General features: G+C 41.8%; 43 protein-coding genes and 1 riboswitch. Of the genes, 18 read left to right on the top strand and 25 right to left on the bottom strand.

What is annotated here, in order from left to right; translation table 11 throughout:
- Positions 1-72 precede the first annotated feature (72 nt).
- The gene (locus Q4533_RS14775) at positions 73-1,149 is read right to left on the bottom strand and encodes a hypothetical protein (RefSeq protein WP_303503080.1); all 1,077 of its coding nucleotides are present in this window, start codon (positions 1,147-1,149) and stop codon (positions 73-75) included.
- Between the two features lie 32 nt (positions 1,150-1,181).
- On the bottom strand, positions 1,182-2,012 hold the full coding sequence (locus tag Q4533_RS14780) for a hypothetical protein (protein WP_303503082.1): 831 nt from the start codon (positions 2,010-2,012) through the stop codon (positions 1,182-1,184).
- 93 nt (positions 2,013-2,105) lie between these two features.
- Between Q4533_RS14780 and Q4533_RS14785 the strand changes: the two genes are divergently transcribed.
- Complete coding sequence (locus tag Q4533_RS14785) at positions 2,106-3,467, top strand: alkaline phosphatase (RefSeq protein WP_303503084.1); 1,362 nt, start codon at positions 2,106-2,108, stop codon at positions 3,465-3,467.
- 113 nt (positions 3,468-3,580) lie between these two features.
- On the opposite strand, the gene Q4533_RS14790 is transcribed toward Q4533_RS14785, so the two are convergent.
- From Q4533_RS14790 to Q4533_RS14805, 4 genes are all read right to left on the bottom strand, one after another.
- Entirely contained in the window at positions 3,581-4,864 is a 1,284-nt protein-coding gene (locus Q4533_RS14790) for a site-specific integrase (protein ID WP_303503086.1), read from the bottom strand.
- Between the two features lie 364 nt (positions 4,865-5,228).
- Entirely contained in the window at positions 5,229-6,965 is a 1,737-nt protein-coding gene (locus Q4533_RS14795; RefSeq protein WP_102475354.1) for an ATP-binding protein, read from the bottom strand.
- Between the two features lie 9 nt (positions 6,966-6,974).
- The gene (locus tag Q4533_RS14800; RefSeq protein ID WP_303503089.1) at positions 6,975-7,508 is read right to left on the bottom strand and encodes a heme NO-binding domain-containing protein; all 534 of its coding nucleotides are present in this window, start codon (positions 7,506-7,508) and stop codon (positions 6,975-6,977) included.
- A gap of 343 nt (positions 7,509-7,851) precedes the next feature.
- Positions 7,852-8,418: an outer membrane beta-barrel protein gene (locus tag Q4533_RS14805; RefSeq protein WP_303503091.1), complete on the bottom strand. Its 567-nt coding sequence runs from the start codon at positions 8,416-8,418 to the stop codon at positions 7,852-7,854.
- 556 nt (positions 8,419-8,974) lie between these two features.
- Between Q4533_RS14805 and Q4533_RS14810 the strand changes: the two genes are divergently transcribed.
- A complete protein-coding gene (locus Q4533_RS14810; RefSeq protein WP_102475352.1) occupies positions 8,975-10,297 on the top strand; it encodes an anaerobic C4-dicarboxylate transporter in 1,323 nt (440 codons plus the stop codon).
- A 69-nt stretch (positions 10,298-10,366) separates the two neighbouring features.
- Here the strand turns inward: Q4533_RS14810 and asnC are convergent, their stop codons facing one another.
- The 4 genes from asnC to Q4533_RS14830 all read right to left on the bottom strand — a co-directional run bounded on the left by asnC (position 10,367) and on the right by Q4533_RS14830 (position 12,509).
- The gene (gene asnC, locus Q4533_RS14815; RefSeq protein ID WP_076540553.1) at positions 10,367-10,828 is read right to left on the bottom strand and encodes a transcriptional regulator AsnC; all 462 of its coding nucleotides are present in this window, start codon (positions 10,826-10,828) and stop codon (positions 10,367-10,369) included.
- A 121-nt stretch (positions 10,829-10,949) separates the two neighbouring features.
- Positions 10,950-11,627 carry a bifunctional tRNA pseudouridine(32) synthase/23S rRNA pseudouridine(746) synthase RluA gene (gene rluA / locus Q4533_RS14820; protein WP_102436688.1) on the bottom strand — a complete coding sequence of 226 codons (678 nt, stop codon included), beginning with the start codon at positions 11,625-11,627 and terminating at the stop codon, positions 10,950-10,952.
- A gap of 135 nt (positions 11,628-11,762) precedes the next feature.
- Positions 11,763-12,053, bottom strand: a complete 291-nt coding sequence (locus Q4533_RS14825; protein WP_102436690.1) for a hypothetical protein — start codon at positions 12,051-12,053, stop codon at positions 11,763-11,765.
- Positions 12,054-12,089: 36 nt separating this feature from the next.
- Positions 12,090-12,509 (bottom strand): hypothetical protein, encoded by a 420-nt coding sequence (locus tag Q4533_RS14830; protein ID WP_102436692.1) that lies wholly within the window; start codon positions 12,507-12,509, stop codon positions 12,090-12,092.
- Between the two features lie 180 nt (positions 12,510-12,689).
- On the opposite strand from Q4533_RS14830, the gene Q4533_RS14835 reads away from it, so the two are divergent.
- Both Q4533_RS14835 and Q4533_RS14840 read left to right on the top strand, forming a co-directional pair.
- Positions 12,690-13,682: a 2-hydroxyacid dehydrogenase gene (locus tag Q4533_RS14835; RefSeq protein WP_102475350.1), complete on the top strand. Its 993-nt coding sequence runs from the start codon at positions 12,690-12,692 to the stop codon at positions 13,680-13,682.
- An 82-nt stretch (positions 13,683-13,764) separates the two neighbouring features.
- Complete coding sequence (locus Q4533_RS14840; RefSeq protein WP_102436696.1) at positions 13,765-14,502, top strand: dienelactone hydrolase family protein; 738 nt, start codon at positions 13,765-13,767, stop codon at positions 14,500-14,502.
- Between the two features lie 86 nt (positions 14,503-14,588).
- Here the strand turns inward: Q4533_RS14840 and Q4533_RS14845 are convergent, their stop codons facing one another.
- Positions 14,589-15,104 (bottom strand): DUF3332 domain-containing protein, encoded by a 516-nt coding sequence (locus tag Q4533_RS14845; RefSeq protein ID WP_102436698.1) that lies wholly within the window; start codon positions 15,102-15,104, stop codon positions 14,589-14,591.
- A 287-nt stretch (positions 15,105-15,391) separates the two neighbouring features.
- On the opposite strand from Q4533_RS14845, the gene Q4533_RS14850 reads away from it, so the two are divergent.
- The 7 genes from Q4533_RS14850 (at position 15,392) to Q4533_RS14880 (ending at position 26,792) form a co-directional block, all read left to right on the top strand.
- On the top strand, positions 15,392-16,135 hold the full coding sequence (locus Q4533_RS14850; RefSeq protein WP_102436700.1) for a spermidine synthase: 744 nt from the start codon (positions 15,392-15,394) through the stop codon (positions 16,133-16,135).
- A gap of 345 nt (positions 16,136-16,480) precedes the next feature.
- Positions 16,481-17,050 (top strand): alkyl hydroperoxide reductase subunit C, encoded by a 570-nt coding sequence (gene ahpC, locus Q4533_RS14855; RefSeq protein ID WP_076540540.1) that lies wholly within the window; start codon positions 16,481-16,483, stop codon positions 17,048-17,050.
- A 162-nt stretch (positions 17,051-17,212) separates the two neighbouring features.
- On the top strand, positions 17,213-18,820 hold the full coding sequence (gene ahpF, locus Q4533_RS14860) for an alkyl hydroperoxide reductase subunit F (RefSeq protein ID WP_102436702.1): 1,608 nt from the start codon (positions 17,213-17,215) through the stop codon (positions 18,818-18,820).
- 556 nt (positions 18,821-19,376) lie between these two features.
- Complete coding sequence (locus tag Q4533_RS14865) at positions 19,377-23,051, top strand: ATP-binding protein (protein WP_303503093.1); 3,675 nt, start codon at positions 19,377-19,379, stop codon at positions 23,049-23,051.
- The gene (locus Q4533_RS14870; RefSeq protein WP_076540535.1) at positions 23,051-23,713 is read left to right on the top strand and encodes a hypothetical protein; all 663 of its coding nucleotides are present in this window, start codon (positions 23,051-23,053) and stop codon (positions 23,711-23,713) included. The genes Q4533_RS14865 and Q4533_RS14870 overlap by 1 nt, the downstream gene beginning before the upstream one ends.
- Entirely contained in the window at positions 23,710-24,930 is a 1,221-nt protein-coding gene (locus Q4533_RS14875) for a phosphoenolpyruvate carboxylase (protein WP_102436706.1), read from the top strand. Before Q4533_RS14870 ends, Q4533_RS14875 begins: the two co-directional genes overlap by 4 nt.
- 620 nt (positions 24,931-25,550) lie before the next feature.
- Positions 25,551-26,792 (top strand): dicarboxylate/amino acid:cation symporter, encoded by a 1,242-nt coding sequence (locus Q4533_RS14880; protein ID WP_303503095.1) that lies wholly within the window; start codon positions 25,551-25,553, stop codon positions 26,790-26,792.
- A gap of 171 nt (positions 26,793-26,963) precedes the next feature.
- On the opposite strand, the gene Q4533_RS14885 is transcribed toward Q4533_RS14880, so the two are convergent.
- Positions 26,964-27,956 (bottom strand): class 1 fructose-bisphosphatase, encoded by a 993-nt coding sequence (locus Q4533_RS14885; protein ID WP_102436710.1) that lies wholly within the window; start codon positions 27,954-27,956, stop codon positions 26,964-26,966.
- A 249-nt stretch (positions 27,957-28,205) separates the two neighbouring features.
- On the opposite strand from Q4533_RS14885, the gene Q4533_RS14890 reads away from it, so the two are divergent.
- On the top strand, positions 28,206-30,482 hold the full coding sequence (locus Q4533_RS14890; protein WP_303503097.1) for a S9 family peptidase: 2,277 nt from the start codon (positions 28,206-28,208) through the stop codon (positions 30,480-30,482).
- A gap of 194 nt (positions 30,483-30,676) precedes the next feature.
- Here the strand turns inward: Q4533_RS14890 and arcA are convergent, their stop codons facing one another.
- Complete coding sequence (gene arcA, locus Q4533_RS14895) at positions 30,677-31,393, bottom strand: two-component system response regulator ArcA (protein ID WP_076540527.1); 717 nt, start codon at positions 31,391-31,393, stop codon at positions 30,677-30,679.
- Positions 31,394-32,096: 703 nt separating this feature from the next.
- On the opposite strand from arcA, the gene Q4533_RS14900 reads away from it, so the two are divergent.
- The 3 genes from Q4533_RS14900 to Q4533_RS14910 all read left to right on the top strand — a co-directional run bounded on the left by Q4533_RS14900 (position 32,097) and on the right by Q4533_RS14910 (position 35,847).
- Positions 32,097-32,534, top strand: coding sequence for a DUF3293 domain-containing protein (locus tag Q4533_RS14900; protein ID WP_102436771.1), 438 nt, complete (start codon positions 32,097-32,099; stop codon positions 32,532-32,534).
- 417 nt (positions 32,535-32,951) lie between these two features.
- Positions 32,952-33,128, top strand: a riboswitch (Lysine riboswitch).
- Positions 33,129-33,331: 203 nt separating this feature from the next.
- Entirely contained in the window at positions 33,332-34,681 is a 1,350-nt protein-coding gene (gene lysC, locus Q4533_RS14905; RefSeq protein WP_102436714.1) for a lysine-sensitive aspartokinase 3, read from the top strand.
- A gap of 17 nt (positions 34,682-34,698) precedes the next feature.
- Complete coding sequence (locus Q4533_RS14910; RefSeq protein ID WP_303446519.1) at positions 34,699-35,847, top strand: succinylglutamate desuccinylase/aspartoacylase family protein; 1,149 nt, start codon at positions 34,699-34,701, stop codon at positions 35,845-35,847.
- 137 nt (positions 35,848-35,984) lie between these two features.
- On the opposite strand, the gene Q4533_RS14915 is transcribed toward Q4533_RS14910, so the two are convergent.
- The 11 genes from Q4533_RS14915 to Q4533_RS14965 all read right to left on the bottom strand — a co-directional run bounded on the left by Q4533_RS14915 (position 35,985) and on the right by Q4533_RS14965 (position 47,710).
- On the bottom strand, positions 35,985-37,115 hold the full coding sequence (locus Q4533_RS14915) for a site-2 protease family protein (protein ID WP_303503100.1): 1,131 nt from the start codon (positions 37,113-37,115) through the stop codon (positions 35,985-35,987).
- Between the two features lie 63 nt (positions 37,116-37,178).
- Positions 37,179-37,556 (bottom strand): DUF4144 family protein, encoded by a 378-nt coding sequence (locus Q4533_RS14920; protein ID WP_102436720.1) that lies wholly within the window; start codon positions 37,554-37,556, stop codon positions 37,179-37,181.
- 101 nt (positions 37,557-37,657) lie between these two features.
- Complete coding sequence (locus tag Q4533_RS14925; protein WP_102520903.1) at positions 37,658-39,325, bottom strand: DUF342 domain-containing protein; 1,668 nt, start codon at positions 39,323-39,325, stop codon at positions 37,658-37,660.
- A gap of 192 nt (positions 39,326-39,517) precedes the next feature.
- The gene (locus tag Q4533_RS14930) at positions 39,518-40,552 is read right to left on the bottom strand and encodes a methyltransferase (protein ID WP_102520902.1); all 1,035 of its coding nucleotides are present in this window, start codon (positions 40,550-40,552) and stop codon (positions 39,518-39,520) included.
- Positions 40,553-40,650: 98 nt separating this feature from the next.
- Positions 40,651-42,132, bottom strand: a complete 1,482-nt coding sequence (locus Q4533_RS14935) for an alkaline phosphatase (RefSeq protein WP_241901135.1) — start codon at positions 42,130-42,132, stop codon at positions 40,651-40,653.
- A 65-nt stretch (positions 42,133-42,197) separates the two neighbouring features.
- Positions 42,198-43,151, bottom strand: a complete 954-nt coding sequence (gshB, locus tag Q4533_RS14940) for a glutathione synthase (protein WP_102436726.1) — start codon at positions 43,149-43,151, stop codon at positions 42,198-42,200.
- Between the two features lie 37 nt (positions 43,152-43,188).
- Positions 43,189-43,935 carry a 16S rRNA (uracil(1498)-N(3))-methyltransferase gene (gene rsmE, locus Q4533_RS14945; RefSeq protein WP_102475341.1) on the bottom strand — a complete coding sequence of 249 codons (747 nt, stop codon included), beginning with the start codon at positions 43,933-43,935 and terminating at the stop codon, positions 43,189-43,191.
- Positions 43,936-43,947: 12 nt separating this feature from the next.
- Positions 43,948-44,658 carry an endonuclease gene (locus Q4533_RS14950; RefSeq protein WP_241901138.1) on the bottom strand — a complete coding sequence of 237 codons (711 nt, stop codon included), beginning with the start codon at positions 44,656-44,658 and terminating at the stop codon, positions 43,948-43,950.
- 220 nt (positions 44,659-44,878) lie between these two features.
- A complete protein-coding gene (locus Q4533_RS14955; protein ID WP_102436731.1) occupies positions 44,879-45,454 on the bottom strand; it encodes a SprT family zinc-dependent metalloprotease in 576 nt (191 codons plus the stop codon).
- A gap of 94 nt (positions 45,455-45,548) precedes the next feature.
- Positions 45,549-46,742 carry a hypothetical protein gene (locus Q4533_RS14960; protein WP_102436733.1) on the bottom strand — a complete coding sequence of 398 codons (1,194 nt, stop codon included), beginning with the start codon at positions 46,740-46,742 and terminating at the stop codon, positions 45,549-45,551.
- Between the two features lie 56 nt (positions 46,743-46,798).
- Complete coding sequence (locus Q4533_RS14965) at positions 46,799-47,710, bottom strand: LysR family transcriptional regulator (protein ID WP_102436735.1); 912 nt, start codon at positions 47,708-47,710, stop codon at positions 46,799-46,801.
- A gap of 124 nt (positions 47,711-47,834) precedes the next feature.
- Here Q4533_RS14965 and Q4533_RS14970 point away from each other — a divergent pair, with 124 nt between their 5' ends.
- The 3 genes from Q4533_RS14970 (at position 47,835) to Q4533_RS14980 (ending at position 57,067) form a co-directional block, all read left to right on the top strand.
- The gene (locus Q4533_RS14970) at positions 47,835-52,391 is read left to right on the top strand and encodes a biotin carboxylase N-terminal domain-containing protein (RefSeq protein ID WP_102475340.1); all 4,557 of its coding nucleotides are present in this window, start codon (positions 47,835-47,837) and stop codon (positions 52,389-52,391) included.
- A 422-nt stretch (positions 52,392-52,813) separates the two neighbouring features.
- Positions 52,814-54,904: an elongation factor G gene (gene fusA, locus Q4533_RS14975; RefSeq protein ID WP_102436739.1), complete on the top strand. Its 2,091-nt coding sequence runs from the start codon at positions 52,814-52,816 to the stop codon at positions 54,902-54,904.
- Between the two features lie 198 nt (positions 54,905-55,102).
- Complete coding sequence (locus Q4533_RS14980; RefSeq protein ID WP_102475339.1) at positions 55,103-57,067, top strand: alkyl/aryl-sulfatase; 1,965 nt, start codon at positions 55,103-55,105, stop codon at positions 57,065-57,067.
- 113 nt (positions 57,068-57,180) lie between these two features.
- Here the strand turns inward: Q4533_RS14980 and Q4533_RS14985 are convergent, their stop codons facing one another.
- Entirely contained in the window at positions 57,181-57,606 is a 426-nt protein-coding gene (locus Q4533_RS14985; RefSeq protein ID WP_102436743.1) for a nitrate reductase cytochrome c-type subunit, read from the bottom strand.
- Positions 57,607-57,671: the final 65 nt, after the last annotated feature.

Raw genomic sequence — 57,671 nt, forward strand, 5'->3', positions numbered from 1 at the left:
TGAGTATCTGCCTATCCTTGACTCTCTATAGAGTACGTGTTGATAAGCAGTTACACAAAATTAGTTACAGTCTCATTTTGTCATTAGTGATATCACATCGGATATTTTATTAGTACCACTTCCTTTCTCTGTCAGGTTAAATGTTAAGTTAGCTGTGAGAAAGTCACACTCTAGACTATTTTTTATGCATTCTTTTATATCATCATGATTATAGCCTGGAGCAGGAAACCAAGTAGAAGCTTTATCCAATTTTACGCTGTGCAAGTAACTCATGGATATTTTATTGGGTGGGGTTTTATTTAAGAATGTCTTTTGACCTAAAATTAGATTTTCAAATGTAAATTCGTCATGATTTTCAGTTAAAACGGGTTCGTGGTCAAAATAATCTAATGTAGATACCCATTGCATTGTAGTTAATCCGCTTAAAGATACAGATTGAGTAAGGGATTTTGCATATGAGTTTTTAATATTTATATATATAGGGCTTAACCTAAAGTGTGATCTTGTTTTAGACAGCTGTATTTGGAATATAATATCAGATCCTAGCTCAATGTTATCTACCTCATTGAACAACCGAGTTACTCTTATGCAGTTATGACTCAGTATTAGCTGCCACTTTTTATTGTTAGTGTGTGGTATTTTACGTAAGCTATACAAACCATCAATTGCCACCTTTGCTCCATATTCTCCTATGAATTCAGCTGCCTCTTTGTCTAATACTTTTGATGTTACATCCAACAGGGCTTTGGTTACATTTGTTTCAGGTGGCAACTCTAAACTTGATCTAGAAATACTTGAACCAGTTACAGCTATTCGTTCAACTTCACCATTAGTATCTTTGTTACTTTCTTCTATTATATCAACTGTATATGTGTCAACTGTCAATGGTGTGCTACAAGTTGAAAGAATATCTTTTGGGAGTGTATCTAACATCTCTGTTATAGGCGAGTCTAGAGTTGAAGCAATTGTCACGGAGTTGTTTTTTTTAAATGAGTTTTCAACTCCCTTAATAAAGCTAAACCCTGATACTGTATAAATATAGTACATAGTGTATATAACAATAACGATAACGCTCATTTTAAAGAGTGTTACTGGCCTGATATTAAGAGTATTTTCCTTTTTTTCAGGTTCAATGCTTCTATTTGACATGCTTCTTCCTTGAGTTTTTTGGGGGGCGTAATCTATGGAGTAATACTACTGTTGTCAGAATATAGAAACGAACCAATAAATATTGATACAGGATTTATAAAGTCATCGTCCTTCCAGTAAGCATTGTGAGATAACGGATTCCACGAGGTTAAAAGTCCACCTACATTGATAACTATATCTTCCGATACTACATCGCTGTATTTATCTCCTAATGGCTTAAGTGGGTAACCTAGTACATCATCAGGGTCGTAAAAATTTAACCATTTCGATTTACTTTTCAATTCATCGCTAATTTCAAGTGCAGGAAATGTTATAGGTTGTAACTGAGGGTAGGAAAAAGTAAATAATGGGATGTTACAACCAAAAGTTACAATACCACACAGGGTTTTCATATTCTCAAAATTATTACTACCCATCTTGTTAATATGCTGAAGATCCCAGATGTAGTTGGACATAATATGCCCTCCTAGTGAGTGAGCAATAATCATTAAAGGAGTGTTATCAGTTACTCCATTTTCTTTTAACGATTCGAATTGAGTGCTTATTCTCTGGTGGATATCAACATATGTGGAGTTATTGCTAGAATTAACTTTCTGATAAGCGCCTGCGTCACCAAGTGCTGAAATGACAAATCTACGAATAAAGCGGTAATCTAAGCTTCCTTGTGAGATTGCAGCGTTCAGGTAAGCTTTTTGCCTAGGCTCTACTATATCAGCCCAATAAATTGGAAAAAAAATCACATCGCCACTATCAAGGCTAAGCTTTGCCAACTGCTTCTTTATTTTCTCAATAAAGTCACTCGCAAAGTTTACTTTCTGATCACCAATACCATGAATAATTGCGATAACGAGTTTCTTTCTCATGTACTTATCCTTGAAAAGTATGAAAATAATAGTGGTTATTTATTGAGCGCTTACTTATTATGCATATAATGTATGGCTAATAAAGGGATTTTCATGAAAATAAGTAATTTTAAGGTTGGGCCTATTTTAGGAAGTGTTACGAAAGACTCTGCCCATATTTTTGGACGTGGTAAATCAAGCAAGAAAAAGTCAAGTTTTGGTGTTTATCGATTTAAAGAAGCGAATACTACTAGCTGGTCTGCTCCTATTATTCGCTATCAGCAACCTCATTTCGACTATTCTAGTGTTTGTGTGAATAGTGCACTACAACCAGCAACAAGGTATGAATACCAAAGTGGTTATATTCTATCTTCTGAAGGGGTGAGCATTGACCCCGAAGATTTACAGTGGGATAAAGTTGAGATACATAATTTTAAAACTCCAAGTGATGACAACGTCAGTACTGTCACTTTTGCATTTGGTTCATGCCGATATTTACTCAAATTATTTATGGGTTCAATTTTTGATTCTAGGGGAGATAAGGTTTTTGGTAGTATGGTTAAAGAAGGTTTAGATCAAGTTTTAATGCTTGGTGACCAAATATATGCAGATGATTTAAATATCTTTGGTGCAGATGACACTGTTGATGAGTACCTCAAGCGATACAGGGATGTTTTTAGTCAACCAAACTTTTCAAAATTAGTCAGCTCTACGGCAACCTATATGACTTTAGATGACCATGAAATTGAAGATAATTGGCCTTCGAACACTTCTAAAAAAGATTGGTTGAAAAAATATCCTGCGGCAATGCATGCATATAAAATCTATCAAATGAGCCATAGTCCAGCCGCTACATTGAACGAGAACAAAAATAAAATAAAAAATGTTGGTAATAATTACTGGTATAAAATGACTAATGGGTGTTGTGATTTTTTTGTTATGGATGTTAGAACACAGCGAATAGATAACAAAATAATTAATGATAAGCAACTAAATGAACTTCTTGACTGGCTTGATGATGGTTCTGGTCGATATAAGTTTATTGCAACTTCAGTTCCATTTTTCCCTGATTATTCAAAAGTAAACAATGATAAGTGGAGTGGATACCAAGAGCAAAGAAATATTATTCTAGACTTCATTAGTGATAAAAATATTAACAAAGTTGTTTTCCTGAGTGGTGATGTTCATGCATCGATGGCGGCCGAGTTAACTCGAAGTGATAATCCAGAATTCAAAGTTACATCCATAGTCAGCAGCCCTTTCTTTTGGCCTTACCCACACCCTAATAATGATACTTTTCAGATGAGTGGGCAGCTATGTGGGCATGAGCATATATATATCAATAAGCTTATGGACATTTTTAATGATGAGAATTATGCAAAAATATCAGCCAGCCCAAACAAATTGGAAATTGAAATAAAAAGTAGGAAAGGAAAATTAATACAGAATAAAGAAATTATTTTTGAGAACTCTTGATCTCATTTGTACTATTCATATGTTGATTTTACTATGTGTAATATCGACTCATTTACCTTTTATATTGCACATTTTTGAGGCTGTATTTAGTATTTAAGAGTTTTCTTTCAATACTAAATACAGCCTCTCTTTTTAAAGTCAATAGCCCACTCTTTAAATTCTTTTGTTAGTCTTGCCTGTTTTTTCGCTAAAGCTGTTGGCGAGACTGTTTTCTTCTTCGGTTTAGATTTTCTGACTTCTACACCAGACAGTTCACGAGTGAACATTTTGGGTACGACATGGCTGTAATGCTGTTCAATCATCTGAACACTTGTACCACACTGTTTGGCCAGTATCTCCATGCTTACCTCACCAGACATCAACTGCCAAGTGATATAGGTATGGCGCAATGAATAAAGTGTTCTGACACCGTGTGCTGATTGCTTCAAACCTATTTCGAGGAGTGCTTTGTCAAATGCCTTACCAAGCTCTTTAGTTGTTGAGCCATCGGCAAGCCTAAATAATTTATCAGAAGGTTTGCGGTTGGGGAATCGTTCACGTAGCTCTGCAATGCACGAGAAGATCTCATCGCGGCAGACTATCTCTCTAGTGCCAGTATGTTTGGTTGTTTTACCCTTGGTAATCGTGACATAGAAGACGACATTGTGATCATCGGTCTCCATGTGAATATCACCCCAAGTAATACTCTCCATCTCTGTGCCGGGTCTAATGCCTGTGTGAACAGCAAACTCCATGTAATCTAAAAGCAGTTCTCTGATCTGGCGCGTTTTCTCTTTGCGGCTATTCTCTTCTAGCTTGATGATTGCATCATAAGTTTGCTCGTACTCCTTCTTGGAAAAAGAGGCGCGGCGTTGGCTGGTTAAGCCGTCGCTATTGAGTACCGGGACTTGCATAGGAAGCATCCACTTTCTAACCACTGCTTCTTTGAAGACCATCTGCAGAGCTGCGTTATGAGTTTGGATTGTGGATTTAGCTGGTATGCGTTTGAACTCTTCAATCCGCCACTTATCAAACTCGCGGACCATCTCTTGGTCAATAGAAGTAATGAAGGTTCGATCAAAGTAGGGGATATGGTATTTACGCAGGGCACCTATGTAATCTTTGTAGATGACCTTGCCACCGCCATGTAGCAACTCACTCTGCATCTGGTCAATGGCTTTCTCTGCCACATCCTTAAACCGCTTACTGTCGATTAAGGTATTGGTCTCAGCTCGTATCTCATAATCCATGAAGATACGATGTGCCATCGCTATAGCCTCATTCAGGTCTGTTTTCCTGGTGGCCTTGGCGTACCATTTTCCGTACAGCACGAAGCGGCAGTACCAGTATTTACTGTTACTCTGAAGGTAGACATAAAGCTTGTCTGAGATGTTGTGACGTTCGATTTGTTTGCTCATAGTTCCATCATAATGAGAAATGCTTGTGCTTGCAAAGAATTTGCAAAGGTGTTTTGTGTTGTTTTTATCTATTGATATTATTGAGTATTTTTAGAGGTGTTCTTTTCAAAATCCCCTGTCGAAAGACGTGTCGGTTCGAGTCCGACCGCTGGTACCATCTCCTCTTTGAGGATAAAACCGACGTAAGTCGGTTTTTTTGTGCTTGAAATTTACCAAGCCAGGTTTAATTTCCTAATAGTAATTGTGTTGATTTCGTTCATTTCGTTCATTTCGTTCATTTCATTCATTTCGTTCATGGCATTCATTGCGTTCATTGCTTTGTTGTATGAGACACAATTACCCGCTAAAGCGCTAGCTTCGAAAGCTAAATATCATAGTGTTGTAGCCCATAGCTCCATTTTTTTAACGCGGCCTCCAACTCTTTAAGTTTATAAGGTTTGTGTAAAATGTCATTCATGCCTGATTCAACGCACTCAGCGACTTCAGTGGATGTTGTGCCAGCCGTTAGTGCAATTATCGGTTTAGTATAACCCTGTTTACGTAAGTACTTTGTTGTTTGAAATCCATCTAAAATGGGCATACGGCAATCCATTAAAATGATATCAAATTCATTATTTTTTAAGACTTCAAGGGCTAGTTCTCCATTATCAGCGAACTGATAGTTAATGCTAAATTTATCTAGCATCATCCCTAAAATAACTTGATTGGTCTTGATGTCTTCTACGGCTAAAATGCGTAGATGATTGATACTGTGAGTATTCCTGTTTACCTCAATAACACTTTGGTTATTTTCTACGGCAAGTTCAAGGGGAAGCTTAACGGTAAACTCTGTCCCTTTATCAAGGGTACTGACGAAGCTGACCTCACCATTCATCAATTCAATCAACTGCTTACAAATGGATAGCCCTAAACCTGTTCCTTCAAACTTTCTTTGGCTAGAGTTATCGACTTGGGTGAAGGGCTCAAATAAGCTTGCTTGCTTATTTTGGGGGATGCCGCAGCCAGTGTCAGAGATAATAAAAATCAATGACGTGTCTTGCCATGATGTGTGTAGATGAATCGATCCTTGATTGGTAAATTTAACTGAATTGCCGATTAGGTTAATTAGGATTTGTTTAATCCTGTCTGCATCCCCAAGCAGGGTGGTAGGTATTGATTGGTCATTTTCGCAACTGAATGTCAGTCCCTTGGCTTTGATTTTCTCAGTAAAAATTTGTTCTATGGTATCAATTAGGGTTTGCGGGCTGAAAGTGGCTAATTTCAACTCAAGCATACCAGCGTTCATTTTGCTGATATCAAGTAAGTCATTAATAATAACTCGAAGCATTTCTCCCGCTTGATGTACGCTCATGAGTAATTTTTTTTGGTAGCTGGTAATGGAGGTGTCCTCCATGAGCTCCGCTGCCCCAAGTAAGCCATTTAAGGGGGTTCTTAATTCATGGTTAATCATTGCCACAAAGTCACGGGTCGACTTTTCAGAGTGTTCCGCTCTTATTTTTTCCTTAATGGTTTTGTTAAGTAATAATTGGCGCTGAAAAGAGGCACTTATCATATCGGCAATTAAACAGTACTGTTTTTCAATCACGCGATGCCAGCTTTCTTGAGGGCTGGTACGGAAAATAAAATGTAATCGGCCCACTTTTTTAGGTCCAAATTGCAGATATACTACTAGCTCGGTTTTATCTTGATTCCATTGGAAGTTATTTTTCGGGGTTGGAAACTCATCAAAGGTGGTTGCTTCACCGGATTGTAAGTGTTCATTTTCTAATATATCCAAGCTGGAAGACAGCCGGATTGCTTTAATACTGGCAGTATCCATCAGATCTTCAAGTAATTGTTGGATCACCTGCTCACTGGGAGGGACTTGTAATAACTGCGAGTTATAATGTGACAGGGTGGATTCTAATTTATTGATGAAGATCAGCAGTTGTTCATCTTGTTCAGCTTGTTTTTTTGCAACAACTAAAGAGTCTTCCACAAGTAATTTTGCGAAATACAGTTCGGTACTTTTTTCTTCCAATAGCGATTCAGCTGCTTTGCGAATTTTAGTTTCTCGTTGAATCTTTTTCTTAAGCAGTTCTATTGTTTTTTCACTATCCATTTATAAAGCCTAAACTTTGGTCAATGTAAAGCGAACCTGAGAACCGTCCGCTTGAATCGGTTTCATTTGGATATCAATTTTTTCATTATAATATTCAGCGCAGCCTTCAATGAGGCCAAAACAAACATGAGAAAAACAACGGGCAGAAATATAATCTAACACCATGTCATATTCACTGCTTGAAATAAGGTCAAACTTGGGTGGCTTTGCATCGCCGTAAAGCTTTTTAACTTCAAGATGAATATATTCTTCGACTTGGGTAATAAATTGAAAAGTCGAGCTCGAGTTAATTTTAAGCTCTGGCATACTGTCTAGTAAATTAGTGAATACTGATTTACCATATACAGCCTGTAATTCTTCAATACTGATACCTGTTATTTTACTCAAAGAGATAATCAGTTTTACTAAATCCTTATGATCGTAGGTGCCAGCGGAGGTATACACTCCTTCATCTGCATTTTCATCAAGTATTTTTTGGCATACTTCTAAACCAAATGTGCTTTCAACAAGTTCTAAAAACTCAGAAAAAATAATACCCTTCATAATCATCCTTAATTAATGTCTTTGTATTGAGTATAGGCATAAAATGACATTACTCTGCAGTTAATCGCAGTTTTTTAGATAAACAGGAATGTTGTAAAACTATTCTGATACTCGGGCGAACTGATTTCGTCAGCGATGAAACTTAGCAAGGTTAGTTATTATTGGGGTGATTGCTCAGACAAGCTCTGAGTCTTTAATCCTTTCAATCGTGACCTATGTGGAATGGATGCGATCGCGTAAATAAAGTTGAATAATAGTGTTCTTATTTTCAGCTAATGAAAAAGGATGCCAAGGCATCCTTATTTGTTTCATCGGCTATAGAGACTTTAAATTGGCGTTAAGCTTAGAACTTATAATCAATAGCCAAATACACTTGCTGTGTATCATTTAATGAGTAGCTGGCACTATTCGCCCCGTTAGATGCGTTTACATCATAATCTTGTTTTAAATAGCGGTAACCCACTTCAGTAGACCAGCTGTTATTAATGTTATACATCAAACCTGCTTGACCGCCCCATACAAAGGTATTTTTAGAGTCAAAGCCACTGTCTTTAATCCCGCTATGCGTCATACCTGCAGTTGCACCAACAAACCAGTTCATTTTATTACTGTCACCTAAGCTAACAAGGTAATCATATGATAATAAAAAGGTTTGTTGTCTTGCTATATCATCAGAGTTATAGCCGTAGGTGGCGTATATACGGTTGTTATCATTGAGGTAGTTACCCACTCTAAATTGGTAGCTTATATCTTCTTCTATATTTCTCTGATTACTTTCTGCACTAGATTTCATTTTATAGGTATCTTGCTGATAACCTGCTGCGCCACCCACAAACCAATCTGATGCCATAGCAGGAACTGACATTACCGATGAGATTAAACCCGCTAGAACAAGATGCTTCGTTTTCATTTTTTACTCCAAGTGTAAATAATCACTATTAATAATTTCTCACAGTGTTTTTTTGCTGTTGAGGTCACCATAGTGCGAGCTAGCTGAATCGTTACTGAATAAAATCGTTGCTATTTTCATATCGCTTAGAAGAGTTATGTATTTTTTACCAGGGTAGAACTGGTTTTATCACTGGTTTTTTGCTGGCAATGTTTTGGCTTAAATAGGCTCTGGGAAACTGCAATCGAATTAATTTTTGAATCGAGGTGCCATATCACATATGACTTAATTATTGGTAGATCACAAATATGAAAGATAGTTATGGGATTGTATGAGCTTTGTCACTTTATTGTTTTTTAGCCCACTTTTGAGGATGATTTTTCATGTATAACCTTGTATGTGGCTAAGTAAGAAAGATAACTAAAATTTAAGCCATAAATTCAGATAATTGAAACATATTTTGAAATTGTATCGATATGATTTTGTCGATAATTAACGCTGTTGTTGAGTTAGCTAATGGCTTAGTTGTCCCAAGTCAGGTTCGAAAACGATAGGGTTTTGCTAAGGAGATTGGCTAATGTTTTATGTTCACATGTTGTTATTGCTTGCAGTGATCTTTGTGGGGATCCGTCATGGCGGGGTCGCATTTGGGTTATTAGGAGGCTTAGGGGTTTCCGTATTAGCGTTTGCTTTCGGAGTCGCCCCCGGTTCACCGCCTGTCAGCGTGATGTTAATTATTTTAGCGGTTGTCGCGGCATCAGCGACGTTAGAAGCAACTGGTGGCCTGAAATTATTGGTTAAGTATGCTGAAAAACTATTAAGAAAACACCCCAATCAAATTACCTTTTTAGGGCCATTATGTACTTATTCATTAACTGTGTTAGTGGGTACGGGTCATTCGGTTTATCCATTATTACCGGTTATTTATGACGTGGCCTATAAAAAAGGTATCCGCCCTGAGCGTCCTTTAGCAATGGCTACCGTGGCATCACAAATGGGCATTACAGCCAGCCCAATTGCCGCAGCCGCCGCAGTGGTTATGGCAACGGCAATGGATAATCATCTTGATATTAGCTTAATCAATGTTTTATCTGTCACTATCCCGGCGACTTTAGTGGGCGTATTAGCAGGTTGTGCTTGGAGCTTAAATCGCGGCAAAGATCTTGATAAAGATGAAGACTTTCAAGCGCGTTTAAAAGATGACGAGTTTAAAAACAACTTAATTGACCCAGAAATTGAAACGGATGATCAAGCCCATACCGATACCATAGCGAAAAGAGGCTTAATGCTGTTTTTAGGCGGTATTTTATCTGTGATCATGTTGGCAATGTTCAGCAAAGAATTACTGCCTGAAGGCGTAAAAATGTCGGTAGCCATTCAGTTTATGATGCTATCCGTTGGCGCCATTATTTTACTGGCAACAAAAGTCTCGCCGCAAAAAATCGTTAGCAGCAATGTGTTTACAGCCGGTATGACGGCGGTAGTGATTATCTTTGGTATCGCATGGTTAAGTGACACCATTATTGGCCATCATAAGAGTTACTTAGTGAGCTCATTGAGTGATTTAGTTAGTGCTTACCCTTGGTCGTTTGCCATTGCGATGTTTATGGCATCAATATTCTTAAAAAGTCAGGCAGCCGTGCTAACCATTATGTTTCCGCTGGGCTTTGCATTAGGCATTCCTGCCCCTGTGCTGATTGGGGTTATTCCAGCCTGTTATGCTTATTTCTTTTTCCCGTTTTATCCAAGTGATTTAGCGGCAATCAGTTTTGACCGCTCTGGTACCACTAATATTGGTAAGTACGTCCTAAATCACAGCTTTATTGTGCCTGGATTTATTGGGGTGAGTACCGCAACAGTATTAGGCTACTTCCTATCAACAGTGGTGATAAACCATTAGTCTATCGCCAGATTAACTGACAAAAATGCCCAGCAATTGCTGGGCATTTTTGTATCGACAATTCAGTGCTTAAGGCTTAACACCGCGAACGATAGGATTTTGCAGGCTTATCAAGGTTTCTGTCGATTGAATTTCATCGATTGATTGAATGCGGTTAATTAACACGTGCTGTAAGCCATCGATTGATTGGCACATCACTTTGACAAAAACACTGTAATTACCCGTGGTGTAATAGGCTTCTACCACTTCTTCAAGGGCATTGAGTTTGGAGATCGCGGCAGGGTAATCGCCGGCACTTTTTAAGTTAATCCCAATAAAACAGCAAACGTCATAACCTAGAGCTTTGGGGTCTACTGTAATGCGCGCGCCAGTGATAATGCCGGCTTGCTTCATTTTTTCCACTCGTACATGAATGGTGCCGGCACTTACTGCAAAACGCTTTGCCAGCTCTGCAAATGGGGTTCTGGCCTCTTGCATTAATGCTTCTAGGATTTGGTTATCTAGCTGGTCACGCTGAAATGGAGTTTCCATAGTAAAATGCCTAATTAAATTATAATTAGACATTAATTTACGGATAAATGTGATAATTGGCTATCAAAAAGTTCTCATGATTAGTTTTTTACTAAGCACTTATCGTCAATTGTGACTGATATTATTGTGTATCTAAGGGCGTTATAAACGGCACTTCAGCATTAAAGGTTAATGGCGTTTGATGGTAAGGATGCTTTATGGTTAATTCAGCTGCGTGCAATAACAGCCTGTTTGATAGACTTTTGGCCCAAGGATCAGCATAAAAGCCATCACCTAAAATTGGGTGGCCAATTGCCATCATATGTACTCTAAGTTGATGGGACCGCCCTGTAATAGGCGTTAGCTTAACCAGTGTTGATTTTTTCCCATAGCTTACCACTTCAACATGGGTTAAAGACGGTTTCCCCACAAGGTGGTCGACTTTCTGTTTTGGTCTATTAGGCCAGTCACAAATTAAGGGATAATCAACTTGCTTAACGGCCGGACTGACATGGCCTGCGACTCTGGCATAGTATGTTTTGGCGGTTTCACGATCGCGAAATTGCCGTTTCAGTTCACGCTCAGCGTTACGCCTTAACGCCACTACAATGACCCCTGAGGTAGCCATATCAAGTCGATGGACAATGTGTGAATTAGGAAAGCGTTCAAGCACTCGGCTATAGATGCTGTCATGATATTGGGCTTGGCGGCCAGGAATAGACAGCAATCCAGATGGCTTATTCAAAACGATAATATCTTTATCTTCATGAATAATATCTAACCAAGGATCGGTTGGGGGAGTATAGATAAAGTCTGCCATGTGTTGCGCCTAGCCTTAATAGAGAATGCGCGGCAAAGATACCTATCCCTTGGCGTGAGTGCAAGTCATCTGAGCCTATTTAAGAGGGTTATAGCTTTTATACAAAACTTGAACTAATGGTTTATTAAAAAGCTTTTATGAAAATGCATTGCCGTTAACGTGCATGATGGTGAATGTCCACACCACAAAGGCTAGCGGAATATGGACTAAGGCATAAAAACCTTGATCTAAGCGCGATAACCCTTGGGCGTTCCAAATTAAAAACACATGACTGAACACCACTAGCGGAAATAACGCCATTAAAGGGTAGAGTGCAAATGGGCTCGCATCAGCAAAAATACTGTGGCTGAGTAAAGCCCAAAAAACCATAAAACTTGTGGTTAAAGGCGGTGTTGCTAATCGATATTGTTCTGGGTAAGGGAACATTTGTTAACCTTAAGTTTGACATGCTGTAACCCTAGGTTAACCTTTTATTTCCTTTTTGCCATGTATTACTTTTCTATGAACCACTGAATAATGTCTTAAACCCGCAGGGCCATGGGATACGATGACAGATAATAGGATGATAAAAATAGTAATTTCAGGTTTCCAGTTGGCCATAGGGATAAACAGCAGTAATAGCAGTACTTTAAAAATAGTCAGTACTCCTTTTAGCTGGATAAGCCAGCGCCAATCTCTGATGACTTCCCATGACAATAATGCAAGTCCACTGACCATGGCTAAGATCCAGTAATTGAGCCAAAGTGGTTGCTCTAAGCCAAGAAGAATGCCACCGCCAGCGCCGACTACACCAACAATATGTAATGCTCTCAGGCTGGTTTTTCCTAGACGTTGAATCCAAAACTGAACTTCTGAAACTGCTTGCTGCTGCTTTTTTGACATGTCTATACACATATTCCTGTGAGTAATGTCTCAGCTTAACAAGAAGATCTAAAATGTTCAGCGATCTGTAGCAAAAACTCAATTATTGTTATGCTTTAACCAAACGCTCAATTGCACTGACATAGGTAAAGTCGGGCAATCCATTTTTAATGAGCCAAATAAACAACACAGGAGTTAAGGATGAGAATCGGGTTCTTTAGTGCTAAGCACTACGATATTCAGCATTTTGATGCCATGAATACAGGCTTTAACGCAGAGATTGAATATTTCGATTATCGACTTTGTATGCAAACAGTAAAACTGGCTGATGGTTTTGAAGTGGTTTGTGCTTTTGTCAATGACTCCCTATGTGAAGAGGTATTGGTTGAGCTTGCCAATGGCGGTACTAAGATTATCGCCATGCGCTGTGCAGGCTTTAATAATGTTGATTTAGATGCCGCTAAGCGCTTAGGTATCACAGTGGTTAATGTGCCTGCCTATTCGCCAGAGTCTGTGGCTGAACATACCATTGCCTTAATGTTAACCCTAAACCGTAAAATTCATAAAGCTTACCAACGTACTAGAGACGCGAATTTTGCCTTAACTGGCCTGGTGGGCTTTAATATGCAAGGTAAGACCGTTGGAGTGATTGGCACCGGTAAAATTGGTCTTGCTACCATCAAAATATTGCAAGGCTTTGGCTGTAAAGTGGTGGCTTACGATCCGTACCCTAATCCTGCAGTTGAGGCATTAGGCGTTGAGTATATTGACTTAGAAGCACTCTATCCTCAATGTGATGTAATTAGTTTACATTGTCCATTAACACCTGAAAATCATCACCTGTTATCTGCTAAGACATTTGAAAAAATGAAGCCTGGGGTGATGGTGGTTAATACCAGTCGTGGTGGCTTGCTCAATGCCATTGATGCCATGGAAGCGTTAAAAACCGGTAAAATTGGTTCATTGGCGTTAGATGTTTATGAAAATGAAAAAGAGCTGTTTTTCCAAGATAACTCTAATGAAATTATTCAAGATGATGTCTTTAGAAGGCTTTCTGCTTGCCATAATGTTATTTTTACCGGACATCAGGCGTTCTTAACCGTTGAAGCGCTTAATGCGATTGCCCAAACGACCTTGCAAAATGTCACCGACTTGCTTGATGGTCAGCGCTGCGTAAATGAACTCACCAACTAGTGCCGTTGTCGCTCGAGTTTGTAAAGGATTGAGAAAAATCGACTTAACCCAAGCTTAGGTTACTTAACAAGGAATCAGCAATATGATCATTACCAAAGAAGTCCACGATATTGAAACCCCAACAGGTGATATGCGGACTTATGTATATCGCCCAGATGCCCCTGGGCAATTTGCCAGTATCATATTCTACTCTGAGATTTTTCAACAAACTGCGCCTATTGCCAGAAGTGCAGCCATCTTAGCCGGACATGGTTTTGTGGTGTTAGTGCCAGAAGTGTTTCATGAGCTGAATCCGCTAGGCACTGTGCTTGAGTATGACGATGTGGGTAAAGATAAGGGCAATGCTGATAAATTTGCTAAGCCCTTAGAGCAACATGATAGCGATACTCAGGCGATTATCGACTTTGCCCGTAGCCAAGCATATTGCAGCTGTAAAGTGGGCGCGATGGGCGTGTGCATAGGTGGCCATTTGGCTTTTCGTGCAGCGTTAAACCCCGATATCAGCGGTGCTTTTTGCTTATATCCCACAGATATCCATTCAAATACCTTGCCCTGTGAGCCAGAGAACGATTCATTAACTCGCTGTGGTGATATTAATGGTGAGCTGGTATTAGTCTTTGGCAAGCAAGATCCTCATGTATCTAAAGCAGGCCGAAAAGCCATTTATCAAAAGTTAGAGCAGCTTGATACCAACTTTAGCTGGTTAGAGGTGAATGCTCAGCATGCCTTTATGCGTGATGAAGGCGAGCGTTATGATGCGGCATTAGCACTGCAAATGTATTTGCAAGCGGTGAGCTTTTTTCAGCGCACCTTAAAGTAAAACCTTGTTAGGATCAGTAAAAAAATAAGCCCTGAGTGATACTCAGGGCTTATTAATTCACGACATAATCGCAAATGAATTATGGCTTAAGCCGCTTGTTGATATTGCGCTAATTCAGCAAGGCTTACTTGAGCCACTAGCATGTCATCAAGATAAAAATCGATATGCTCTTCGCCTTTACTGCCAATCAACTCTTGCTTAGAGCCATCTTCATAAGCCAAGGTCATCACCAGAGTGCGCTCATCCTGTTGACTAATTTGTGCACTTGATAGTTTAACTGGCGCCGTTTTAAAGTCGTCGCTAACGTGCTTATTCATTTTAAAAATAGCATCAGTTGGTAAATCAACTACCGCTTCTTTATCTGTTAATGGGTTAGTCCCGGTCCAGAACTCAATGCTGTTAAATACAAAAAGATCAGCTGTAGCTGCTAAACCATAAACTGGCGACAATAATGCGAATAAACCCGCACGACCATAACGGTTGTCGACAGTATCTAAATTTAACTTAGTGACCATTTGGCTTGTGGCCATTTGTCCCATACAGCCAGATAGTTGGCTACAAGTTACGATCATTGCAGCAGTTGCTAAAAACTTCTTTTTCATTTCATCAATCTCTTATTTTTTTATCAGCTGCGGATTATAGGCATTTCTCCCTTGGGGTATGTGATGGCTGTCACGTCAGTGTGTTGGGTTATTTATGGCTAAGTATCTGAAATGTTGAACTAGTTTGTTTACTGTGTGCAGGTTGGCTAACTGTTGCTATTGCTTGGTTGTTTTTAACGATTGGTGAGCTAAATGTTGGGGTTTTAGGGGCAATAAAAACTGCTTAAAAGATCTATTTATGCGGTATAATTTCGCCGAATATCCTGCCTATAAACCATGAGAACTCCATGTCAGAGTACCAGCAGTTACACCATGTCAGTGACGATATCGGCCCCATCTATGTATTAGATGATGGCGATTTTCGCGTGTTATCTTTTGGTGACAATGACGAGCAGAGTAAAATACTGAAAGCGGCGCCCCATATCCCTCAGCATACCTATGTTCAGGCCATGCTAGCGGTACTGCTATTTAGCAAACCTAAAAGTGCCATCATATTTGGCCTTGGTGGCGGCGGGCTGGTGCATGCACTTAGACGTTTTGATGCCGGGATTAAGCTGACTGCAGTTGAGTTGCGCGCTGATGTGATTGAGATTGCTAAACGCTATTTTCAATTGCCTATTGGCAAAAAGCTTAAAATTGAACTTGATGATGGCGGCACATTTTTAGCCAGAGCTGAACACAAAAAAGTGGATATTATTTTTGCTGATATGTATATCGAGCAAGGGGTTGATGAAAAGCAATTAACCAGCGAGTTCATTGGCACTTGTCATAAAGGCCTTAAAGCGGAAGGTTTTTTAGTGCTTAACTGCTGGAAAGAGCACAGTAAAAGTGAGCTGCTAAAGCAAGTGTTATCAGCGCACTTTGCCAATGTTTATGCCACTTTAACAGGAGGGGGAAATTGGGTGGTTTACGCCAGTAAGCAGCCACATTCTTTTAGCTCAGCTTATAACAAACAGCAGTTGCAGCAATTATCGCAACAGCTTGATTACCCAGTAGGGCGTTCACTGACACGTTTCACTCAATGGGAATAGCTGTTAGCAAATGATAGTGGCACTTGCGGTGCTAGTACTAATAACTAACGAACGAACAAGCAACCGATTAATGACAGCTTTTGCCTCAACAGTTTGGCTATCCTGCTAATTGTTTATTTTTTGCTTTAATTAATAGCCATTGCTCACCTTTACACCAACGAATGCTCGCTTATCGAGCATTTCGATTGCCAAGGTTTATTTAGTGTTCACTTTCTAAAAAATCGATTAGGGTGATAGTTTTTACCCGTTATATTTAATTCTAACTTGTCGCTATTATCTATTCCATCAAACAGATACAGCTACACACTAAATTAGAATTTACTTTAAATATAACGGAGCACACCCATGACTCAATCAATTATTAATTCAACTATCAAGCCATTTTCTGCAACTGCTTTTCACAATGGTGACTTTGTTTCAGTAACTGAACAAGATTTACTGGGCAAATGGTCAGTAGTATTTTTCTATCCAGCTGATTTTACTTTTGTATGTCCTACTGAATTAGGCGACATGGCAGACCATTACGCTAAGTTACAAGAAATGGGTGTTGAAGTTTACTCAGTATCAACAGATACCCACTTCACTCATAAAGCATGGCACTCAAGTTCAGACACTATCGGTAAAATTAACTACCCAATGATTGGTGACCCAACTGGCGCAATTACTCGCAACTTCGGTGTGATGATTGAAGAAGACGGTTTAGCACTTCGTGGTACGTTCGTAATGAACCCGGAAGGCGAAGTCAAAGTTGCTGAAATTCATGACCTAGGTATTGGCCGTAGCGCAGCTGAATTAGTTCGTAAAATTCAAGCAGCACAATATGTTGCATCACATGACGGCGAAGTATGTCCAGCAGCATGGCAGCCAGGTGAAGACACATTAGCACCATCAATTGACCTAGTAGGTAAAATCTAAACCACTGGCGTTAATTCTCTCCAATAGCTGAGTCGCCTCATCCACGGTTCAGCTAAGTTTCATCACACTCCAATCTGCCTGGTTCTTTGTTAATGCTAAATGGGTTTAGCATTTATGAATTAGGCTTTTTTTTGGCTCAACTTCAATACTAGGAGCACACGTATGTTAGATGCGAATATTAAAAATCAACTGAAGACTTATCTGCAAAACCTTAAACGACCAGTTGAACTTGTCGTGTCAGCAGACGATAGCCCGAAAGCAAAAGAATTGAGCTCTTTAGCCAATGATATTGTTGGCTTATCAAACCTTGTAAGCCTTAAAGAGCAGCAAGGGATCCGAACCCCATCAATGAGTATCATTAACCCAGAACTTGGTAGCAACATTAGCTTTGCTGGTTTACCTATGGGCCATGAATTTACCTCGTTAGTGTTGGCACTACTGCACTCAGGTGGCCACCCAATTAAATTAACCGATGAGGTTATTGGGCAAATTAAAGATCTGCCCGGTGAGTTTAAGTTTGAAACCTACGTATCACTAAGCTGTCAGACATGTCCTGAAGTGGTACAAGCACTGAATATGATGGCAGCGATTAACCCCAATATTACTAACGTGATGATTGATGGTGCATTATTCCAAGATGAGATTAATGACCGTAATATCATGTCAGTACCGACGGTATATATGAATGGCGAGCCATTTTCTGTTGGCGCCATTAGCGTAGTAGAAATTTTAAATAAGTTAGACGTCAATGCTGTAGCACGACAAGCAGAACAACTAAATAATAAACAAAGCTTTGATGTATTAGTGGTTGGTGGTGGCCCTGCAGGCGCATCTGCTGCCATTTACGCGGCGCGTAAAGGCCTGCGCACTGGCATAGTGGCTGATAAGTTTGGCGGTCAAGTGGCAGAAACTGTCGGCATTGAAAACTTTATCTCAGTGTCAAAAACCGAAGGGCCAAAATTAGTTGCCAATCTTGAAGCTCACGTGAAAGATTACGATGTTGATGTCATGGACAACCAACGGGCGCTATCCCTTAAATCAGGTGAGCGTTTTGAAATCGAACTTGAAAGCGGCGCGATTTTATCAAGTAAGACCATATTGTTAGCAACCGGCGCGCGCTGGCGTGAAATGAACGTCCCTGGTGAGCAAGAATACCGCGGCAGCGGCGTAGCCTATTGCCCACATTGTGATGGGCCGTTATTTAAAGGTAAGCGCGTCGCTGTGATTGGCGGCGGTAATTCTGGTATTGAAGCGGCTATCGATTTAGCGAATATCGTTGAGCACGTTACTGTACTTGAGTTTGATACTAGCCTTCGCGCTGATGAAGTTTTGCAGCGCAAAGCCAACTCAATGGGTAATATCACCATCATCACTGAAGCGATGACCACAGAAGTGCTAGGTGATGGCAAACGCGTTACCGGGCTCACTTATACCGATCGCAGTACTAACGAATCGCATAATGTCGCGCTTGAAGGGATTTTCGTTCAAATTGGTTTAGTGCCAAATACTGAATGGTTAAAAGACACTGTAGAGTTAACTAATCGTGGTGAAATTATTGTTGATGGCAAAGGCCAAACTTCCATACCAGGGGTATTTGCCGCAGGTGATGTCACTAACTCAGCCTATAAACAAATCATTATTGCCATGGGTAGCGGCGCGACTGCCTCACTCGGTGCCTTTGATTATCTGATTAGACACAGTGAAGCTGACATGTCAGCGGCTGAGCAAGTTGAGCTTGAGTCTGAAAAAACTGAGACAGAAGCGGCTTAATTAGTCGCAATGACAGTGTTGTAACGAAAACGAATCACTTTGTTCGTGCTCTTAATCGAAAAGCTTTTCTGATAGAAAAGCGTTTATAAAGTGCTTAACGCATTATTGAATTTTGACAAAAAGCCAGCTTATTTAAATAAGCTGGCTTTTTTTGTGTTTAGCGCTGTTAAAAATAACGCACTGGAATGGTTATTAAAGGGGCACCTGAATCAGTGAAAAGGGGGGGGGAGCTGCTGACTAATAGTGAAATTTTATTTGGTTATATTCATTTTTAACGCCATCGCAAAGGTGGTTTTTTTATCTCTGAATCAGCTTATCCGCCTTAGCCTCGCATAAAACCTAAGTGATATCCCACAACTTCATGCTGGTAAAAACAATATACTGGCCGTTTGCTGCTTTGTTAGGCGAGTAAAGCAGCCTTTATCGGTTATTATTTCACGCTTTGTTATCAGCTAAATTGCTTCATTCAGCGCTTTGATTTAACTTATAGCTCATTAAAATAAATTCCCTAAAATCTTGTTTTTAGCCGTTGCGGAAAGTACGCAAAAGGATGCCAATGCCAAGCTTGATCAGAATAGTGTTAATTAATACTCACCTTCCTGGTGTGGTGGAACTGCAGCTAGATGGACACACCAACATTTGTGGTACCAATGCTTCAGGTAAAACCACACTGCAGCGATTAGTCCCAGTGTTTTATGGTGAGTACCCTAGCCGAGTCGTGCCTTCAACCCGTGACAGTTTTGAGCGTTGGTATCTTCCCCATGATTCAAGTTACATCATCTATGAATATCAAAAGAGTGACGGCCAGCTTTATCAAGCGCTAATGGCATCCGCCGGTGACGGTAAAGGGGTGAATTACCGCTTTATTGCCAAAGGTTTCGAGCTTGATGATTACGTTAAAAACCGTAATGGCGATACCATCATTTGTCATACCATGGCGGAGTTAGGCCGTGAAATGAAGCGCCAGTCGGTGCCGCATACTAACTTGCTGAATACCCGAGAATACCGCGCGATTATTCAACATGATCGCAGTTTATTGTCCACCGGCGGCAATAAAAGCGAGCTACGTAATTACGCCCATCAGTTCTCATTGTGTGATAGCGAATACTCGCTACGTCATATCGAAAAACTGGCCAAAGCGGTGCATTCTAAAGAAGGCAAAATGGAAACCGTTAAGTCGATGGTAGCCGCCATTTTAGAAGAAGATGGTGTTAACCCGCCAACCTCACGCTTAAACCCACAGCGAGTAGAAAGCTGGATCCGTGAAAGTCAGTTAGTTCAAGGTTTTGAGCAAATTCGCCCTGAATTTGAAAAGCTAGAACAAGAGTTTAATCAGTTACTGAGCGCCGAGCTTCGACTAGGCAGTTTAGCTAAAGGCTATCGCGCCGATGAAACCTTTGAAGCACAGCGCCAAGAGCGAAGTGAAAATCAGTCTAAAGAGACCAGTTTACAACTGCGCCTTCTGGACGAAGAATGGAAAGAAGCCCGCGATGAGATCAGCCAAGAATTGTCATTCGCCCAAGGTGATATCCGCAAATATGAAGCTGAGCTTGATGGCATTGAAGATCAATATGAAGGCTTTTTAAATGCCAATATTGAACAAGCTAAAGCCGACTTAGACAGTTTAGATAATTGGCGCAGTGATTTAGAAAACTTATCAGAGCGTCATAAGTTACAAACTGAAAAGCACCAAGACATTGAAGCGGCTTACAGTACCCGCCGTAGTAAAATTGCTGAGCAGTTACACCGAGAGCTTGAGTCACTGCATCAAGAGCAAGATAGCATTCGTGAAACCCGTGATGCCCAGCGTGAATCTGCTAACGATGATTTAACTCAACTCGACAGCTTATGGCGTGAAAAAACCGATGCCGGTAAAGCGCAGTTTGCTGAACAAGAATTTAAACTCAAGCTCAGCCAAGGTGAGCTGAAACATCAAATCGACGGTGTCAGCTACACCGAAGAAGAGAAAATGAGCTTAGCAGTGTTTGATGAGCGCATTAGCCGCGCTGATGAAGAACAAGAAAGCTGTAATCAAAAAGTCGATCGCTTATCAATAGAAGAAAGAAAACTGCGCGCCAAACGCGATCAAGTCTCTGAGGCACTTCGAATCGCCAGTGTGAGAGTGAATGAGCGCTTAGCTGATGTTGATGATGTCAAAGGGGTGTTATTTCCACAATCACACACTCTATTAGAGTTTTTGCGTAAAGAGTCCTCAGGTTGGGAGCAAAGCTTTGGTAAGGTTATTGCCCCTGAACTATTACACCGCACCGATCTCCATCCCCATGTTGCAGACAGTAATGGCGAGGTATTATTTGGTATTGGCTTAGATCTTAAAGCCATTGATGTGCCTGATTATGCTGCCTCAGAGCAAGATTTACGCCTGCGCTTAGCTAAAGCTGAAGAAGCCTTAGCTCAAGCTGAAGAGTTAAAGTCGGAAAACGAAGATCAACTGGTAGCCATTAACGATCAATTAGACACGCTTAATAAAGAGCTGACTTTTGCTCGCACTGCTTATAAAAATAGCCGTGAAGATGTGCGGCGTTTATTTGATGAAAAGCGCAGCTCACAAGAGCAAATCAATCAAGCGTTATCCGAGCGTAAAGCCCATGCCAGCAAGCGTCTGATTCAATTAGAAAACGAGCTCAAGCAGCAGCACAATAAGCACCTAGAGTGGCTTAGTGAGCAAAAAGAGCAAGCCCTTGAAGCCCGCATGGAAAAAAATGCCTATTGGCAAGATGTGGTCGGTGCGCTAGATAATCAGCTAGGGCAAATTAAAGCCAATATCGACACTCGCCGTAGTAATGCTAAGCAAGAGCAAAAAGCCTGTGAATCATGGTACAAAAACGAGCTTAAATCTCGCGGGGTTGATGAAGCGGCTATCGTGGCATTAAAAGGGCAAATTCGGGATCTTGAAACCCAAATCAGTAATGCGGAAAAGCGTCGCAGTGATGTATTGCGTTATGAACATTGGTATCAAAATGCCTGGCTAATTGCCAAGCCGAAATTGCAAACCGATTTATCCAAAGTTAAGCAAGCAACCCTTGAGTTAGAACAGCAGCTTGCCAATAAAACCACTGACGTTAAGCAGCGTAAACAACACTTTGAAAGCTTGAAAAAAGCCTCGGATGCTGCGCAAGTTGAGGCTTCTGAAAATCTCACCAAGCTGCGGGCTGTGATGCGAAAACTGGCTGAGCTTAAATTGCCGCCAACTAAAGATGAAGCCGCTGGTGGCATTGGTGAGCGCTTAAGACAAGGTGAAGAATTATTACTACAGCGTGATTATTTACTGGGCTCAGTAAAACAATACGTTGAGCATTTTGATTCGGTTATTGCCAGTAAGTCAGGCTCGAGCTTAGCTGAGTTTTGGGAACGTGCCCGAGATGAATCAAGCTTTAGCAATGATAAAGGTATCCGCCTACTGGATTACCGTAAATTAGTGCCACAACTTGAACAGTTATTGAATGTGATGGTGCCGCAATCCTTGATGGCCATTCGCGAGCAAGGGCGTATTTTTGGTATCGACTTAACCGCTTATTACGATGTATTAGCAGACATCGACAGACGTATCGCCTCCCAAAGCGCGCGTATTACTCGCGAAGTGGGTGAAGAGTTGTTTCTTGATGGGGTATCTGAATCCGCGGTTAAGATTCGTTCTCGCATTAGCGAACTTGAGTTTTGGCCTGAGCTTGAAGTGTTTGTTAAAGCCTTTAAACAGTGGAAAGCAGATGGCTTTAGTGAGCTGCCTGATGAGCATTACACCTCAAGTATGCGCCGCGCCTTAGATATTATTGGTCGCTCGGCGTTAAGTGGCGGCATTGCTAAACTGCTGGAAATTGAGCTGCGCTTAAAAGAAGGCAACAGCGACTTAATTATTCGCACCGATAGACAGCTTAATGAATCTTCAAGTCATGGTATGGCTTATCTGATTTTATGTAAGTTCTTACTGGCCTTTACTCGCCTATTACGGGGTAAAGCCGATGTCACTATTCATTGGCCTATTGATGAGTTGGGCACCTTGCACCACACCAACGTGAAGAAGATATTTGATGCCTGCGTTAATAACAATATCAGCGTATTAGGGGCGTTTCCTAACCCAGAATCTGAAGTGCTGAACTTGTTTGCTAATCGCTACATTATCAATAAGCAAACCCGTAAATTACAAGTGGTGAAACCTAAAGCCAACCCATTGGCTGCACGCTTAAGTCAACATGCCAATAAGGAGGCTATTTAATGTCTGAGGTTACGGCAAGTACCGAAACAACACTGGTTGGCACTGGCATGCTGATTGAGCAACTGCTTCGTGGTGAGTTTATTTGTCGCACCACCAATGAAGATGGCTGGCGCGCCCTGAAAAGCAGTGCCACCTTTGATAAAGTGGAGCAGTATTTAAATCAAATCAACCGCACGATTTCTTCTGCAGCAGAAGGTGATGTGTTCTTTTGCGGCTACCAGCAACTGGGTGAGCAAGAACGTAAAGTGATTTCTAGCCAGTTTAAAGATATTTGCTCGGCGCTTATTCCGCTGGTGGAATGGTTGGTGCTAGTACAAGAAAGTAGCGGCCAAGATGCGCCTTTAAGTGAAGGTGCGCCAATACGCTTAACTGAGCTGCAAGCGCGTATTGAAGATACGCCAGCGTTTATGGAGCAGCTCGCTAAGTTGAGCCAATATCGCTTATTTGGCTCAACCAGTAGCAATGCCGACAACCAAATTAAATTGGTGTTTAAGCGCTTAGTGGAGTTGGGGTATTTGGTAAAACCTAATAGCGAGAAACAAATTTATATTGCCACCGGCAAGCTTGATTATTTGTACGAAGTGATTCGCTTTATTGATGAAACTGAAGGGTTAAGCCTTGAAGCGCAAGCTGAAACGGCTACCCAAAAGGATTTATTATGAGCAATAATTTACATCAAGCGGGGGTTAAGCTACTAAAACAGCTGAGTCGCCATTCTGATGTGGTTATGGATGCCTATCTTGCTGGCTCAGTGAATGAGCAAACCCATGACGCAGCAGTGATTGAGAAACTCAGAAAAAGTGGCATTTTATGGCGCCCAGAGCCCGATGAAGAACTGCGCTTAAAACGCTCGGTACGGGCGTTACTTGAAGAAGCTTTAAGTGATGAGCGTAATCGGCAAATTGATGCCAATGTCGGCTCGGCGTTTAGCACCATTAAAACACTGGCTGATCATTACAAAGAAGCAAGGCACAATATTGATTATGGCGCAGCAGAGGCGTATTTAGCTGACTTAAACGAGCACGTTTACAGCTTTACCGACAGCCTGCGCTACTCCATTCGGGTATTGTGGGGCCGTATTAATAATGAGTTTGGTTATGTTGGTAGTATTAGTGCCAAAATTCGTGAAAATGAATTAGCCCAAAGTCAGGTGTCTGAATTACTCAACGGCTTAGAAATGTTCCAGTTTAGTGAGCTTAGTGATACCGCCGGTGATATTCGCGAGCTAAGACGCTTACTGGTGACCAATCTGCAAGAAACCTTAAGTCAGTGCATTCAAGAAATTAGTGCAGTGCAAGGGCGCTTGCTAGAGCTACTGGGGCGTTTTCGTCAAATTCAGGGGCGTACTCGATTATTAAAAGGCTTTTTACTGCACACAGATTTGCATCCTGATTATCAACCTGATGATCATGTGGCGCATAAGTTTGTGCCGAAATTGTTTAACTGCGCTGAAGCCATCATTAAGCCTGCCAGTGTCGACGTTAATAACGCCAGCCATGAGCTTATTTTGCTCGATACGGTGGCGAGAATTAAAACCATTAGCCGCGACTTATTGCCGGCAAAAGTGCGTGAGCACGATGTGTCCATGACCATGACTGCGGTGGAGGATTTTGATATTCCTGATAATCCACTAAAGCTAGCGGTAGATGAATACTTCTGCGCCGTGATTGATTCAGGAGTTCGTCAATCAGCACTGGAATACTTAGAAGAGCATAAGTTGCACTGGGCATCTGAGAATTGGCTTTATCAAGTGATTGGCGGCTACGAAGGTTTGCCCGATGAGCACAAAGCTTATTTTGAACTTGAGCCCATAGGCCATCCTGATCCTGTTTATAACGGTAACTTTATGATCCATGATGTGGAGTTATGGCTGGCTTAAACTTGATAAGTGAATCATCCCAGAACTGATTTACAAAAAAGCTGTTTGGTGCCAACCAAGCAGCTTTTTTATGTCATTTCATTAGCGCTACAGCCCGAGCTTCAAAGCTGCATTAACCGATAATAGAATAAGCTGTAATGTTGTGGTAATTAAGCGTCTTGTTTGCATTAATGTTATCTTTGTTGGGCACTGGTTAATGCTGCCAGCATGGGATAAATAGAAGCAAATGTTGCGCTTTTATAAAACGCTAGTTATTAGCTTAAATTGTCGTCAGAGTTGTAGTGTTCTCAACTCATTAGCACTCTTGCGGTAGTGTATAATACTGTTAGTGTTGTGTTTTTTAGTCTTGAATCCTGCTAAAAATATTTATAATTCAACTGTTTTAGTTTAAGTTGTTTTAATTCAACAGTTTGGTGGTAGTTGTAAATGCTGCTGCTCAGTGGCCGCTCAAACTAATTGATCGATAGCATTGAATTAAATTGCTTCTTGTCCCAGTATCCTTGTCGTTAAAAATAATTAAAACAAATTTTCAGTCGAATTAACCTCAGTATTGAGCCTGTGTAAGTCGTTACAACAGCGAAATCAGCGTTAATTTGACTTTTATTAGGAACGTTCGCGATATGACCAAATCATTATCAAGCCGCATTTTTATCGGATTATTCTTTGGACTAATATTGGGCAGTATTGTCCAATTTGCCCTCAATGATGTCAGCTTCTTCTCAGGCACCTTAGTCAATGCTGCCAGCGGTATTGGTACCATGTTCGTTAATATGATCATGATGCTAGTGGTGCCACTGGTATTTGTCAGTATTGTTTGCGGCGTGTGTGAACTGCAAGATTTAAAGAGCTTTGGCCGTTTGGGCGGTAAAACCTTTAGCTTTTATATTATTAATACCTTGGTGGCTATCACAGCGGCATTTTTAGTCGCCATGTTACTGGAGCCAGGTAAAGGCGTTGATATGTCTAGCGATGGCGGCGTGAGCATTACTGCAACTGAGTTACCTAACTTAATGCAGCTGATTGTTAGCATAGTGCCTAATAACCCATTTGCCGCATTTACTTCAGGTAATATGCTGCAAGTTATTTTCATGGCCTTGCTGTTAGGCGGCGTGATTAAATCAATGGGTGAGTGCGTTAGCGGCGCAGTGCAAGGTTTTCAAACAGCCAATAAAATCATGATGCGCTTAATCACTGTGGTAATGAGCCTTGCGCCAATTGGTGTGTTTGCCTTGATGTTTAAATTAGCGGCAACCCTTGAGCCGGCTATTTTTGTCAGCGTGGTTGAATACCTGGTTATCATCTTAGCATTGCTGTTGTTATGGATTTTTGTGGTTTACCCTACAGCAGTGTCGATTTTCACCCCGGTATCAGCCTCGAGCTTTCGTGAAAAAACCAAAGAGCAGATTTTATTCTCGCTTTCTACCGCCAGTTCAAATGCGACCATCCCTGTGACCATGCGTACCTTAACCGATAAGTTAGCTGTTAGCCGCGCTGTCGCTGGATTCGGGGTGCCACTCGGGGCAACGATGAACATGGGCGGAGTGTCAATTTACATTACTATCGCGATTTTCTTTGTGGCCAATGCTTTTGGTATGCCAATTACAGCAGAGCAAATTCCAGCATTGTTATTTAGTGTGTTTTTATTGTCAGTGGGCGCTGGTGGCGTACCCGGCGGCGGCATGGTGATGATTGGTGTGCTTATCTACCAATTAGGTTTACCAGTCGAAGCCTTTGCCATTGTGGCAGCACTTGATCGTATTATTGATATGGTACTGACATCTTGTAACGTAGTGGGTGATACTGCGGTATTAACTATAGTGGATCAAACGGAAAAACCACATCAGCTTAATGCTGAGGCATAAGCTCGCTATTTAATCGTAGCTAAAGCGCTAACATTACATAGCCTGCAATTGCAGGCTATGTTGTTTTTAAAACTTAGCTCTCTATTAGCTCAATCATTACTAATCACTAATAGCTAGCAAGATCAAAAAAACCGCCAGCAGGCGGTTTTTTAATAGTAGCTAAAAGCGCAATTAATCAATTGTCGGCTCTTGGCTGTAATCAACATCATGGTAGCTTAAGCAAGTATCCACTTCGTTGGCGCTACCAAGAATAACAGCAACACGTTGATGGATAGCTGTTGGTTCGATATCTAGGATATCACCATAGCCTGTAGATGCTTTACCACCGGCTTGTTCAACCAATAAAGCCATAGGGTTGGCTTCATACATTAAACGCAGCTTGTACGGCTTTTCAGGGTTCTTATTATCGGTTGGGTAAGCAAAGATACCGCCACGACATAATACGCGGTGAACATCACCCACCATTGCAGCAATCCAGCGCATATTGAATGACTTTTCACGGGGCCCAATAGTGCCTAATACTAAGTCAGCAATGTAAGTTTGCATTGGTGCTTCCCAAAAGCGCTGATTGGACATATTGATCGCAAATTCAGCGGTATCTTTACTGATACTCACTTCTGCTGTGGTGAGCAGGAACTCGTTAGTGTCAGGATCTAAGGTATAAAGTTGAGTACCTTGACCTGTGGTGAGCGCCATCATGGTTGATGGGCCGTAAAGCACATAACCTGCGGCAACTTGTTTGCGGCCACTTTGTAAAAAGCTTTGCTCGTTAAACTCGCCTTCGCCAGCAGGTAGCACTGAGAAAATCGTCCCTACCAGTGAGTTGATATCGATATTTGATGAACCGTCTAGAGGATCAAAACAAACTAAGTATTCGCCGTCTTGATTGACTTCAACAACATAATCTTCTTCTTCAGATGCAAGACCGCGAACATTGCCTTCAGCTTTAAGTGCATCTTTGAGCATGTCATTGGTAATCACGTCGAGTTTCTTTTGGGTTTCGCCTTGAACATTTTCTTGTTCAGTAGCGCCCAAAACACCAGCTAATGCACCATGTTGCACTGCTTTACTAATTGCTTTTGAGCAATCGGCAAGGCTAAGTACTAATTGTGAAAGCGAAGCTGATACTGCTTGGTTGGTCAGGGTTTGTGTCAAAGTTTGCATGCTTGTTCCTAAGACAGTAGAGGTTAAGGTCGGTAACCAGTGGTTAATGTTTTATTTTATTATCAAGGATAATACCTCAGATTTGTCCATATTACAGCGTGAAAAAGATGAGCAATATATGACTTGCAGTAGATTTGTTATAAACTCGCTGGTAAATAATGCTTTCAGTTGATTTTTGGTTAAATTAATATTGGCAGCGAAAATAATAATAACGATAAATATAAATTTATGGCTTCCCAAGGATTGATAATGACTAAAAAATGGAAATCGACCGCGGCGTTGATGCTGTCGGCAATTCCGCTAGTGTTTACTGGCGCTCTTATTTCAGATCATGCAATGGCCTCTACCATGAAAATATCCGGCAATACCACTCCACTGACCATAGAAAGAATTCATGCATCACCAGCCTTGGCCGGCGCTAGCCCTCGGGGATTAAAACTGTCTCCCGATGGTAGCCGAGTGACGTATCTTGCTAGCCGTGAAGATAACCAGCATTTTTATGACTTATGGCAAATGGATATCAGCACTGCAAAGCGCAGTATGTTGCTTAATGCCGATAAGCTGGCTGGGGGCGAATTATCTGATGAAGAAAAAGCCCGCCGCGAACGTCAACGTATTTATGGTCAAGGGATCATGGAGTACTTTTGGGCTGATGATGGCCAAGCGTTATTAATTCCAGCTGCAGGCAAGCTGTATTTTTATACCTTGGCGGATCAAAAGGCGCAGGCATTAAATACCGGTGAAGGCTTTGTCACTGATGCGCGTTTGTCCCCTAAAGGCCGTTATGTGTCATTTGTGCGCGAGCAAAATATTTTTGTACTGGAGCTGGCAACAGAAAAGCTAACTCAGCTGACGTTTGATGGTAAAGGGCCGATTAAAAACGGCATGGCAGAGTTTGTCGCCCAAGAAGAAATGGGCCGAATGACAGGTTACTGGTGGTCGCCAGATGAATCAGCTATCGCCTTTACTCGTATTGATGAGTCAGGTGTTGAATTAGTCACCCGTAATGAGATTTATGCTGACGGTATAAAACTGACTGAGCAGCGTTATCCTTATGCGGGTAAAGCCAATGTTGAGATTGAACTTGGCGTGATTGAGCTGGCGAGTAAAGCAGTGCAGTGGATTGATTTAGGTAAAGAGAAGGATATGTATTTACCGCGAGTAAAATGGCTGCCAGATAGCAAGCAGTTATCATTTCAATGGCAAAGCCGCGATCAGCAGGCATTGGACTTACGCATCATTAACCTTGGTTCAAAACCTGGTTCAGACGTTAAAGCTAACACGGTTGTCAAAGAGCGCAGCCAAGCATGGGTAAACCTTAACGATGACTTACATTTCTTAAAGCAACAACAAGCGTTTATTTGGGCCTCAGAGCGTGATGGTTTTAAGCACCTTTATTTATTTGACCTGTCGGGTAAACAAATAAAGCAATTAACCACAGGGCTGTGGGCGGTTGATGATCTTGAGTTTGTGGATGAGCAGGCGGGCTGGGTGTATTTTTCAGGCCGAAAAGACACAGTTGTTGAACGCCATTTATATAGAGTGTCATTAACCAGTGACAAGATTGAAAAACTATCAACTAAAGCCGGGATGCACTCAGCAGTCTTTGCTGATAAAAAACCAATTTATTTAGATTACTTCAATAGTTTAATTCAGCCGCCACAGGTGAGTTTGCACAATGACACTGGCGAGCATTTAATGTGGGTAGAACAAAATGAAATTAACCAAACCCATCCTTTGTATGACGTTGCGGGTTTATGGCAAATACCAGATTTTGGCCAATTAAAGGCTGAAGATGGCCAAAATCTGCAGTACCGATTATTTAAACCCACTGATTTTGATGCCAGCAAAAAAAAACCAGTAGTTGTTCGAGTATACGGTGGGCCACATGCGCAATTAGTGGTTAATAGCTGGAGTGAAGCGGATTACTTTACCCAATATCTATTACAACAAGGCTTTGCTGTATTTCAATTAGACAACCGCGGCTCAGCCCATCGTGGTACTAAGTTTGAATACGTTATTTACCAGAATATGGGTGATGCAGAAGTTAACGATCAAAAAGTGGGCGTAGATTACTTAAGAAGTCTGCCATTTATTGATGGCGATAATATCGCTATTTATGGTCATAGTTATGGCGGCTATATGGCGTTAATGAGCCAGTTTAAAGCCCCTGATTATTTCAAAGCGGCAATTTCAGGTGCGCCCGTGACCGATTGGCGTTTGTATGACACCCATTATACCGAGCGCTATATGGGTCACCCTGCTAAGAATAAACAAGGTTACGATGCCAGCAGCATTACCCCTTATGTGGAAAATTATCAGTCTGGTTTGCTGATGTATCACGGTATGGCTGACGATAATGTGTTGTTTGAAAATAGCACCCGCGTATATAAAGCGCTGCAAGATGAAGGCAAGTTATTTCAAATGATAGACTACCCTGGCTCAAAGCATTCTATGCGCGGTGAAAAGGTGAGGAATCATTTGTATAAATCCTTAGCTGCCTTTTTAGAACGCGAGCTTAAGTAGCGCTGTTTATAGCAAATGGGTAATAGGTAATGGGTTGGCAATAATAGCCCATTAGTTATAGATCACTTGTTATCGTCCATGAGGGATAGTTCATTTTTAATAGCCCATAAAAAAGCCAAGTCACTGACTTGGCTTTTATTTTCATTTGCTACCCAATGAGCTTAATCAAATAAGCACATTAATTGCAGACGAAATTAATCTTCTAAGTTACCACAAAAACGGTAACCTTCACCGTGGATAGTTGCGATGATTTCTGGCGTGTCTGGTAAGCTTTCGAAGTGCTTACGGATACGACGGATAGTCACGTCAACAGTACGGTCATGTGGCTTAAGCTCACGGCCAGTCATTTTCATTAACAAGTCTGCACGAGTTAAGATTTTGCCTGGGTTTTCTACAAAGTGAAGCATCGCACGGAATTCACTGCGAGGTAATTTGTAAGACTCACCTTGTGGGCTAACTAAAGAACGGCTGTTGATTTCTAAGCTCCAACCGTTGAAACGGTAAAACTCAACTGAACCTTTTTCTTCGGTTTCAGCGCCAGCGCTGTTTACACGAGTTAATAGGTTACGAGCACGGATAGTTAATTCACGTGGGTTAAATGGCTTAGTGATGTAGTCATCAGCGCCAATTTCTAAACCAAGGATCTTATCAACTTCGTTATCACGGCCAGTAAGGAAAATAAGGCCAATGTTATTAATTTCACGAAGTTCACGGGCTAATAATAAACCGTTTTTACCAGGAAGGTTGATATCCATAACAACAAGATTAATCTTATTATCCTGCATGGCTTTATGCATTTCTGCGCCATCGTTTGCTTCAGTTACTACATACCCTTCGGCTTCAAAAATACTACGTAGAGTATTACGGGTTACAGCTTCATCTTCAACAATAAGAATGTGTGGGTTTTGCATGTCATTTACCTAAATTAAAAACAATTCGATTCTAGTCATGTTGCACTAGGGCTGTGGCGTTATATAGCTAAGAAAACGCCGATAATTTATAAATTCACGATAGGTGTTTATCTATGTCTGCCCTGAACAAAACACGCTTCATGACTAACTACATTATATAAACCAGTTTAAGGCACTAATATTTATCGCACTTCTATAAAAGAGTTATACGTGACGTAAATTTTGATCATAAAAAATCAATATTCAGATCGTATGCTGAGCTTGAGTAAGCTCACAACCTGTCAAAATATCTGTAAAACCGATGATTCATATAAACTAAGAGATTAAATTGCTGATTAAAGTTCCTTCGCAACCTAATTTTGTCCTACATTTATATTCAGTCTTTTAAAATGTAGAACACATTTTAAAAGCTTGAACACTTTACCAAGATTTAATTTCAGTAAATGTAGTCGCTTGTGTCACAACTTAGCGTTATGTAGCAAAATCTAGCTAGTGTGAGATATTGTACTCGTTTTAGGCATTTGTTAACAAATGAAATGTTAACAAATTTACGGGGAAGATTTGTTACAAAAATGCTTTTTGTGGTAAGTTTATGATTTTTAAGTCAAATATAATTATTATTCTTGTGACTTACATCACACAGGGTGTTGGTCCAAGTCTTGGTTTGCTACACTGAATTGGTATTAATTGAGAAAAATAAATGATGAATAATTCAATAGATAACCTTTGGTTTAAGTATCAAGGGACCCAATTTCTACTTACTCAGCGCCTTTCTTACGCTGTCCCCTTCGCCATTGTCACCGCCCATAATCCCTTAGGCAGCCAATTGAATCCGTGTCAAAACCGTTTGTTAGATAGGCGACTTCAACGGAAAATTCAGCAATTTAATAGCCCCTATCGTTGCTTAATTGGCGCGGCGCCAGACTTATCTCATATGGAAAAAAGTTGGGCAGTCTTTATAGAAAAAGACCAAGCGTTAGCGTTAGGCCGAGAGTTTAAACAGCTCGCTATTTACTATGTTGATAATGGGGTGTTGTCATTACTTGCCTGTGGTGAAGCACCTGACAAGGAAGTGTTAATTGGCGAGTTTGGCCCACGAACGGTTTTAGTTAATGAATTACCTGATTTGCACGATGAATAACATGATCGGCGATTAAGTGACATTTGTATCAGTTATCGAGGATGTTTAATATCAGTAACTCCTTCTATAGGTACTTAGTTAAGTGCCTTTTTTTATTGTTATTTTTATATTTTTATTAGGGCAATGGCTATTTATATACTGTTGAAACTTGATTGTTAATATTGAAGCTTAATTGTGCAGTTTAGTTGAAGGTTTTAACTCAATAACCTCGAGTTTACATTGAGGTTATTACTTTTTGTTTTTTAATCACTATTGTTTTATATCACTTTTTTGTTTCAAATTATAAATAACAGCTTACATGATACTATTTTGAGCTCAGTGTCTCTATTTACGTATTGTGTTATTTGACGACTTTATGGCATATCCCAATTGACTTGAGTTGTTATTTATTGGTATTTTCATGCTCTTCCTGTGGGAAGAAACAGAAGAGGAGCGTTAGCTAGGTAGTAAGTTCGAGGAAAACCAATTCCTATGACAGCTTATGAGGGAGATTAGCGCCGAGGTACTGGTATGTTTGGTTGGCATTCGGTATCGGTCGTTTAGGTTGAATCCTAGCGATTGTCACCTATTTTTTGGTGGAGAGCTTCTGGTGAAAGATTGCTGTTTCCCTTCTTTAAGGGTGCGTTATCACTGCACCAGGCTCTTCGAACGAAGTAAGTTCGGAGTGTAATCATGTTTTTAAGTACTAAATTTCAATTTGTTCAAATACAGTCTACTCAGTCCATGTTTACTGAAAGTATGTCTAGTCAAAGTGTACCTACTAAAAGTATGTCTACGAATGTCGTGGAGGTATCAGCATGAGTTTAGTTGTTGCTAAGTTCGGTGGCACCTCAGTTGCTGATTTTGACGCCATGAACCGCTGTGCGGACATTATTTTAGCCAATGCCAATACCCGCGTCGTTGTTGTTAGTGCTTCTAGCGGTGTCACTAATTTACTGGTTGAGTTAACTCAAGCCAATGTGAACGACCAACGCCGCTTAAGTTTAGTCACTCAAATTGCTAAAATTCAATATGACATTGTTGATAAGCTGGCGCGTCCACAAGATGTAGCTGCTACGATTGATAAGCTATTAAGCAGAATGGCAGTGCTTAGTGATAAGTTAGTGCTCGATAGAAGCAAAGCCATCATTGATGAGCTGTTATCCATGGGTGAGCAATGTTCATCATTGTTGTTCTCTGCGGTTATTCGCCAAAAAGGAACGCCATCAAGTTCATTTGATGTGCGCCAAGTATTAAGAACCGATAGCCATTTTGGTAAAGCAGAGCCGCAAATTGAGCAAATTGCGCTCCTAGGCGCGGAGCATTTACAGCCGTTATTGGCTCAGCAAGTGATCGTGACTCAAGGTTTTATTGGCGCTGATGAAGCAGGCAACACCACCACCTTAGGCCGTGGCGGCAGTGATTATTCAGCTGCGTTATTAGCTGAAGCCTTAAAAGCAGATGCGGTAGAAATTTGGACTGATGTGGCCGGAATTTATACCACTGACCCACGTTTAGCGCCTAATGCGAGACCTATCGCTGAAATTAGCTTTAATGAAGCGGCTGAGATGGCTACCTTTGGCGCTAAAGTATTACACCCTGCGACGATTTTACCGGCCGTGCGTCAACAAATTCAGGTGTTTGTTGGTTCCAGTAAAGCACCTGAACAAGGTGGAACTTGGATCCGTCATCAAGTAGAAGATGCCCCGGTTTATCGAGCTGTGGCTCTAAGACGCGATCAAACTTTATTAAACCTGCATAGCTTACAAATGCTCCATGCTCAGGGCTTTTTAGCGCACACCTTTGCCACGCTTGCTAAGCATAAAATTTCAGTTGATTTGATTACCACCTCAGAAGTTAATGTGTCACTAACGCTTGATAAAACCGGTTCTGACTCCAGCGGGCAGGGGTTATTAAGCGAGTCATTACTGCAAGAACTATCACAAAATTGCCGTGTAAGAGTGGAAGATAAATTAGCTTTAGTGGCGATTATTGGTAATCAAATAGCGTCAACAGCAGGTATTTGCAGCCGAGTTTTTGGGGTACTTGAACAGCATAATGTGCGCATGATTTGCCAAGGGGCTAGCCCACATAACTTATGTGTTCTCGTCGCTGAATCTGAAGCCGCAGATGTGGTTAACTCTCTGCACCAAAACTTATTTGAATAATTGCTAACGTGGCAGGTATGACATCAGTGAATTCAATTACAGAACAGGCTAACGATTATTCAGCCACCATGTCTCGGGTTGAAGTGGGAGAGCTTGCCACAGGCCAAGCTTTAACGGCGCCACTGTTTAGCTTTAAAGGCTCAGATGACGCCGCGCCCAGTGTTTATATTCAGGCCAATGTTCATGGGGCTGAAGTGCAGGGTAATGCGGTGATACATCAGCTGATGACTTTACTGCAAGACTACACTGTATTAGGCGATATTCACTGCGTGCCATTAGCCAACCCTTTAGGCATTAATCAAAAAAGTGGCGAGTTTACCTTAGGGCGATTTGATCCTATCACTGGGGTGAATTGGAACCGAGAGTATTATGATCAGTCACTTGATATTGCGAGCTGGTTCACTGAGCATCAACACTTTGCCGACAAGGACTTGTTTAGTGCTTTTAGGCAAACCTTAGTCAATAATTGCCAGCAACGTTTAGCCAACCCTTGGGGTATTAGTACCGGGCATCGCTTAGCGGTGACATTACAACATATGGCCCATGGCGCTGATATCGTGCTTGATTTACATACCGGGCCTAAATCTGCAAAGCACCTTTATTGCCCTGAGTATGATGCAGCCGCAGCCGCGTTTTTCTCGATCCCCTTATCGTTAATTATCCCCAATGAATTTGGCGGCGCCATGGATGAAGCGGTTTTTTGTCCATGGTGGCAATTAACTGAATATGCAGCGTTAAAAGGGCGCATATTCGATGTGCCTGTGGCGGCTTTTACCTTAGAGCTAGCAAGCCAAGAACGTATTGATATGGCAGATGCTAAAAATGATGCCCTAGGTATTTTGGCCTATTTGAGCCATCGGGGAGTGATCAAAGAGCATGTTGCTCCTGCCAGCATGAAACGCTGGGGCTGTTACTTAAAGGATTATAAAAAGTTTCATGCCCCTAAAGCGGGTTTAGTGGAATACTGCGCAGCGGTTGGTGAGCCGTTAGCTGCTGGCGAGCCTTTAGTGACCTTATTAAGGTTAGATCAGTACGGCAGTGATAATGCCGTCACTTCGGTGAGTTTGCCGATAGATTGCGTGCCAGTGCTGCATTTTGCTTCAGCTTCAGTCCATCAAGGCACTGAGCTGTATAAAGTCATGACTAAGGTATTTGAAATTCCATAAGCTAAATAGATAAGTTAATTTTTTTTCAGCAAGTTAAGCCCGTAGCTAGTTCTTACGGGCTTAGTTTTTACGGACTTAGTTCTCTCAGGCTTAGTTCTTGCTAGCTTAGTTGATGTTAAGCACTGCTATTTATTTGACTAGCTTCTTAATATTTCTAATGGCATCGACAGCATTTCATCGCCAGATGCAGCAAAATACCAAATAATAGCAATCAGTAAGCCAACCGTAATGAAGTACCACAAGGTCGAGAAGATTTGCCCATAACGGTCAAGGGGCAATAAATGACTTTGATGACGGCTTTTCCATTCAAATACAATCTCAAGACTGCCAATTAATAATAAGAAGCCCAGTAATGCCAGTCCAAGGCTGTAGCTAATGAATACCCCAGCGGCTGCGCCTGCGATACAGGCGATTAGACCCACCATGCTATTCATCGAAAAGGTGATACTTTTTAAAATATGACCACCATCTAAAGGCAGTATCGGCAATAAATTAAAGAGGTTTAATAGGGCGTTAAAGCTGGCCAGTCCGGCAAAAAAGATATTACCCGTCAGCCAATAAGCCAGCATACAGCCGATGGACATAAACAGGCCAAAAGTCGGCCCCATAATAGAGATCACCACGTTCTGCCAACGGGTATTAATACGCTCGTCACTAACAGCAAGGCCGCCCATAAATGGGATCAAATAAATCCCTTTGGTTTTCATGCCAAAGTGTTTCATTGCTTTGATATGACCATATTCATGGATAACCAAACAGGCAATCAAGGCTAATGCAAACTCAATTGAAAATAGCCAAGAGTAGGCCGCCACACTGGCTGCAGCGAGCATGGTTTTAATCACTTTGGCGCTTTTAAGTAACTTAAAACCTAGAGAGGCTAAGCCAACAAAACTGAATTTTTGTTGTTTAACTGGGGCCACCTCAGGGGTTTGTCGTTCTATGTCCTTGCTGTTACGCTGGCCATCGGCAATGGTGTTATTGTCCACCAAAACCGTATAGTTGATGATAAATGGTTGCCACTGCACATCAGACTCTAAGCGCACTTTCATGACTTGGCGGTTGGTTTGGGTGATGACATCATCATGACTGGGTTCTGCTAGTGAACTCGGTCTAGACAACTCAAATTCGTGGATAGTAAAGCTTTGATTATCAGCAGAAGCCGACTTTTGCGAAACCAGTTGATTATCCCAATAGAGCTGTTGCCAGCCAGCCATGGAGCCCTCTAATCGTAGGCGTTTTCCTAGGCATTCTATGTTTAACAGTTCCATGCTTGATACTCGTATTACGGGATAAAATGTGGAACAGCATTTTGCCTGAGTCGTGAGGCTGACTCAAGAAAATTCAGACTCAAGAAATTCAACCGTTTCAATTCCTTGTCTAATAGTACTGAAAATAAGCTTTGCGCTGCAGCAATGACCATTTAGCTGGGCATGTTGGCGTACATAATGAATGAAAGTCATTAAGTCGATAGCCTGAGTGCTTAATGCTAATTGAGGCAATGCGGCTACGGTTATAGGTTGGCTGGTATCTGTTGCTGAGTTGATGGAAATATCGAAAGTATTGCCTTCACTGTCGAGTAACTTATCGCAGGTACCTGCAATATGAGGAGTTAAGCAGCAAAACTCTAGCCAGTCTCTATCACTAGCTAGATAAATAAGCTCGTCACAGCTTTGCTGCTTGATGACTGCGGGCCAACAAATACTTTGCATGATAAAACCTGTAGGCGGTGACACTGAGTAACCATTGATAAACTCAATGATTTAAGGCCACACTATTGCCGCTTGAAGTATGTACCCGTTACATAGTGCAACTATCGGTTGCCATAATCAAAACTAATTTCATTTTGCTTATTCATGACGAGGCAAGGGCCGTGCTCCCGTTGGGTTGTATTTTTAGACGGGCCAATATTAATTTTAACGTTGGTAAAGATATGCTTTTTGGCCTGAATAAAATGCTTATTATAGTAGCCATCGGCATCTTGCTGTAATTGCTTGAACTGCGCTTCTAACTGCGCACGATTGCTGGCGAGTTGTTTCTTTTCATCCAGCATCATTTTTACTTGCTCTATCATGCCTGCATCGGTTTGCCATTCGCTTTTAGGTGGCAGCTTGCGTAATCTAGCTTCAATATCAAGGCCTGCAATGACAAGCTGTTTGATTTTATCATGGGTAGTTTTGACTTCTGCGCGAATTTGAGCTTGATCCATGGCGCAAAATAATGCGGTTTTAGTGCCTGCTGTAGCGCCAATTGCCACCGCATGAATGCCTTTGCTAGCGCTCGCCTTGCCACCAACCAGATCGCCTCGTCTGCCGCTAGGATCACTCACTGTGATGACACCGTTTGAACATGCGTGACTATGAAGTAATTGCTTGGTCACTAAGATATCATTGTCAGCATTAAGGCTTGAGTATTGCACGAATTGTGCGCAAATTTGTCCTTGGGCATTAATTGTGGTGCTAAGTTGATGCTCTTTAATTTGGCGACCAATGATGCCTTTACTGACAATGATATCGCCTTTGGCATCCAGTGTTGCTGAGTCCACAAACCCCATGACGGTAATATCGCCGCTACTTTTCACTTGCATGCCTTCATGGACATCACCGCTAATTAACACGCTGCCTTCAAAGTTCACATGGCCAAAATTGACATCAACGTCTTTAATTTGTAGTACATCATCCACTTGCATGCCAAGGCGGGTTTCAACTGGCTGACCTGAAACTGTCGCAATTAATAAGTTAGGATCATTGACGGCCAGTTGAGTGCCATTACCTGGCTGCATAATCATGTCTTTGCCGGGGATTTGCGGCAAAACATCACCATTGACGTTATAACCTGCAACACCATCTGTAGCAGGGGTTTTAATCATTAATACATCGTTTGGTTTTACCATGATCATGGCGCCCAAATCGCGCATATCCACCGATCCATCTTCTCGCTCTTGGGGTTGCAATAAGCGCTCGCGGGCTAATGGCACTTGCCTTGCTAGGCTGGCATTGGTGCCATTTTGGGGCTGTTTACCGTGGGCGATCAGCGAGCGACATTGCTCACCTGGCGGTAAGGTGTCTAATTGTTGTAGTAGCGATAGGATGTTGGGTTTGCTTAAGCCCATTTTAACCTTATGGAATTTAAGCGCATTTAAAATGGTTGGCAGTGTTGGGTCTTGGCCGCCATAGGCAGACACCAAGCTCATTGAGGCTGACATTTTATCTTCGCTGATCTCGATGATGACTTTACCATCAAGGCGCTCAGCAATAATAAAAAATAATTCGTGTTTACCGCTATCGACACTGCAGTGACTATTTACTTCAGCGGTCGCCTTAGCAATGTTTTGCTCTAAGGGCCGCAGCATGGCAAATTCAGGCTGATTAAGTAACTGGGTTATATCATCTTCAGTGATTGGGCCGTGAAGATTAGGAGTAATACGGAGCTCAACTTGAGTTTGATCTACATTAAAAACCGCTAAATCTGAGGCTAGCATAAATTCCCTTATTTCTATGTTCTATATTTGCGCTTATTAGGCTGTCCAAATATAGAACCCTACGCCTTAGATGACGTTTATTATTAGCTAACAAAATGTAGCTTTTTTTAGGGATAAAAACTAGTCAGTAATTGGTTGTTTTATAACTAAATCAAATAATTTGTGAACTCCATAGCCGTGGAGCCGTTTTTGTTATTTATTAAATTGATATAATTTATATTTATTGTTTTCTGCTGGTACATTTACTTGGCCAAATTCGGTGGCAATGGTGTCTGCATAAGGCAGGTTTCGGTTAGCGACAATTTGCCACACCCCACCTTTTGCAAGACTTGACGCGCTTGATTTAACAAAGTTTTTGGCTATTTGGGTGGTTGCGGCTAAACCGTCATGAAATGGTGGGTTAGCAATGATGCCATTAAATTGGCCACTAATTTGATTAAAGCCATCAGATGGATAAACCTTTGCTTGCATGCCATTTGCGGCCAGAGTGAGTTCACAGGCTTTTAAAGCCATGGCATTAATATCAATACACTCAACAGATAAACTCGGGTTTGCTTTTAATAAGGCTGCGCTAATAACCCCAGCACCACAGCCAAAGTCCAATACGCGTTTTTCCAATGTCGGCAAATGAGATAGCAATAATTCAGTGCCTTGATCAAGACGTTTTTCACTAAATACGCCCACAAGGTTACAAATAGTGATCTCCCCTTGAGGGGTTGATAATAAGTATTGGCTTACCCAATTATTAAGGTCAAATACAGGTGCTTGGGCGATTAACTCACTGACAAATAATAAACAATGGCGGGCATTATCGCGCTTACTTGGGGTTGAGAAATAACCCGGCAATAGTTTTGCTAACGATTTAACCCCACCTTTATTTTCGCCAACCACAATTAAGTGCCCGCCTTGCTTTAAATGCTTGGCGGCGAGGTTAAATAAATAAGGCGCTAGGGGCTTAGCTTTTGGGAAATAGATAATAGCGACATCAAAGCGTTTTTCTGCATCGGTAGTTGGCAGCTGATGACCAAAGTGACTGCTTAAGCCTTTTTGTTGTTTTTGCGGCAATAATAAATAATGGTTAAAGTCTAATGCTAAGCTCGTCACAGATGCAGCGCTGTTAAGCAACTCAGCCGCCAAGGTATCAGCTTCATGATTTAGAATTAAAACATCTTGGTTTTCAATGAATTCAGCATTTCTTAAAATGACTTGAGAAGCGTTAGTAAGCACGAGATTAACCTTTGAAAAAATAATCTGTCGATTATAGCAAATACCGGCAATAAAAAGGGTGACAAAATTGTCACCCTTTAAGCTTTCTTCATCAGTAATTAATTACTGATAATAACAGTTTGGCTTTGGGGTAATAAACTCATCATCTTAGTGGCAATATCAGTGTTGTTTTGATGGCCACTGAACAGTCTTTCTCCTGGACCTGCGGCAAAAACCTGCACGTCTAATCCAGTGTGACCCAGTGTGGTCCAGCCGGTATTAGTGCGGGCATCAATGATTGTTAATATAGTGGCAGTAAGCTGCTTTTCACCCTGCATACGGGCGTTACTTAATTGAGTCAATTCTTCTTGGCTGGCGTCAAAGCCAATCAGTTGATTAAACTTAGTTTGCCAGTCATCAGTAGCAATTAACTGCTGAGCAATATTCGTTGGTGAGGCATTGATGGCGTGAATGAGTTGTGGCTGCCACTCATACTCACCATTAGTACCAATAGAAAGTCCGCCGGTGTTGTGATCGGCGGTAACCACCATCAAGGTGTCTTTACGTTGACGAACAAATTGCTCAACCACTTCAATGGCATTGGCAAATTCATCCATTTCGCCCATCACTGAGGCGATATCATTATCATGTCCAGCCCAATCTATCAGGCTGCCTTCAACCAGTAACACAAAGCCTTGGTCGTTTTGAGCTAATAGCTCTAAGGCCTTTTTCGTTAAGCTGCTAAGTTTATGGCCTTGCTTATCATCAATGACCCATGGCAGTTGCACTGGGGCAAATAAACCCAGTACTTTTGGCTCAGTGATACTATCAAGTTGCTCAAACTCGGTAATGTGTTGATAGCCTTTGTCTTTAAATTGCAGCAACAGTTCAGCTGAAAAATACTGTTGGCCGCCGCCTAAAATGACATCAGCATCGGTGTTTAAATATGATTGTGCGATGGCTTTATAGTTTTTGCGGTGCTCATTGTGCGTTAAAAACGCCGCAGGAGTAGCGTGGTTCACCTGACTTGATACCGCGACACCCGTGGATAAGCCTGCCGCTTTGGCAAGTTCCATAATAGTGGTCAGTGGGCGTTTATTTTCATCGACTGAAATCGCGCCATTATAGGTTTTAAATCCTGTGGCTAACGCGGTTGCCGAGGCGGCAGAGTCAGTCACATAACCGCTACTGCGAGCAGGGTAGGTACTTGCCATGCCCACTAACAGCCGATCGAATACGGTTTGCTCGATTTCTTGGGTATTGGGGTTGTCTTTAAAGTAGCGGTAGGCGCTGGTGTAAGCTGGGCCCATGCCATCTCCCACCATGATGACCATGTTTTTAGGTTTAGCTGCTGTAGTTGAAGCTTTGTTAGTGCTTTTTAGTGCTGTAATTGGCGCGACGATTACGGGGTCATCAATTACAACCTGTTCAATTGCTGCTTTTTCCGAAATGGCTTCGGAAGTAACAGCAGCTTCAGCTTGAGTTTGGCTAGCAGTATCAGTATTAATGGCGGCTTCAGCGATAAGTTCATTGGCAACAGTGGTATTAGAAAACCACAGGGTTAAGCTAAGCAGTAAGCCTAGCGTACGTCTTAAATGCATGTGTAGTCCCAAATGTGTTCGACAATATCAGCAGCAATGATCTCCACTGCTGCTATCCTTTTGATTTATGCTTTTTTATTGATACGCGCTTCAATTGAGTCCATCAACATCCCAGTAATATCCACATCAAATGCGGCTTCAATTTCTTTGATACAAGTTGGGCTGGTGACGTTAATTTCAGTTAGCTTGTCGCCAATCACGTCAAGACCAACAAAGATAAGCCCACGCTTTTTAAGCTCAGGTCCGATAGTGTTAGCAATATGCCAATCAGATTCCGATAACGGCTGCGCCACACCACGGCCGCCAGCGGCTAAATTGCCACGGGTTTCGCCTTTTTGTGGAATGCGTGCCAGTGAGAAGGGCACTGGCTGGCCATCGACCACTAAAATGCGCTTATCACCAGAAGTAATATCTGGAATAAAGGCTTGTGCCATGGCGTATTGCTGACCTTCATTGGTTAAGGTTTCAATAATAACGCCTAAGTTAGGATCATCTTTCTTAACGCGGAAAATTGAACTGCCACCCATACCATCAAGTGGTTTTAAAATGATATCGCCTTTGGCTTTATGGAAAGCGCGGATGCGTTGCTCATCTCTGGTGACTATGGTTTCTGGGGTGAATTCTGAGAACCACGCAGTAAACAGCTTTTCATTGGCATCACGTAAACTTTGTGGCTTATTAACGATCAGTGTACCTTGCTCTTCAGCGCGCTCAAGCATATAAGTTGCATAGATAAACTCAGTATCAAATGGTGGGTCTTTACGCATTAAGATGACATCAAGGTCAGCCAGTGGCGTATCAATACTGTCGCCTAATTCAAACCATTTTTCAGAATTTGCTGCAACAGTCAATGAACGCATGGTGGCAGTAGCCTCGCCATTAACCATAGCAAGATCATTCATTTCCATATAAAACAACTGATAACCGCGAGCTTGCGCTGCCATTAACATGGCGAAACTAGAATCTTTTTTAATGTTAATCTCACTAATTGGATCCATTACTATGCCGAGCTTAATCATACTTTTATCCTTATATTCTCAATGCATGCATCATTGATTAACCAATATCACCAAACCTAAGTTGCAAGGCGGTGATAGCCGTTAGCGAAGCGGTTTCTGTTCGTAATACTCTTGGACCGAGCAATACATCGGTAAATTGTTGGGTTTCTGTCATGGCGATCTCTTCTTCTGATAAACCGCCTTCAGGACCAATTAGCAAACGAACTTTATGGCTATCTTTACTCTCATCCAATGACAGACCATTAATACCATGTGCCGCTCTTGGGTGTAGGTTCAACTTTAGCGCATCGGTTTGCTCAGCGCACCACTGACTTAAGGTCATGGCTGGGCGCACAACAGGGACCACACTTCGCCCTGATTGCTCGCAAGCACTAATGACAATTTTTTGCCATTGAGCGATTTTTTTATCGAGCCGTTCGCCATTAAGTTTGACTCCACAGCGATCTGAAAATAGCGGGGTTATGGTGCTGACACCCAATTCAACAGACTTTTGAATAGTAAAGTCCATGCGGTCACCACGAGAAATAACCTGGCCTAAATGTAAATCTAACGGTGACTCTGAATCATTTGCCGTTTTTGTAATGATTTCCACAGTGACATTCTTTTTATTGGCGCTGATGATATTGGCTAAATAGTCATAACCATCACCGCTGAATAAACTGATTTGCTCACCTTGTGTCATACGCAGCACTCGGCCAATGTGGGCTGCACCGTCTTCATCAAGCTTTACTTGTTGGTTGAGCGCTAGCTCATTGACGGGCTGATAAATTCTTGGAACTCGCATAAATAACAATCCTTAATCAATGAGGCTGAGGGTTTGGCATTGTTTTAAGACAATTTTATTATGGTTACCCTGTTTTTCTGCAATTAAACGATCCCGCAGGCATTCTGTTTCGTTGACAGGGTAATAGCTGTTCCAAACTTCAAACAAGCGTTGTTGGCTAGATGAAATCGACAACCCATAAGTGTCTTGCATGTAAAAATAGGTTCTGGCAATAGCGCCGCGGCTTTGCTCAGGTGGTTGCACCTTTCGGCCCTTAAAGTCGACTACCATATCACATTGGCCATATAGGGTAGACTTTGCATTCCACTGACTAAAACGGTAATTGCTTCTGTCGCCGTTGACTTCACCCACGGTTGGAGTGAGGTTGTGTAAGTCGGCTTCCATTTTCTTAAATTCTGGGCTAACTCTGCCGCAATTTTTTCTGCCACCATCTTGCCAGCATTGTTCCTGATGGCCAAACTCCCAAGCTGAAACCACATGTTCCCATTCAATTCTGTTAGCTCTAGGGATTTGTTTCCTAACCTGATAACCACAGCTTTCTAAATCGGGTTTCCACTGCTTACCGACCACCTTAATGTCGCAGCCACAATAAAAACTGCTCATGGGGAGCGAGCTACTATAAATCTGCTGAGCAATTTTTTTAGCACTTCGAAAACTTTTCGGGTGTTCAGCTGCGTGTAAATTTGATGACGTTAAAATGATAGCGGTGAAAAGCACTAACAGCCACAGAGGCTGTAAAATATGTTTTAAATACTGTTGCACAAAAGACCCTGATTTTTATATACGGCACAGGCGTTATACGGGTGGTATAGCCTGATATTTGCGAAGGATGGTAAGGGATTGAAACTGGGGATGCAATCAATTGTGTTATTTCAATGCTAACAATGGCAAATATCACTATAAGTGAATGATAAATATTAGGATAAAGTAAAATTATTTACGGCTATGTTTTGGCTGTTAGTACCTGTGAACAGCGGATACAACGGTATTGAGTTTGATTGCGAGTGACTTTGTTGTGGCGGCGAATACTGAGCATGACCGGGCCGCACTGACAATGATACTGAAACTGTTTACCTGCAACGGATTTAGTGTCCAGTTGATGGGTGGTGTCTGCAGGTATTTGATAAATGCCGTTCATTAACTGTTGCCACTCTTTACCGTGGGGCTTCACTTTGCCAAACAGTTGAAAGCACAATAAATGACTAACTTCATGGGGCACCACTTGGGTTACAAATGCATCGACATTCTCTTCTAGTAACACTGGGTTAAAGCGCAGTTTATTCAATTGTAGATGCGCAGTGCCAGCGCTTTTGCCTCTTAAGCTAAATAGAATGCTCGGACGGGGAAATTTTCGCTGCAGTTGCTGCTCGGCCAATTGATAGTCGGATTCTATTTTCAATAATACTTGCTGTTGGGCTTCGGTTTTCGGTAATGGAATACGAGCCTCTGAAGCAAGATGTTTAGTACAGGTATTTGCTATGGGGGTTGATGTTCGGCGTGCGAAAATAGATTTGAACATAATAAGCTAATCGTAAAGAGTTGTAAGTTGCTGTAGGCGAAATCGCCTGCTGATAAGGCTATAATAGCATTATCAGCAGGGCATAAAACTAATGCTAAAGCGAACCCGCAGCAAGTTTTACCATTTCGCGGATTTGCTGCACCATTTTCCATTCCATTTCTGCATCAAAACCTGCGACTCTGGGAGTATGAATATGGCCAACCGGTAAAGTACGGTTAAATTGTTGCTTTAATAAAATGCTGCGATATGAAATCTCATTAGATAAATAACCGCCGCCAGAGCCTTCTACCGATTGCTCGTTAGCCAGTTCGTAAATTGACTTAGCATCAAATTGACCTCTGCTAATGCTGGTCACTTGATGATTGTCATTGATGCTCCAGTCACCTTGGGCTTGCTTCATGGCAGAGACAGGCAGTGAAAACTCCACAAACTCGGGACCGTTTAAGTTACCGCCATTAAAAAGTGGAGCCATTGGGGTGGTTTTATTTGCACCAGTATAAACGTTCAAATTGTCAGGTGCTGCTGCGCTGCGACCTCTTGCGGGGAAGCGCTCTAAATCAAAATTATCACGCCCCATACTGACAGTAAAAATCATATCAACACTATTATCACGATACATAGGCGTTAATAGTGATTCGATCATGCCGTTATCAAAGTCGGCAAAACGCACCGGGATCATCACAGTTTCGATTTGAGCTTGTTTGCCATTAACATTAAAAGTGACGCCATCTAAAGCCAAGGCTGTTAATCCTGATGGGTTACTTTGATCAATATGCTTATCTAAAAAGAATGGGTCAAAACCTGTGACGAGAATTTTAATTTGGCTTTCGGGTAAAAACTGAATGTCGCTTAAGCCTCTTGAAGACTTCTCAAACGCTTTAATCAAGATGTCACGCTGCCAAGGGACAATATTATAACCCGCATGGGCGGTTTTTAAGGTCTCTCGCATAGCAAGGCGACTCCAATATAGGCCGCGATCATCGTGTTTGCCTGACTGAACATCGGCTACCGCTTGCTGCCATAGTTGGGTGCCTTGGGCTGCGACCATTTGGGTAATGACCAGCTCATCAGTTGAGTTAACCAGCTTGTTACCTAAGCTGCTATTAAAGTGTTCATATTGATTAACCACGGCAGGCATTGAGCTCAGCGCTGTGGGTAAACGTAACTCTTCAACGTCTCGTTGTATGCTGAAGCCTTGGGCAACAGTAGGGGCTGAAGTTAGCAATAAGGCAGTAAAAGCTGCCAAAGCAGTACGGTTAAATAAGGGGGCAAACAAGGGCTTGAACATGACTATTCCTTTAGGATGTTTTATTTTTATGAGTTTAATTTAACACGGCTTTAGCACTAATTCATTATTGATTGTAATGACTCTTGGCTACCATATCGTTTCGCGAAAAAATCTAAAAAGGCGCTAATATTACTGGCTAATTGCCGTCTACTTGAATACACCCCGTACACTTTGAAGGGTTCCATAGGCCACTCTTGCAGTAATGGCACTAAACTGCCTGCTGCCAGTTCTTGCTTACAGCTATTATTGGATAGCATGGCGATACCAAAATCATCTTGAGCGAGGCGTTTGACCATACTGGCACTATTGACCCTGACCTTGCGTTTAAAGGTGGCCATGGTTTTACGATTACCTTTACCTACCGGCCAAATAGGCGCCGACATGCTGGTGCCTAATAATATGCCACTGTGCTGGGCCAGCTCTTGAGGGGTTGCTGGTGTGCCTGATTTTTTGAGATATCCAGGGCTTGCAACTAATATAGGTTGGCGTTCAAACAATAACCGCGCCACTAAGTCAGAAGATTCTAATGGGCCATATTTTATGGCAATATCATAACCTTCGCCGACTAAGCCAACATTACTGTCGGTGAATTGAACGTCGAGCTCGATGTTGGGATAAAGGCGCATGAAGCTACTGCAAAGGGTGGCAATGACGTCTTGAGAGAATGACACCGGAATGGCAATCCGCAATGAACCGGAGATATCGCTATGGGTATTTTCGATAATGGCTTTGGCGGCTTCAATTTCTTGGCGGATAGAATCACAATGTTGATAAAACAAAGCACCAATTTGAGTCAGACTTAAATTACGGGTATCACGTTGCAGCAAGCGTACACCAAGTTGCTCTTCTAGCTGAGCGACTTTACGACTTATGGTTGATTTTGGCTGGCCAATATCTCTGGCCGCCTGGGAGAAACCTTTTGCTCTAACTACTGCTGCAAACAGCATCATACCGTTTAAATCAGGCACCTTAGCCTCACTGTCTCAAAAATGGAACAAAGCGTCCCCAATAGTTTAATGGTAATTGTACAGGGAACAAAGTTATATTTACCGACTAAAAATTTTAGAGGCTATATAAGCAGAGGATCTAAGGATGACTAGCAAAAAGCAGCCCGTACACAAGACATCGGCACAATCGGCTGACCCGCTCTTTCTTAAAGCGGAGCATTTAGCTAAAGATTTTTCATTATTTCCAGCTCACAGTAAGCAAACTTTAGCTGAAGAAATCAAAGGATTGTTATCTGAAGATGCGATCCAAGCAAATTTAAAAGAACTGTCGACCTTAGATGTCGATAGTTATGTGGCTAAAGTTATTCAACCGACTTTAGATAAAAACCGCCCAAGTGCAAAACGTGTTATCGCTGATCTAAAAGGTAAGTTGATCACTGAGTTTCACTTAGGTTCTTTTTACAGTGCTGAAATTGAATTAAATTTCGGTTCACGTACTCGCCGCATTGGTTTTATCGCCCAAGAAAGAACCTCGGCAAACGGTGCGTGGATGCCTGAGCATCATTTAGCTGCATGTAAAGCGATCCGTCACTTTGCTGAGTTATCAATGCCAATCGTTTACTTAATTGATACTCCTGGCGCCGATGCGGGGGAAGTGGCTAACAGCCAAAACCAAGCCCATACCATTTCAAAAGCCATTGCAGAAAGTGCCAATGTTGACGTCCCAACTGTCGGTATCGTGATCGGCGCAGGTTACTCTGGTGGCGCGATTCCATTAGCGGCGGCAAACATCTTATTGTCATTACGTGACGGTATTTTTAACACTATTCAACCGCAAGGCTTACAAAGCATTGCCCGCAAGTACAACTTGTCATGGCAAGAATGTGCTAAGTCTGTGGGGGTATCACCAGAAGAGTTGCTTTCTGCTGGTTGTATTGACGGTATAGTTGATTTTTCTCCTTATGATAAAGACGAGCGTCAGCATAACCTGCGCCGCGCGATTATCAGTGGTATTGAAGCGGTAGAAAATGCAGCCATCACTTTTGTACGTGAATCTGACGATTTACGAGAGCATTATGATCGTAGTTTAGCGCGCTATTTAGACCCCTCTAAAAACCTTTCAGCCTTAGAAAATAACCAAGGCTTAGCTGTGGCGAACAGTCCAACCATGCACCACAATGTGTTTGGTAGTGCTTATCGTTATTTGCGTTATCTCACTGTGCGCAGTCGTATTCATTCAATTTCGGTTGAACAGTATGGCCGTTTGTCGAAAGTGAGTGTACCTGAAGGTGATTTACTGGCGCGTATTCAGCAAGAGCAAGACAGTGTATTTCAATCTTGGTTAGCGACGCCTGATAAATTAGTTTACGACGAAGAGTTGAATAAGCTTTGGGGCACTTTTGATGCCAAACGTAGCGAGATTTCAGCTGAACGTAACGTGATCACTCGTTTCATCTTAGGTGAGCCGAAAGAGAACTATAAGAAAGCCCGTAAGGCATTGCTCTTTAACATCGGCTGGTCTTTGTATCATCGCTGGAAAGGTAACTCAGCTAACAACTTCAAAGGCTTAATTAAGCACCTTGAATCATTGCCATCATCTACTACTCAAGCGCCTTGGCCTGAGCTGAATCAACTGACTGTACTTGATATTGTGGTCAATGATGAGTTGCGTGAAGACTTCATTTGGCAATGTCATAACGTATTAATCTTTAATGCACTATATGACAATGTGGTGGTTAACTTAGCGTCGATTTCCAAAGAAGCGATGATGTCTAAGAGCTTGTCACGTGAATCAGTTGATAAGTTATTGCATAACGCCATCGATACTGCGTTATCAAATAATGATGAAGCCAACGATAAGAGCAAGTTCTATAAATGGCTTAAATTCTTCATGGCGCAATCTAACCGTGCAGAACTGTTAACCCGTGTAGAGCAATGGAAGAGTGTCGGTTTCCCGCAATTAAACGACAGTTTATTTGTTATCTTAACCTACTTCTTTGAGCGTTTATTGCCAGAGTATTTCGACAGTGAAGAAGATCAATCTAAGTACACAGGTGCTATCAACCCTGTGCGTATTGGTCGTCGTAAAGATTTCTGGAACCGCCTCACCATGGGCTACCAAGATCTACTGATCCAAAAAGTCCTTCGTGATGAAAAGCGCCAAGGGAAAATGGGTTGGGAAAATATTATTGGTAAGTTCTTCACCGAATTTGAAGAGCTTAATGGCGATAAGATGTCTGCCAACTTGCTCAACTTCCCAGGTTTCCGTTTATCTATTGAAGATGCATTAGACAAAGGCATTCGCCCATGTGGTTTAATTACCGGTTTAGCTGACTTTGATAATAACGGTCAAACACTGCGTGTCGGTGTTGCGGTATCAAACATTGCCTTCCAGGCTGGTGCGTTTGATATGGCCAGTGCTGAGAAGTTCAGCGCGCTATTAATTGAATGTGCTAAGCGTAAATTGCCAGTGGTTTGTTTTATCAGTTCTGGTGGTATGCAAACCAAAGAAGGTGCAGCGGCACTATTCTCAATGGCTGTGGTTAATGACCGTATCACCCGTTTTGTACGTGATAATGAATTACCGGTATTGATGTTTGGTTTTGGTGATTGTACCGGTGGCGCACAGGCAAGTTTTGTGACCCATCCGTTAGTGCAAACTTATTACCTATCAGGCACTAATATGCCATTTGCTGGTCAAATGGTGGTGCCTGCATACTTGCCATCAACAGCAACGCTATCTAACTACTTATCTAAAGTACCGGGTGCGATGACGGGCTTAGTGCATAACCCATTCACCGATACTCTTGATAGCCAATTATCAAGTATTGATCCGTTAATGCCACTGCCAACATTGCATGCCCAAGAGATCATTGCTAAAGCGGTATCAACCTTAGTGCCTGAAGTTAAAGCCATTGAAGAGAAGATTGTTCAAGACGATCCTCGTGCGTTAATGAAGCCGATTGATAAAGTGCTTATCCATGCACGTGGTTGTACTGCGGTTAAGTTGATCCGTAAAGCCCATGACAACAAAATTAATGTTGTTTTGGTGGCATCAGATCCTGATATGACCTCAGTGCCTGCAGACATGCTTAAAGTGAACGATAAGCTGGTTTGTATTGGTGGTAACACCTCTGATGAGAGTTACTTAAATGCCTACTCTGTCCTGAAAGTGGCAGATTACGAAAACGTTGATGCGCTTCACCCTGGTATTGGCTTCTTGTCAGAAAGCCCGCAATTTGCTGCTTTATGTGTTAACAATGGCGTAAACTTTGTTGGCCCAAGCGTGCATTCGATGACGACTATGGGTAACAAATCAAACGCGATTAAAACCTCACAAGGCCAAAACGTGCCTGTTGTGCCGGGTAGCCACGGTATTTTGACCAACGCCGAGCAAGCGGTAAACGTAGCGCTTGAAATTGGTTACCCTGTATTGCTTAAAGCGGTACAAGGTGGTGGTGGTAAAGGCATCCAAGTGGTAACTAAAGCTGAGGACATGATTGGTTTGTTCCAAAAGACTTCAACTGAAGCGGCTGCAGCATTTGGTAACGGTGACCTTTACCTTGAGAAATACGTCACCTCATTGCGTCATATCGAAGTGCAGTTACTGCGTGATAAGTTTGGTAACACCAAAGTGTTGGGTATTCGTGACTGTTCAGTGCAACGTAATAACCAAAAAGTGATTGAAGAATCGGGTTCAACCATGTTGCCTGAAGAGCTTAAGCAACGGGTACTTGAATACACTCGTGCATTAGGTGACGCCACTGATTACATGGGTGCGGGTACGGTTGAGTTTATCTACAACCTTGATGCTAACGAAGTGTACTTCATGGAAATGAATACCCGTCTGCAAGTTGAGCATCCAGTGACTGAAGCAACCTCAGGAATCGATATTGTTAGTGCCCAGTTTGATATTGCTGCGGGTCGCTCAATTGAAGATCTAGAGCCAGTTGAACAAGGTTACGCCATGGAAGTGCGTATTACTGCTGAAAAAGCAGCCCTTGATAGTGATGGTGTACTGCAGTTGTTGCCAAACCCTGGCAAGATCAGTGAGTGCTTCATGCCTGAAAGAGACGATGTTGAAATCATCTCAATTGCTGAAACGGGTAAAGAAGTATCGCCATATTACGACAGCTTAATCGCGCAAATTATTATTCGCGGTGAGTCTCGTGAAGATGTGATCACTAAGATGTCTGCTTACTTAGATGAAGCTTACATCAAAGGTATTGCCACTAACATTCCATTATTGAAGCTTATCCTTAAGGATGCGACCTTCAATCAAGGTGTTTACGATACTAACTATCTACCACGCTTGATGGCTGAGTTAGATGTACCTGCCTTGATTGCTGAAATGGAAGCGGCGGCCGAAACTGTTGGTTTAGATACCGAGTCTTTACGGGTTGCTGAAAGTAACGAGCTTAAAGTGTTAGCCCAAGGCGCTGGTATTTTCTATACCTCACCAGCACCGGGTGAGCCTGACTTTGTTAAAGAAGGTGACATAGTCACAGTAGAGCAAACATTAGCGCTAACTGAAGCGATGAAGATGTTCTCTCAAGTAAGCTTAGCCGGCTTTAACCGTCAAAATGCAGTGCTGTACCCTGAAGATAAAAAGTATCGCATTGAGCGCATTCTAAACGGTAATGGTCAGCAAGTTTCTCAAGGTGACTTACTGTTTGTGATTTTGCCCCTTGATGGCGAATAAGCTTAACGCTTGATTGCTTGATGACACAAAAATCCCTAAAGCTTTTTTAGGGATTTTTTTATGTCCGACAGCGAATTAAATACTTTTGCATCAGTCGACGAAGAACAACTTAAATTCACCTAAATGAAGGCTATTAAGTCAATATTAACCTTGTTGTAGTAACCTAAGGTCAATTTAAACAGCTTAGAAGTAAAAAAACACTATTGTTCGAAAAATAAACGATAAGTTTTATTTCTCTGTTTTATATAAGAAATGTGTATTTTTATCGAATTTATTTACGTAAAATGCGATAAAAATTGCAAGTCCTATTTGCGCTATTGCAGGTTCCAACTTACAATATGCGCCTTAAATAACCTGATGTGCGGTGTGTCTAAGTTTTTACACGCTCCGTCTACCTCTTAACTAATCATTAAAGTTGAATCATGACCGAATTATCCAAATACAGAAACATTGGTATCTTCGCTCACGTTGACGCGGGTAAAACCACGACCACCGAGCGTATCCTAAAGCTAACCGGTAAGATCCATAAGATCGGTGAAGTTCATGATGGTGAATCTACTACTGACTTCATGGAACAGGAAGCTGAGCGCGGTATTACTATTCAGTCAGCAGCAGTAAGCTGTTTCTGGAATGACCACCGTTTTAACGTTATTGACACTCCTGGTCACGTTGACTTCACTGTTGAAGTTTATCGTTCACTAAAAGTGCTTGATGGCGGTGTTGGTGTATTCTGTGGATCTGGTGGTGTTGAGCCTCAGTCAGAAACTAACTGGCGTTATGCTAACGAATCAGAAGTTGCTCGTATCATCTTCGTAAACAAATTAGACCGTATGGGTGCTGATTTCTTACGTGTTGTTAAGCAAACTAAAGATGTTCTAGCTGCTAACCCACTAGTTATGGTTCTTCCTATTGGTATCGAAGATGAGTTTAGTGGTGTTGTTGACCTACTAACTCGTAAAGCTTGGGTATGGGACGAAACTGGCGAAGCTGAGAACTACAAAATCGAAGACGTTCCAGCTGACATGGTAGACATGGTAGAAGAATACCGTGAAATGCTAATCGAAACTGCTGTAGAGCAAGACGATGACCTAATGGAAGCTTACATGGAAGGCGAAGAGCCATCTATGGAAGAAATCAAGCGTTGTATCCGTCAGGGTACCCGTGATATGTCATTCTTCCCTACATACTGTGGTTCTGCGTTCAAGAACAAAGGTATGCAGCTTCTTCTTGATGCTGTTGTTGACTACCTACCTAACCCAGTTGAAGTTGACCCACAACCTCTTACTGATGAAGAAGGTAACGAAACTGGCGAACACGCTTTAGTTTCAGTTGACGAGCCATTCAAAGCGTTAGCATTCAAAATCATGGATGACCGTTTTGGTGCACTAACCTTCGTACGTATCTACTCTGGTAAGATCAACAAAGGTGACACCATCCTTAACTCGTTTACAGGTAAAACTGAGCGTGTTGGTCGTATGGTTGAAATGCAAGCTGATGAGCGTAACGAATTAGATTCAGCGCAAGCTGGTGACATTATCGCTATCGTTGGTATGAAGAATGTTCAAACTGGTCACACTTTATGTGATGTTAAACATCCTTGTACTCTTGAAGCAATGGTATTCCCAGAGCCAGTTATCTCTATCGCTGTAGCGCCAAAAGATAAAGGCGGCAGTGAGAAAATGGGTATCGCTATCGGTAAAATGATTGCAGAAGATCCATCTTTCCGCGTAGAAACTGACGAAGACTCAGGCGAAACCATCCTTAAAGGTATGGGTGAGCTTCACTTAGACATTAAAGTAGACATCCTTAAGCGTACTTACGGTGTTGACTTAATCGTTGGTGAACCTCAAGTTGCTTACCGTGAAACTATCACTAAGGTTACAGAAGATAGCTACACGCATAAGAAACAGTCTGGTGGTTCTGGTCAGTTTGGTAAAATTGACTATGTTATCCGTCCTGGCGAGCAAAATACTGGCTTTACTTTCAAGTCTTCAGTTGTTGGTGGTAACGTTCCTAAGGAATTCTGGCCTGCAGTTGAGAAGGGCTTTGCTAGCATGATGAATACCGGTACTGTTGCTGGTTTCCCTGTGTTAGACGTTGAACTAGAACTTACAGATGGTGCTTTCCACGCAGTTGATTCGTCAGCTATCGCGTTCGAAATCGCTGCTAAAGGCGCATTCCGTCAATCTATGCCTAAAGCTGGCGCACAACTTCTTGAGCCTATCATGAACGTTGACGTATTCAGCCCAGATGACAACGTTGGTGATGTTATTGGTGACCTTAACCGTCGTCGTGGCATGATTAAAGACCAAATGGCTGGTGTTACTGGCGTTCGTATTAAAGCTGACGTACCGTTATCAGAAATGTTCGGTTACATCGGTTCACTACGTACTATGACATCAGGTCGTGGCCAATTCTCTATGGAATTCGCTCACTACAACCCATGTCCTAACAGTGTTGCTGAAAAAGTAATTGCTGACGTTAAAGAACGTGAAGCTGCTGCTAAGAAGTAATTCTAGCGTTTAAGCTTTAATAAAAACCGCTGCAAGCTAATGCTTACAGCGGTTTTTTTATGCTTTAAATTTGAGGATAAAAAATAAAAATTATTAATAAATATAAAACTAATAGCGCTAGCGCTTGGTTAAATAAGCAGCTAACTTTACTCCTAGGATAACGAATTAAGTATTTAATCGTGTTTAAAAGGAGCTTATATGAAACCGCTTTATCTGCTTGCCGCGGCTTTTTCTGTCGCGGTGTGTTTTAATAGTGTCGCCGCTACTCAATCTAAACCTGCTACTGAACATACTCAAAAAGCCAATGCCGCAGTGCTAAAGGCGCTTCCCTTTAACGACAAGCAAGATTTTGACAATGCTAAACGGGGTTTTATTGCTAAGCCTGATGTGGTGACCATTAAAGATGCCAATGGCAATGTGGTATGGGATTTAGAGCAATACAAAACTTATATTAGTGATGACAAAGCCTCCCCAGATACGGTCAACCCCAGTTTATGGCGTAATAGCCAATTGGTACTTCATCATGGTTTATTTGAAGTGACTGATAATATTTACCAAGTACGTGGATTTGACTTAAGTAACATCACTTTCATTAAAGGCGACAAGGGCTGGATTGTATTTGACCCATTAATCTCCCCTGAAACAGCTAAAGCCTCATTAGACTTAATTAATAAGCATATTGGAGAGCGTCCAGTGGTGGCGATTGTTTATAGTCATAGCCATATTGACCATTATGGCGGTGCAACCGGCTTAGCCACAGCTGAAGATGTCGCCAGCGGTAAAGTGCAGGTGATAGCGCCGGAGCATTTCACTGAGCATGCGGTGTCAGAAAATGTCATTGCCGGTAATGCCATGGGTCGCCGTGCGGTATTTATGTACGGCGCATTACTGCCTAGAAATGCCCAGGGCGGTGTAAATGGCGGTCTAGGTATGACAGTATCGACCGGGCTTGCGGGTTTATTAGTGCCTAATAAGGAAATCAAACAGACGGGGACTAAATTAACCATTGATGGTGTTGAAATGGAGTTTCAGTTAACCCCCGGCACTGAAGCACCAGCTGAGATGAACACTTGGTTTCCACAATATAAAGCCTTGTGGATGGCGGAAAACACGACTAATACCATGCATAACATCTTAACCCTTCGTGGGGCGCAAGTGCGAGATGCGCTGATTTGGGCCAGTTTCCTTGACGAGACTATTAGCCTGTGGGGCCAAGAAGCAAAAGTTAAGTTCCAAAGTCATCATTGGCCTTTATGGGGCAGTGACAACATTATTCCTTATTTCAAAAAGCAGCGTGATATCTACAAATTCACCCATGACCAATCAGTAAGACTGATGAACCAAGGTTACACAGGCGAAGAGATTTCTGAAATGATCACACTGCCACCTGAATTAGAGCAGAACTGGGCTACCAGAGGCTATTACGGTACGCTGAAACATAATAGCCGCGCAGTGTACCAACGTTATATGGGCTGGTATAACGGGAATCCATCTAACCTTGATAATCTGCCGCCAGAAGTGGTTGCTAAAAAGTATATGCAGTACATGGGTGGCGAAGCTGAAGTGGTTAAAAAAGCCAAAAACTCTTTCGCTGATGGTGAATATCGCTGGGTTGCTGAGGTGATGAAACATGCTGTTTTTGCTAACCCTCAATCTACTGAGGCTAAAGAGTTATTGGCCGATGCCTTTGAGCAATTAGGTTATCAAGCTGAGTCAGGGCCTTGGCGTTCAGTATATTTACAAGGTGCTTATGAGCTGCGAAATGGTATTCCGTCGGCAGGGGGAACTCAAACCGCAACACCTGATACTATTCGCGCGATGACACCTGAATTGCTGTTTGATTATTTAGCGGTAAGATTGGATTCTGCCAAAGCGGCGGGTAAACAGTTTGATATCAATATTGATTTCACTGATCTTAAAAAGGGTTACAGCTTAACAGTTGAGAATGCGGTATTACACCACAGCTCAAATCAAGTTGAAGACCCGGATGTCGGCTTAGTTATGAGCATGGAAACCATGAATAGCATCCAGCTAAAAGAGATAACCTTTGATGAGGCCATTAAAAAAGGCGATGTAAAAATTAGTGGCGATGAAAGCTTATTCACTGCGTTTTTAGGCATGCTTGATGAATATAACTTCTGGTTTAATATTGTGACGCCGTAAAGGCTTTAGACTTTGAGCCTTAGCTAATGTTGTCATGTTAGCGACAAACTAAAATGCCACTGAGATCCAGTGGCATTTTTATTTTACATCGATATCAAGCTGGATGTAGAAGCTTAGTTTGTGTGGTAATTCTCAACTAATGCTTCTTTATTATCTGCTTGTGCAACATGGCACTGAACACAAAAATAATATTTATCGTCAAATTTTCCATCGGCTTTTACGTGTGACTTGTCGATTGGCGTGGCTTTCATGCGCGCTGCCTTTTCAGTACTGTGACACGTTAAACAACCATTCTTTTTCATAGTGATAGGATAACTATCTCTATGGGGGATCATAGGTGGTTGATGCACAAATGTTCTTTCAATCGCAGTTCCGCGGCTTGGGTAAGTCGCTTTTGCATCTGCAGGAATGGTGTCAGTAATCTGTACATCACCAGCTAGTGATTTTACATTTACTGGTGCAGCAGTCTCTGCTGCTTGTTGACCTGAGCATGCGCTAAGACTGAGCACTATCGCAGCAAGGCTAAGTAATTTCTTCATGGTTTACACTCCTTCATATCCATTATTTTTTGATTAAATGGATAGAGATAAATAGTGATTCAGTG

It is taken from the genome of Shewanella sp. 6_MG-2023, assembly GCF_030547195.1.
In the GTDB taxonomy this organism is placed as follows: domain Bacteria; phylum Pseudomonadota; class Gammaproteobacteria; order Enterobacterales; family Shewanellaceae; genus Shewanella.

Bases quoted from the DNA above. Each gene is read 5' to 3' on its own strand.
- Q4533_RS14935 (WP_241901135.1), bottom strand. From the start codon at position 42,132: ATGCATTTAAGACGTACGCTAGGCTTACTGCTTAGCTTAACCCTGTGG.
- Q4533_RS14805 (WP_303503091.1), bottom strand. From the start codon at position 8,418: ATGAAAACGAAGCATCTTGTTCTAGCGGGTTTAATCTCATCGGTAATG.
- Q4533_RS14780 (WP_303503082.1), bottom strand. From the start codon at position 2,012: ATGAGAAAGAAACTCGTTATCGCAATTATTCATGGTATTGGTGATCAG.
- Q4533_RS14875 (WP_102436706.1), top strand. From the start codon at position 23,710: ATGAGCAATAATTTACATCAAGCGGGGGTTAAGCTACTAAAACAGCTG.
- ahpF (WP_102436702.1), top strand. From the start codon at position 17,213: ATGTTAGATGCGAATATTAAAAATCAACTGAAGACTTATCTGCAAAAC.
- Q4533_RS14910 (WP_303446519.1), top strand. From the start codon at position 34,699: ATGACATCAGTGAATTCAATTACAGAACAGGCTAACGATTATTCAGCC.
- asnC (WP_076540553.1), bottom strand. From the start codon at position 10,828: ATGGAAACTCCATTTCAGCGTGACCAGCTAGATAACCAAATCCTAGAA.
- Q4533_RS14880 (WP_303503095.1), top strand. From the start codon at position 25,551: ATGACCAAATCATTATCAAGCCGCATTTTTATCGGATTATTCTTTGGA.
- Q4533_RS14890 (WP_303503097.1), top strand. From the start codon at position 28,206: ATGACTAAAAAATGGAAATCGACCGCGGCGTTGATGCTGTCGGCAATT.
- Q4533_RS14870 (WP_076540535.1), top strand. From the start codon at position 23,051: ATGTCTGAGGTTACGGCAAGTACCGAAACAACACTGGTTGGCACTGGC.
- Q4533_RS14840 (WP_102436696.1), top strand. From the start codon at position 13,765: ATGATCATTACCAAAGAAGTCCACGATATTGAAACCCCAACAGGTGAT.
- gshB (WP_102436726.1), bottom strand. From the start codon at position 43,151: ATGATTAAGCTCGGCATAGTAATGGATCCAATTAGTGAGATTAACATT.
- Q4533_RS14970 (WP_102475340.1), top strand. From the start codon at position 47,835: ATGACTAGCAAAAAGCAGCCCGTACACAAGACATCGGCACAATCGGCT.
- Q4533_RS14810 (WP_102475352.1), top strand. From the start codon at position 8,975: ATGTTTTATGTTCACATGTTGTTATTGCTTGCAGTGATCTTTGTGGGG.
- Q4533_RS14955 (WP_102436731.1), bottom strand. From the start codon at position 45,454: ATGTTCAAATCTATTTTCGCACGCCGAACATCAACCCCCATAGCAAAT.
- Q4533_RS14775 (WP_303503080.1), bottom strand. From the start codon at position 1,149: ATGTCAAATAGAAGCATTGAACCTGAAAAAAAGGAAAATACTCTTAAT.
- Q4533_RS14850 (WP_102436700.1), top strand. From the start codon at position 15,392: ATGTCAGAGTACCAGCAGTTACACCATGTCAGTGACGATATCGGCCCC.
- rsmE (WP_102475341.1), bottom strand. From the start codon at position 43,935: ATGCGAGTTCCAAGAATTTATCAGCCCGTCAATGAGCTAGCGCTCAAC.
- Q4533_RS14960 (WP_102436733.1), bottom strand. From the start codon at position 46,742: ATGTTCAAGCCCTTGTTTGCCCCCTTATTTAACCGTACTGCTTTGGCA.
- Q4533_RS14915 (WP_303503100.1), bottom strand. From the start codon at position 37,115: ATGGAACTGTTAAACATAGAATGCCTAGGAAAACGCCTACGATTAGAG.
- rluA (WP_102436688.1), bottom strand. From the start codon at position 11,627: ATGGCAGACTTTATCTATACTCCCCCAACCGATCCTTGGTTAGATATT.
- Q4533_RS14900 (WP_102436771.1), top strand. From the start codon at position 32,097: ATGAATAATTCAATAGATAACCTTTGGTTTAAGTATCAAGGGACCCAA.
- arcA (WP_076540527.1), bottom strand. From the start codon at position 31,393: ATGCAAAACCCACACATTCTTATTGTTGAAGATGAAGCTGTAACCCGT.
- ahpC (WP_076540540.1), top strand. From the start codon at position 16,481: ATGACTCAATCAATTATTAATTCAACTATCAAGCCATTTTCTGCAACT.
- Q4533_RS14865 (WP_303503093.1), top strand. From the start codon at position 19,377: ATGCCAAGCTTGATCAGAATAGTGTTAATTAATACTCACCTTCCTGGT.
- Q4533_RS14845 (WP_102436698.1), bottom strand. From the start codon at position 15,104: ATGAAAAAGAAGTTTTTAGCAACTGCTGCAATGATCGTAACTTGTAGC.
- Q4533_RS14835 (WP_102475350.1), top strand. From the start codon at position 12,690: ATGAGAATCGGGTTCTTTAGTGCTAAGCACTACGATATTCAGCATTTT.
- Q4533_RS14920 (WP_102436720.1), bottom strand. From the start codon at position 37,556: ATGCAAAGTATTTGTTGGCCCGCAGTCATCAAGCAGCAAAGCTGTGAC.
- lysC (WP_102436714.1), top strand. From the start codon at position 33,332: ATGAGTTTAGTTGTTGCTAAGTTCGGTGGCACCTCAGTTGCTGATTTT.
- Q4533_RS14800 (WP_303503089.1), bottom strand. From the start codon at position 7,508: ATGAAGGGTATTATTTTTTCTGAGTTTTTAGAACTTGTTGAAAGCACA.
- Q4533_RS14825 (WP_102436690.1), bottom strand. From the start codon at position 12,053: ATGTTCCCTTACCCAGAACAATATCGATTAGCAACACCGCCTTTAACC.
- Q4533_RS14925 (WP_102520903.1), bottom strand. From the start codon at position 39,325: ATGCTAGCCTCAGATTTAGCGGTTTTTAATGTAGATCAAACTCAAGTT.
- Q4533_RS14830 (WP_102436692.1), bottom strand. From the start codon at position 12,509: ATGTCAAAAAAGCAGCAGCAAGCAGTTTCAGAAGTTCAGTTTTGGATT.
- Q4533_RS14790 (WP_303503086.1), bottom strand. From the start codon at position 4,864: ATGAGCAAACAAATCGAACGTCACAACATCTCAGACAAGCTTTATGTC.
- Q4533_RS14795 (WP_102475354.1), bottom strand. From the start codon at position 6,965: ATGGATAGTGAAAAAACAATAGAACTGCTTAAGAAAAAGATTCAACGA.
- Q4533_RS14980 (WP_102475339.1), top strand. From the start codon at position 55,103: ATGAAACCGCTTTATCTGCTTGCCGCGGCTTTTTCTGTCGCGGTGTGT.
- Q4533_RS14785 (WP_303503084.1), top strand. From the start codon at position 2,106: ATGAAAATAAGTAATTTTAAGGTTGGGCCTATTTTAGGAAGTGTTACG.
- fusA (WP_102436739.1), top strand. From the start codon at position 52,814: ATGACCGAATTATCCAAATACAGAAACATTGGTATCTTCGCTCACGTT.
- Q4533_RS14885 (WP_102436710.1), bottom strand. From the start codon at position 27,956: ATGCAAACTTTGACACAAACCCTGACCAACCAAGCAGTATCAGCTTCG.
- Q4533_RS14985 (WP_102436743.1), bottom strand. From the start codon at position 57,606: ATGAAGAAATTACTTAGCCTTGCTGCGATAGTGCTCAGTCTTAGCGCA.